The sequence below is a fragment of the Mesorhizobium sp. BR115XR7A genome (genome assembly GCF_020165315.1).
GTDB classification, from domain to species: domain Bacteria; phylum Pseudomonadota; class Alphaproteobacteria; order Rhizobiales; family Rhizobiaceae; genus Mesorhizobium; species Mesorhizobium australicum.
This window is the reverse complement of the sequence record NZ_JAIUHW010000004.1, coordinates 339,594-394,538: the sequence shown is the minus strand read 5'-3', so window position 1 is coordinate 394,538 and position 54,945 is coordinate 339,594. Positions and strand designations below refer to the sequence as shown.

At 62.8% G+C, this 54,945-nt stretch carries 61 protein-coding genes and 1 pseudogene (2 of these 62 running past the window's edge); 34 read left to right on the top strand and 28 right to left on the bottom strand.

Annotation, left to right across the window (positions count from 1 at the left end; genetic code table 11):
* Together LB557_RS11380 and LB557_RS11375 are read right to left on the bottom strand one after the other, a co-directional pair.
* A protein-coding gene (locus LB557_RS11380) for an NAD-dependent epimerase/dehydratase family protein (RefSeq protein ID WP_224643598.1) crosses the window boundary here: on the bottom strand, positions 1–580 show its 5' portion. Its footprint begins 500 nt before the window's first position; the window shows 580 of its 1,080 coding nt (coding positions 1–580); the start codon lies at positions 578–580; its stop codon lies beyond the left edge, outside the window.
* A complete protein-coding gene (locus tag LB557_RS11375) occupies positions 577–1,683 on the bottom strand; it encodes an NAD-dependent epimerase/dehydratase family protein (protein ID WP_015319144.1) in 1,107 nt (368 codons plus the stop codon). The genes LB557_RS11380 and LB557_RS11375 overlap by 4 nt, the downstream gene beginning before the upstream one ends.
* Positions 1,684–1,898: 215 nt before the next feature.
* Here LB557_RS11375 and LB557_RS11370 point away from each other — a divergent pair, with 215 nt between their 5' ends.
* Complete coding sequence (locus tag LB557_RS11370) at positions 1,899–2,171, top strand: hypothetical protein (protein WP_015319143.1); 273 nt, start codon at positions 1,899–1,901, stop codon at positions 2,169–2,171.
* Between the two features lie 144 nt (positions 2,172–2,315).
* Here LB557_RS11370 and LB557_RS11365 read toward each other — a convergent pair whose 3' ends face one another.
* Together LB557_RS11365 and LB557_RS11360 are read right to left on the bottom strand one after the other, a co-directional pair.
* Positions 2,316–2,912, bottom strand: a complete 597-nt coding sequence (locus LB557_RS11365) for a response regulator (RefSeq protein WP_015319142.1) — start codon at positions 2,910–2,912, stop codon at positions 2,316–2,318.
* 4 nt (positions 2,913–2,916) lie between these two features.
* Positions 2,917–3,159 (bottom strand): hypothetical protein, encoded by a 243-nt coding sequence (locus LB557_RS11360; protein WP_140617534.1) that lies wholly within the window; start codon positions 3,157–3,159, stop codon positions 2,917–2,919.
* Between the two features lie 83 nt (positions 3,160–3,242).
* Here LB557_RS11360 and LB557_RS11355 point away from each other — a divergent pair, with 83 nt between their 5' ends.
* Both LB557_RS11355 and LB557_RS11350 read left to right on the top strand, forming a co-directional pair.
* On the top strand, positions 3,243–6,353 hold the full coding sequence (locus tag LB557_RS11355; protein ID WP_140724282.1) for a CheR family methyltransferase: 3,111 nt from the start codon (positions 3,243–3,245) through the stop codon (positions 6,351–6,353).
* 20 nt (positions 6,354–6,373) lie between these two features.
* Positions 6,374–6,721 (top strand): response regulator, encoded by a 348-nt coding sequence (locus tag LB557_RS11350; protein ID WP_245262903.1) that lies wholly within the window; start codon positions 6,374–6,376, stop codon positions 6,719–6,721.
* A 23-nt stretch (positions 6,722–6,744) separates the two neighbouring features.
* On the opposite strand, the gene LB557_RS11345 is transcribed toward LB557_RS11350, so the two are convergent.
* From LB557_RS11345 to LB557_RS11335, 3 genes and pseudogenes are all read right to left on the bottom strand, one after another.
* On the bottom strand, positions 6,745–6,984 hold the full coding sequence (locus tag LB557_RS11345; protein ID WP_015319139.1) for a hypothetical protein: 240 nt from the start codon (positions 6,982–6,984) through the stop codon (positions 6,745–6,747).
* Between the two features lie 126 nt (positions 6,985–7,110).
* Complete coding sequence (locus LB557_RS11340; RefSeq protein WP_140617532.1) at positions 7,111–8,289, bottom strand: zinc-dependent alcohol dehydrogenase; 1,179 nt, start codon at positions 8,287–8,289, stop codon at positions 7,111–7,113.
* A gap of 124 nt (positions 8,290–8,413) precedes the next feature.
* A pseudogene (locus LB557_RS11335) lies at positions 8,414–9,200 on the bottom strand (SDR family NAD(P)-dependent oxidoreductase).
* Positions 9,201–9,554: 354 nt separating this feature from the next.
* Here LB557_RS11335 and LB557_RS11330 point away from each other — a divergent pair.
* The 4 genes from LB557_RS11330 to LB557_RS11315 all read left to right on the top strand — a co-directional run bounded on the left by LB557_RS11330 (position 9,555) and on the right by LB557_RS11315 (position 11,054).
* Complete coding sequence (locus LB557_RS11330) at positions 9,555–9,821, top strand: hypothetical protein (RefSeq protein ID WP_015319136.1); 267 nt, start codon at positions 9,555–9,557, stop codon at positions 9,819–9,821.
* Positions 9,818–10,042 (top strand): hypothetical protein, encoded by a 225-nt coding sequence (locus LB557_RS11325; protein ID WP_224643599.1) that lies wholly within the window; start codon positions 9,818–9,820, stop codon positions 10,040–10,042. The genes LB557_RS11330 and LB557_RS11325 overlap by 4 nt, the downstream gene beginning before the upstream one ends.
* Before the next feature lie 319 nt (positions 10,043–10,361).
* Positions 10,362–10,580 (top strand): hypothetical protein, encoded by a 219-nt coding sequence (locus LB557_RS11320; protein WP_015319134.1) that lies wholly within the window; start codon positions 10,362–10,364, stop codon positions 10,578–10,580.
* Between the two features lie 246 nt (positions 10,581–10,826).
* The gene (locus LB557_RS11315; protein WP_015319133.1) at positions 10,827–11,054 is read left to right on the top strand and encodes a hypothetical protein; all 228 of its coding nucleotides are present in this window, start codon (positions 10,827–10,829) and stop codon (positions 11,052–11,054) included.
* Position 11,055: 1 nt separating this feature from the next.
* Here LB557_RS11315 and LB557_RS31605 read toward each other — a convergent pair whose 3' ends face one another.
* A complete protein-coding gene (locus LB557_RS31605) occupies positions 11,056–11,190 on the bottom strand; it encodes a hypothetical protein (RefSeq protein WP_263484678.1) in 135 nt (44 codons plus the stop codon).
* A gap of 310 nt (positions 11,191–11,500) precedes the next feature.
* Between LB557_RS31605 and LB557_RS11310 the strand changes: the two genes are divergently transcribed.
* Genes LB557_RS11310 through LB557_RS11295 form a run of 4 tightly spaced genes read left to right on the top strand, consistent with a single transcriptional unit; the run spans position 11,501 to position 13,816 of the window.
* The gene (locus LB557_RS11310) at positions 11,501–11,905 is read left to right on the top strand and encodes a hypothetical protein (RefSeq protein WP_140715510.1); all 405 of its coding nucleotides are present in this window, start codon (positions 11,501–11,503) and stop codon (positions 11,903–11,905) included.
* The gene (locus LB557_RS11305; protein ID WP_140724288.1) at positions 11,902–13,122 is read left to right on the top strand and encodes an NRAMP family divalent metal transporter; all 1,221 of its coding nucleotides are present in this window, start codon (positions 11,902–11,904) and stop codon (positions 13,120–13,122) included. The genes LB557_RS11310 and LB557_RS11305 overlap by 4 nt, the downstream gene beginning before the upstream one ends.
* A complete protein-coding gene (locus tag LB557_RS11300; protein WP_015319130.1) occupies positions 13,122–13,481 on the top strand; it encodes a hypothetical protein in 360 nt (119 codons plus the stop codon). Before LB557_RS11305 ends, LB557_RS11300 begins: the two co-directional genes overlap by 1 nt.
* Before the next feature lie 2 nt (positions 13,482–13,483).
* A complete protein-coding gene (locus LB557_RS11295) occupies positions 13,484–13,816 on the top strand; it encodes a hypothetical protein (RefSeq protein WP_140715355.1) in 333 nt (110 codons plus the stop codon).
* A gap of 28 nt (positions 13,817–13,844) precedes the next feature.
* Here LB557_RS11295 and LB557_RS11290 read toward each other — a convergent pair whose 3' ends face one another.
* The gene (locus tag LB557_RS11290) at positions 13,845–14,162 is read right to left on the bottom strand and encodes a hypothetical protein (protein WP_224643606.1); all 318 of its coding nucleotides are present in this window, start codon (positions 14,160–14,162) and stop codon (positions 13,845–13,847) included.
* Between the two features lie 72 nt (positions 14,163–14,234).
* Positions 14,235–14,522 (bottom strand): DUF982 domain-containing protein, encoded by a 288-nt coding sequence (locus LB557_RS11285; protein WP_224595357.1) that lies wholly within the window; start codon positions 14,520–14,522, stop codon positions 14,235–14,237.
* 218 nt (positions 14,523–14,740) lie between these two features.
* Between LB557_RS11285 and LB557_RS11280 the strand changes: the two genes are divergently transcribed.
* The 5 genes from LB557_RS11280 to LB557_RS11260 all read left to right on the top strand — a co-directional run bounded on the left by LB557_RS11280 (position 14,741) and on the right by LB557_RS11260 (position 18,593).
* Positions 14,741–15,484, top strand: a complete 744-nt coding sequence (locus LB557_RS11280) for a DUF4142 domain-containing protein (RefSeq protein WP_015319126.1) — start codon at positions 14,741–14,743, stop codon at positions 15,482–15,484.
* A 21-nt stretch (positions 15,485–15,505) separates the two neighbouring features.
* On the top strand, positions 15,506–16,108 hold the full coding sequence (locus LB557_RS11275; RefSeq protein WP_015319125.1) for a general stress protein: 603 nt from the start codon (positions 15,506–15,508) through the stop codon (positions 16,106–16,108).
* Positions 16,109–16,396: 288 nt separating this feature from the next.
* Positions 16,397–17,206, top strand: a complete 810-nt coding sequence (locus LB557_RS11270) for a hypothetical protein (RefSeq protein ID WP_015319124.1) — start codon at positions 16,397–16,399, stop codon at positions 17,204–17,206.
* On the top strand, positions 17,199–17,948 hold the full coding sequence (locus LB557_RS11265; RefSeq protein ID WP_140617525.1) for a metallophosphoesterase: 750 nt from the start codon (positions 17,199–17,201) through the stop codon (positions 17,946–17,948). The genes LB557_RS11270 and LB557_RS11265 overlap by 8 nt, the downstream gene beginning before the upstream one ends.
* A 213-nt stretch (positions 17,949–18,161) precedes the next feature.
* Complete coding sequence (locus tag LB557_RS11260; RefSeq protein WP_023771244.1) at positions 18,162–18,593, top strand: hypothetical protein; 432 nt, start codon at positions 18,162–18,164, stop codon at positions 18,591–18,593.
* A gap of 57 nt (positions 18,594–18,650) precedes the next feature.
* Here the strand turns inward: LB557_RS11260 and LB557_RS11255 are convergent, their stop codons facing one another.
* From LB557_RS11255 to LB557_RS11240, 4 genes are all read right to left on the bottom strand, one after another.
* Positions 18,651–18,815, bottom strand: coding sequence for a hypothetical protein (locus tag LB557_RS11255; protein ID WP_015319121.1), 165 nt, complete (start codon positions 18,813–18,815; stop codon positions 18,651–18,653).
* 91 nt (positions 18,816–18,906) lie between these two features.
* On the bottom strand, positions 18,907–20,532 hold the full coding sequence (locus LB557_RS11250) for a DHA2 family efflux MFS transporter permease subunit (protein ID WP_224643600.1): 1,626 nt from the start codon (positions 20,530–20,532) through the stop codon (positions 18,907–18,909).
* Positions 20,529–21,581 carry an HlyD family secretion protein gene (locus LB557_RS11245; protein WP_140617523.1) on the bottom strand — a complete coding sequence of 351 codons (1,053 nt, stop codon included), beginning with the start codon at positions 21,579–21,581 and terminating at the stop codon, positions 20,529–20,531. The genes LB557_RS11250 and LB557_RS11245 overlap by 4 nt, the downstream gene beginning before the upstream one ends.
* 424 nt (positions 21,582–22,005) lie before the next feature.
* A complete protein-coding gene (locus tag LB557_RS11240; RefSeq protein WP_140617522.1) occupies positions 22,006–23,076 on the bottom strand; it encodes a YihY/virulence factor BrkB family protein in 1,071 nt (356 codons plus the stop codon).
* Between the two features lie 148 nt (positions 23,077–23,224).
* On the opposite strand from LB557_RS11240, the gene LB557_RS11235 reads away from it, so the two are divergent.
* From LB557_RS11235 to LB557_RS11200, 8 genes are all read left to right on the top strand, one after another.
* A complete protein-coding gene (locus LB557_RS11235; RefSeq protein ID WP_140823489.1) occupies positions 23,225–23,584 on the top strand; it encodes a DUF768 domain-containing protein in 360 nt (119 codons plus the stop codon).
* Entirely contained in the window at positions 23,581–23,763 is a 183-nt protein-coding gene (locus tag LB557_RS11230; RefSeq protein ID WP_015319116.1) for a hypothetical protein, read from the top strand. Before LB557_RS11235 ends, LB557_RS11230 begins: the two co-directional genes overlap by 4 nt.
* Before the next feature lie 213 nt (positions 23,764–23,976).
* A complete protein-coding gene (locus LB557_RS11225) occupies positions 23,977–24,387 on the top strand; it encodes a DUF427 domain-containing protein (RefSeq protein ID WP_015319115.1) in 411 nt (136 codons plus the stop codon).
* A gap of 277 nt (positions 24,388–24,664) precedes the next feature.
* Complete coding sequence (locus LB557_RS11220; RefSeq protein ID WP_411970543.1) at positions 24,665–25,285, top strand: (2Fe-2S)-binding protein; 621 nt, start codon at positions 24,665–24,667, stop codon at positions 25,283–25,285.
* A 1-nt stretch (position 25,286) separates the two neighbouring features.
* Complete coding sequence (locus LB557_RS11215; RefSeq protein WP_224643602.1) at positions 25,287–26,309, top strand: FAD binding domain-containing protein; 1,023 nt, start codon at positions 25,287–25,289, stop codon at positions 26,307–26,309.
* A 2-nt stretch (positions 26,310–26,311) separates the two neighbouring features.
* Positions 26,312–28,591, top strand: a complete 2,280-nt coding sequence (locus LB557_RS11210; protein ID WP_224595361.1) for a xanthine dehydrogenase family protein molybdopterin-binding subunit — start codon at positions 26,312–26,314, stop codon at positions 28,589–28,591.
* A 119-nt stretch (positions 28,592–28,710) separates the two neighbouring features.
* Positions 28,711–28,914 (top strand): hypothetical protein, encoded by a 204-nt coding sequence (locus LB557_RS11205; protein WP_140661611.1) that lies wholly within the window; start codon positions 28,711–28,713, stop codon positions 28,912–28,914.
* A 110-nt stretch (positions 28,915–29,024) separates the two neighbouring features.
* Positions 29,025–29,189, top strand: coding sequence for a hypothetical protein (locus tag LB557_RS11200; protein ID WP_015319110.1), 165 nt, complete (start codon positions 29,025–29,027; stop codon positions 29,187–29,189).
* Positions 29,190–29,211: 22 nt separating this feature from the next.
* Here LB557_RS11200 and LB557_RS11195 read toward each other — a convergent pair whose 3' ends face one another.
* The 8 genes from LB557_RS11195 to LB557_RS11160 all read right to left on the bottom strand — a co-directional run bounded on the left by LB557_RS11195 (position 29,212) and on the right by LB557_RS11160 (position 35,098).
* The gene (locus LB557_RS11195; protein ID WP_015319109.1) at positions 29,212–29,487 is read right to left on the bottom strand and encodes a hypothetical protein; all 276 of its coding nucleotides are present in this window, start codon (positions 29,485–29,487) and stop codon (positions 29,212–29,214) included.
* A 68-nt stretch (positions 29,488–29,555) separates the two neighbouring features.
* Positions 29,556–30,074, bottom strand: coding sequence for a ferritin-like domain-containing protein (locus LB557_RS11190; protein ID WP_015319108.1), 519 nt, complete (start codon positions 30,072–30,074; stop codon positions 29,556–29,558).
* Between the two features lie 157 nt (positions 30,075–30,231).
* Positions 30,232–31,233 carry an ATP-dependent DNA ligase gene (locus tag LB557_RS11185; protein WP_224643603.1) on the bottom strand — a complete coding sequence of 334 codons (1,002 nt, stop codon included), beginning with the start codon at positions 31,231–31,233 and terminating at the stop codon, positions 30,232–30,234.
* 66 nt (positions 31,234–31,299) lie between these two features.
* Positions 31,300–31,743 (bottom strand): PPC domain-containing DNA-binding protein, encoded by a 444-nt coding sequence (locus tag LB557_RS11180; RefSeq protein ID WP_224643604.1) that lies wholly within the window; start codon positions 31,741–31,743, stop codon positions 31,300–31,302.
* Positions 31,744–31,768: 25 nt separating this feature from the next.
* The gene (locus tag LB557_RS11175) at positions 31,769–32,086 is read right to left on the bottom strand and encodes a hypothetical protein (protein ID WP_015319105.1); all 318 of its coding nucleotides are present in this window, start codon (positions 32,084–32,086) and stop codon (positions 31,769–31,771) included.
* A gap of 111 nt (positions 32,087–32,197) precedes the next feature.
* Complete coding sequence (locus tag LB557_RS11170; RefSeq protein WP_140617515.1) at positions 32,198–32,383, bottom strand: hypothetical protein; 186 nt, start codon at positions 32,381–32,383, stop codon at positions 32,198–32,200.
* A 20-nt stretch (positions 32,384–32,403) separates the two neighbouring features.
* Entirely contained in the window at positions 32,404–34,116 is a 1,713-nt protein-coding gene (locus LB557_RS11165) for an HAD-IIB family hydrolase (protein WP_140661608.1), read from the bottom strand.
* Positions 34,117–34,126: 10 nt separating this feature from the next.
* Positions 34,127–35,098, bottom strand: a complete 972-nt coding sequence (locus tag LB557_RS11160) for an SDR family oxidoreductase (RefSeq protein ID WP_224644203.1) — start codon at positions 35,096–35,098, stop codon at positions 34,127–34,129.
* A gap of 707 nt (positions 35,099–35,805) precedes the next feature.
* Here LB557_RS11160 and msuE point away from each other — a divergent pair.
* A complete protein-coding gene (gene msuE, locus LB557_RS11155) occupies positions 35,806–36,366 on the top strand; it encodes an FMN reductase (protein ID WP_224644215.1) in 561 nt (186 codons plus the stop codon).
* A 202-nt stretch (positions 36,367–36,568) separates the two neighbouring features.
* Here the strand turns inward: msuE and LB557_RS11150 are convergent, their stop codons facing one another.
* Positions 36,569–37,852 (bottom strand): NAD(P)/FAD-dependent oxidoreductase, encoded by a 1,284-nt coding sequence (locus LB557_RS11150; RefSeq protein ID WP_224644205.1) that lies wholly within the window; start codon positions 37,850–37,852, stop codon positions 36,569–36,571.
* A gap of 304 nt (positions 37,853–38,156) precedes the next feature.
* Here LB557_RS11150 and LB557_RS11145 point away from each other — a divergent pair, with 304 nt between their 5' ends.
* The 7 genes from LB557_RS11145 (at position 38,157) to LB557_RS11115 (ending at position 45,070) form a co-directional block, all read left to right on the top strand.
* The gene (locus LB557_RS11145; RefSeq protein ID WP_224644206.1) at positions 38,157–38,930 is read left to right on the top strand and encodes an SDR family NAD(P)-dependent oxidoreductase; all 774 of its coding nucleotides are present in this window, start codon (positions 38,157–38,159) and stop codon (positions 38,928–38,930) included.
* Positions 38,931–39,009: 79 nt separating this feature from the next.
* On the top strand, positions 39,010–40,332 hold the full coding sequence (gene hisD / locus LB557_RS11140) for a histidinol dehydrogenase (protein WP_224644208.1): 1,323 nt from the start codon (positions 39,010–39,012) through the stop codon (positions 40,330–40,332).
* A 15-nt stretch (positions 40,333–40,347) separates the two neighbouring features.
* Positions 40,348–41,376, top strand: coding sequence for a zinc-dependent alcohol dehydrogenase (locus LB557_RS11135; protein ID WP_224644210.1), 1,029 nt, complete (start codon positions 40,348–40,350; stop codon positions 41,374–41,376).
* Between the two features lies 1 nt (position 41,377).
* Positions 41,378–42,109, top strand: coding sequence for a histidine utilization repressor (hutC, locus tag LB557_RS11130; RefSeq protein WP_224644212.1), 732 nt, complete (start codon positions 41,378–41,380; stop codon positions 42,107–42,109).
* 265 nt (positions 42,110–42,374) lie between these two features.
* The gene (locus tag LB557_RS11125) at positions 42,375–43,385 is read left to right on the top strand and encodes an ABC transporter substrate-binding protein (protein WP_224644213.1); all 1,011 of its coding nucleotides are present in this window, start codon (positions 42,375–42,377) and stop codon (positions 43,383–43,385) included.
* Between the two features lie 28 nt (positions 43,386–43,413).
* The gene (locus tag LB557_RS11120) at positions 43,414–44,277 is read left to right on the top strand and encodes an ABC transporter permease (protein ID WP_041163526.1); all 864 of its coding nucleotides are present in this window, start codon (positions 43,414–43,416) and stop codon (positions 44,275–44,277) included.
* A gap of 10 nt (positions 44,278–44,287) precedes the next feature.
* Positions 44,288–45,070 (top strand): ABC transporter ATP-binding protein, encoded by a 783-nt coding sequence (locus tag LB557_RS11115; protein ID WP_015319092.1) that lies wholly within the window; start codon positions 44,288–44,290, stop codon positions 45,068–45,070.
* Positions 45,071–45,105: 35 nt separating this feature from the next.
* Here LB557_RS11115 and LB557_RS11110 read toward each other — a convergent pair whose 3' ends face one another.
* Positions 45,106–45,435, bottom strand: coding sequence for a hypothetical protein (locus LB557_RS11110; protein WP_224643382.1), 330 nt, complete (start codon positions 45,433–45,435; stop codon positions 45,106–45,108).
* Positions 45,436–45,715: 280 nt separating this feature from the next.
* Here LB557_RS11110 and LB557_RS11105 point away from each other — a divergent pair, with 280 nt between their 5' ends.
* On the top strand, positions 45,716–47,161 hold the full coding sequence (locus LB557_RS11105) for a DHA2 family efflux MFS transporter permease subunit (protein WP_224643383.1): 1,446 nt from the start codon (positions 45,716–45,718) through the stop codon (positions 47,159–47,161).
* A 53-nt stretch (positions 47,162–47,214) separates the two neighbouring features.
* Here LB557_RS11105 and LB557_RS11100 read toward each other — a convergent pair whose 3' ends face one another.
* Both LB557_RS11100 and LB557_RS11095 read right to left on the bottom strand, forming a co-directional pair.
* Complete coding sequence (locus LB557_RS11100; protein WP_224643384.1) at positions 47,215–49,104, bottom strand: ABC transporter ATP-binding protein; 1,890 nt, start codon at positions 49,102–49,104, stop codon at positions 47,215–47,217.
* Positions 49,104–50,957 (bottom strand): ABC transporter ATP-binding protein, encoded by a 1,854-nt coding sequence (locus LB557_RS11095; protein ID WP_224643385.1) that lies wholly within the window; start codon positions 50,955–50,957, stop codon positions 49,104–49,106. The genes LB557_RS11100 and LB557_RS11095 overlap by 1 nt, the downstream gene beginning before the upstream one ends.
* A 262-nt stretch (positions 50,958–51,219) precedes the next feature.
* Between LB557_RS11095 and LB557_RS11090 the strand changes: the two genes are divergently transcribed.
* The gene (locus LB557_RS11090; protein WP_224643386.1) at positions 51,220–52,662 is read left to right on the top strand and encodes an NAD(P)-dependent oxidoreductase; all 1,443 of its coding nucleotides are present in this window, start codon (positions 51,220–51,222) and stop codon (positions 52,660–52,662) included.
* An 8-nt stretch (positions 52,663–52,670) separates the two neighbouring features.
* Here LB557_RS11090 and hutH read toward each other — a convergent pair whose 3' ends face one another.
* Both hutH and LB557_RS11080 read right to left on the bottom strand, forming a co-directional pair.
* Positions 52,671–54,167, bottom strand: coding sequence for a histidine ammonia-lyase (hutH, locus tag LB557_RS11085; RefSeq protein WP_224643387.1), 1,497 nt, complete (start codon positions 54,165–54,167; stop codon positions 52,671–52,673).
* Positions 54,168–54,315: 148 nt separating this feature from the next.
* A protein-coding gene (locus tag LB557_RS11080) for an alcohol dehydrogenase family protein (protein WP_224643388.1) crosses the window boundary here: on the bottom strand, positions 54,316–54,945 show its 3' portion. Its footprint extends 465 nt past the window's final position; only the last 630 of its 1,095 coding nucleotides appear in the window; its start codon lies off the right edge, out of view; the stop codon is at positions 54,316–54,318.

Genomic DNA, 54,945 nt, shown 5'->3' with positions numbered 1-54,945 from the left:
ATTTGGCGTAGTCGAGCACATATTGGTCCGCCGCGCCCTTGGAGCAGCCGTAGGGTGTGCAGAAATCGAGGCCGCGGGCCTCGTCGATCCCGCCGGCCTGGATCGCGCTGTCGCAAGGTATGTAGCGGTCGTCGTCCGCGCGAACCGCGACGTCGGGGAGGCTGCCGTAAACCTTGTTGGTGCTGGCGAAAATCACCGGGATGCGCTCGCCGCTCAGCCGCGCCGCTTCCAGCACGTTGAACGTTCCGCGAAGGTTGATGTCGAAATCCTCGTCCGGCCGGACCAGGCTCGTGGTGACGGCCGTCTGCGCGGCCAGATGGAAAATCGCCTTGGATCTCATCAGAATCGGGGCCAGGGCATCGGCGTCCCGCACATCGATGGTCTCGACCGTAAGGCGGCCACCGTGTTTCTGGGCAAGCCATTGCAGGTTCTGTTCGACGCCGGGACGGCTGAGATTGTCGACCACCAGCACCGGCTCGCCATCCGACAACAGGCTGTCGGCCAGGTTTGATCCTATGAAGCCGCTGCCGCCGACGATGGCGACTGGCGCTTCGCGTCGGTTGCGTGCGCCCGGGCTCATGACACCAACCCGCGCTCTTCGAGTTCGCGCTTCATTTCGGCGCCGCGATCGACGGCGGCCGTGTTGCGCACCCAGGAAACGAAATCCCCGAGAGAGTTCTCCAATTGCAGGGCGGGTTCGAAGCCGAGCAGCTCACGTGCCTTGGAGATATCGGCGAAGCAGTTGCGAATGTCGCCGGAGCGCGCCTTGCCGAGCAGCTCGGGCGAACGGTTCGGGGTTCCCATGGCTTCCGCCAGCAATCGCGCGACTTCGCTGATCGCATAGGCGCGGCCGCTGCCGATGTTGATGACGTGGCCCTTTGCCTGACGTTGCTGCAGCGCAAGGCGAAAGGCGCGGGCGACGTCATGCACATGAACGAAATCGCGCTTCTGTTCGCCATCCTCGAAGATCATCGGCCGCTGGCCATTGGCGAGACGTGAAGCGAAATTGGCCAGCACGCCGGTGTAGGGATTCGATAGCGCCTGGCCGGCACCGAAGACATTGAACAGGCGCAACGCGACCGCATCGATGTTGTACGCTTCGCCAAAGATCAGCACGGCGCGTTCCTGGGCATATTTCGTCAGCGCGTAGATCGAGGCGAGGTCGACCGGCTTTTCTTCATCCGTCGGCAGCGGCGAAAGGGGTTCGCCTTCCGGCGACAGCGGATTCCACTGTCCGCTTTTGATGTCGCTTGACTTGCGCCTTGCATTGTCGATGCGCCGGCCGTCGGGCGTGGCATAGAGGCCCTCGCCATAGACGCTCATCGAGGAGGCGACGACGATCCGTTCGACCGGATGCTTGATCAGCGCTTCAAGCAATGTCGCCGTGCCGAGATCGTTGGTGCCGACATAGCGCGCGATCTCGTACATTGATTGTCCGACGCCGACTTCCGACGCCAGATGAATGACGGCGTCGACGCCTTCCAGCGCCTCGGCAACGGCTTCGCGGTCGCGAATGTCGCCCTTGATCAGTTCGGCACCTGCGGGAAGCGCGACCGCTTCACCCGCATGCACCTGCTCCAGCAGGGCGTCGAGAATGCGAACTGAATAATCCTGAGCGATGAGTTCTTGTGTGACGTGGCGGCCGATGAAGCCGCAGCCTCCTGTAACCAATATGCGTTTCACGACGACTCCTCGGACAAGTGACCTCGGCGCCCCGAACTTTTCGGCAAAAGGTTTGTTCCCTGTGCTTCAACAAAGTTCCCTTCGCGGGCTTCGCCTGAAAGCAAGCGCAACACCATCGGCCCGCGATGCGGGAACATTGCCGCCGGTATGCTGTTAGGGCGCTCGACAGCCGCCGTGACGCCGAAAGGCGAAGCCGATGATCAATGGAGATTTCAATGTCGCAGTCCCAGACGACCACCAATCACGACGAAATTCGCAAATGGGCCGAGGAGCGGCAGGGCCGGCCGGCGGTGGTCCGCACCAAGGGCGAGGGCGGCATCCTGCGGATCGACTTTGGCGAGCCCGAGGAAGCATTCGACCCCATCGATTGGGACGAGTTCTTCCGGATATTCGACGAGAACGATCTGGCCTTCCTTTATCAGGCCAAGACCAGCGACGGAAAATCCAGCCGTTTCAACAAATTCGTCGAGCGCGATCGCAAAGGTTAAGAAGGCCTGGCGGCCGATGCAGCGGGCCCCAGAAAATCTCGAAAGTCGCTGGAACAATCGACTGCCCTATTGCTTCGGGCGCTGATCCAGAAAGGTGATCCAGCAGCCCCCAAGGGAAGCGCCTTGGCCTCGGCCCAGGAGAATTCAATGCATCAGCTTTGCGCCGCGGGCTTTGGCCACTTCTCGCATGACGTCGTTGAGCCAGTTTTCGGTGGACTGGCCAAGCTGCCGGTGGTCGACGTCCCGGATCGCTTGCTCGAGTGTCCTCTCGACCAGCCGGTCCGATGCGTTGACGTCTCCCAGCAGAAGACGCGCCGCGAGGCGCAGTTTGGGCAAAAGGGTGAAAACGTCGTCTGGCGGGGAGGGCACGGAGATGTCCGCTTGTTCGGACGCCTGCGGCGGAAAAAGGGCATTGAACACAGCCTTGCTGCCCGAGGATTTCCGCAAATTGCTGGCGTAACGGAGATGCTCGGGGATGGCGATGTCGTTGTCGCCGCTGAAGAATACGAAGGGGATACCGCGGCGCATCAACTTGTCGGCGATCGGAAACACACGTCGGCCGTTGAGATTGACGTCCAGGATTGCAGCTTCGGCTTGATCGGTATGTTCAGACGCCTGCTCGACGGTAGCGGCGGGCCCGAGAATGATAGCACCCATGTTGCTGAAAAACCTCGCAAGATCTCCAGCCATCGACCATTCGTCTTCGACAATCAGAAGATGCAACCCCCGCAGATCGCGCACGTCGTCATCCTTTCTTCGAACGGAGTTTAGGATGCAAAGAAGGCACTTCCACTTTCCTGTCATCCAGCGCCGCTTGCAACCGTTTCGCAAGCACCAGCATGCGATCCGGGATGGGCCCATCGAGACCTTCGATTAATTCAGGCGCCCCCGGCACCATTGGCGCCAGGAGTTTCAGGCCAGCAGAGCGTTTTGTCATTGAACCACCATGGATATCGGGTTCAACGTCATCCTTGCTGACTTGTTCCATCCTCCCTGCGCGCTATATGGTTGTGTCCTGTCCGATCCGACGTTGAGAGGCTTCATGTCGGTCGGGCGAAAGGGGGACAAGCCGTGACAGCCCGATCAATCAAGTTCCCCATCGTCGGCATCGGTGCGTCCGCTGGTGGCATTCCCGCAATGGAAGGGCTTTTCAAGGGCATCACCGACCGGCCCGGCATGGCGTTCGTGATCATCACGCACCTCAGTCCCAAGCGCAACAGCCTGCTTCACGAGGTCATCGACCGCTACACCGAGATGCCTGTCGTGGTGGTCGAGGACGGCGTGGCCGTCGAACCCGACCACGTCTATGTGATGCCGGAAAACGTCACTCTGGTCATCGAGAATGGCGTGCTGCACCTGCGGCGCCCCAATGGGCTTACCCAAGAGCGCAAACCTGTCGATATCTTCTTCAGCGCACTGGCCGACGACCAGGGCGAATACTCGGTCGGCGTGATTCTGTCGGGCGGTGATTCCGATGGCACCCTGGGCGTGAAGGCGATCAAGGAGCGGGGCGGGCTCACCGTCGCGCAAGCGCCGGACGGCTATGGTCCGCGCAATCCCGACATGCCGCAGAGCGCCATTGCCAGCGGGCTCATCGATGTTGCCGTGCCCGCCGAGGAGATTGGGGCGAAGCTCGAGGCTTACGCCAGGGGCTTCGACACGCTGGACGGGCTGACGAACGAAGAGGACGACCATGCGGCCGACATAGATAAGGTCCGCGAACAGATATACGGCATTTTGCGCAGCCACTCCGGCCACGACTTTTCAGGCTATAAAACCAAGACATTCCTGCGCCGCATCAAGCGGCGCATGCAGATCGCCCAGATACAGTCCATCAATGGCTATATCGACTGGCTGAAGAAGGACCCTCGCGAGGTGATGAACCTGTTTCGCGATCTGCTGATCAATGTCACCAACTTCTTCCGCGATCCCGATGCCTTCGAATTGCTGGAGCAAAAGATCATCCCGCGGCTGTTCGAGGGCAAGACCGCGACCGATACGGTCAGGGTCTGGGTTCCCGGCTGCGCCACCGGCGAGGAGGTGTTCTCCATCGGCATCCTGCTGCGTGAACACATGGAAACGCTTTCAGCCGTTCCGCGCGTCCAGATATTCGCCACCGACATAGACGAGCCGGCCCTGGCCGTGGCGCGCGCCGCACGCTATCCCGAGGCCTTGATGCAGGGTCTTTCCCCGGAGCGCAAACAGCGGTTTTTCAACGGCGATGGCGAAAGCTACGTCATCAGCAACGAGATCCGGGAACTGTGCATCTTCTCGCCGCACAGCGTCATCCGCGATCCGCCCTTCTCGCGCATGGATCTGGTTTCGTGCCGCAATCTGCTGATCTATTTCGGCCCAGCCATTCAAAGCCGCGTTCTTCCTGTCTTCCACTATTCGCTGAAGCCGGGTGGCTATCTTTTCCTCGGCACGTCCGAAAGCGTCGGGCAGCACGAAAATCTGTTCGCCACCGTCGACAAGAAACATCGCCTCTTCCAAGCACGGGAGCATGCCTCGCCACATATCAGGCTGCCGGCGCTGATCGGGGATGTCCATTCCGGCGTCTTTCCCGCCGAAACCGCCGGCTTGAAGAAGGGCACGGTCGGCTATCCGCTGCGCCAGGCTGTCGAGGCGCAGGTGCTGGAGCGGTTCGCGCCGCCGCATGTCCTCGTCAACGCCGAAGGCGACGTCGTCTACTATTCGGCGAGGACCGGAAGATACCTCGAAGCGCCGCAAGGCATCCCCAGCCGGCAGTTGCTGACGATGGCGCGCCGCGGGCTTCGCCTGGACCTGCGCGCCGCATTGAGGGAGGCGACGACGACACGCCGCACTGTTGTGCGGGACAATCTCGCCGTCGAGGAAGACGACGAACGCGTCCAACCGATCAGGCTGACCATCGAACCCCTGGCCGAGAGGGGCAATGGTGAGCCGCTTTACCTTGTCCTCTTCGAGCCGTCGGGCCCGACCCAGGCCCGATCCGATGAGGACGGTGGCGGCCGTGACAGCGACAGCACCGCCGATCTTGAGCGGGAACTGCGCGACACAAGAGAGCGCCTTCAATCCACCATAGAGGAATACGAGACGGCCCTCGAAGAGGTGAAATCGTCGAACGAGGAACTCGTCTCCGTCAACGAAGAGGCGCAATCCACCAACGAGGAACTTGAAGCGTCCAAGGAAGAGATGCAGTCGCTCAACGAAGAGCTCAACACGATCAACGCGGAGTTGACCAGCAAGATAGAAGAGCTCGATCACGCCAACAGCGATCTGCGCAATCTGTTCGAAAGCACCGACATCGCGACCATTTTTCTCGACCGCAGTCTTGTGGTGCGGACCTTCACGCCGGCGGCCTCATCCTTCTTCAGTCTGCGCCCCTCCGACGTCGGCCGACCGCTGACGGATCTGTCGAGCCAACTCGATTATCCCGAGTTGAAGCAGCACATCGACAAGGTGTTCGAGACCGGCGAGACCCTGAACCACCATCTTGCGCGCGATTCCAGGGGCCTGTTTCACATGGTCCGCATCAATCCCTATCGGGACAAGGGCAACAGGATACAGGGCGTCGTGGTGACACTGGTCGACGTCACCACCCTGGCGCGGGCGGAAGAGCATCAGCAGGTGCTCATCTCGGAGCTCAACCATCGCGTCAAGAACATGCTGGCGGTGATCGCCAGCATCGCCAACCGGACGCGGGACAGTTCGGATACGAAAGAAGAGTTCGCGGAGGCCTTGATCGGCCGGCTGCATGCCATGTCCCGGGCCTACGGATTGCTGACCCGCGAGAGGTGGAAAGAAGCTTCGGTCAAGGAACTGCTCCACCAGGAACTCGAGCCGTTCGGCATCGAACGGATCGAACTCGATGGCGACGACGTTAGACTCGGCCCGCAACAGGGGCTTTCCCTCAGTATGGCCATCCATGAACTGGCAACCAACGCGGCCAAGTATGGCGCCCTGTCCAAGCCTCGAGGAAGGATTGGTGTCAGATGGGCGATGGACGGCGATAATTTCACGCTTGGCTGGCGCGAAAAGGACGGCCCCCCGGTCAAGGAGCCGTTGAACAACGGCTTTGGCCTGAACCTGTTGAAGGGGGAAATCGGCTACAGGCTCGGGGGCCAGGTCGACACCTCCTTCCACAAGGAAGGTCTTGAGGTCCAGATCGCTTTTTCGGCAAACCACAAGGACGCGCCGTGAGCGACAGACCGCGCGTTCTGGTGGTTGAGGACGAGTGGCTGATCGCGGAGGACGTCGCATCTGATCTGCGTGCGGCGGGCTATCCCGTGGTCGGGCCTGTTTCGTCCGTTGCCGCAGCACTTCGGCTGGTCGAGGCCGATAAGGTCGACATGGCGTTGCTGGACGTTCAACTGAACGCCGAAACGAGCCTGCCGATCGCGGAGATATTGCTGACTCGCGGCACTCCTTTCGCGTTCGTAACGGGATATGGGCGGGGCGATCTTCCCGCCCGGTTCCGAAACTGCAAATTCGTGGCAAAACCCGCAAGCGAAGCGGCCATCCTCACTGCCGTGGCCGACCTGGCATCGCTTCGCGCCAAGAAACCGTGATCCAAAGAGCTAGCCTGTCGCGATCAATCCAGCGGCTTGTCGGTGGGCCGGGGCGTGGTGCTCGCCTGGCGTGGCCGACCGGCATTTCGGTTGGCGACCGGATTGTCCAATGGAACGCTTGACGGGCGCGACGCGCCCGCGGTCTTTGGCGTCAGCGGTTTTGCACCGGCATCCGTGTCGCTGGCATCCCTCCTTGGGTGCGGCAGGCCCTCGGCGTTGGGTGACCGGACGGCGGGTTTCGAGGCAGAATCTTCCTTGGCCATGATGGTTCCTTTCCTTGCACGAAACGATTTCAATCATCGGCACGATTGAAAGTTCCGCGACCGCGACGGCGCTATGAAGGGGAAGGCACGAGCGAAGACGAAACGGTTCTCGTGCCGATGAACGGCTCACCCATGCGGCCGCATGACCACCTTGATGCAGCCGTCCTGCTTGTCGCGAAACGTCTTGTAGAGATCGGGCCCGGCTTCAAGGCCGGCCCTGTGCGTGATCACGAAGGACGGGTCGATCTCGCCGGTCTGGACTTTGGCCAAAAGCGGTTCGAGATACCGCTGCGTGTGGGTCTGGCCCATACGGAACGTCAGGCCCTTGTTCATCGCGGCGCCAAAGGGGATATGATCGACGAGGCCGATATACACGCCGGGGATCGAAATGGTGCCGCCCTTGCGGCAACAGTAGATTGCTTCGCGCAGCACATGTGGCCTGTCGGTGCCGAGGAAGGCAGCCGCCTTGACCTTGTCGAGCATGGAGTCTGCACTGGCGCCGGCATCGGCTTCGGTACCCACGCAATCGATGCAGCGATCCGGCCCTCGGCCATCGGTCATCGCCATCAGGGCGTCGTAGATATTTGAATTGCTGAAATCGAGTGTCTCGGCCTTGCCATGTTCGCGAGCCATGGCCAGTCGTTCCGGAACCTTGTCGATCGCGATGACGCGACCGGCGCCGAGCATCCATGCGCTCTGGATGGCGAACTGGCCGACCGGACCGCAGCCCCAGATCGCGACCGTGTCGCCGGGCTCGATGCCGGCGTTTTCCGCTGCCATGTAGCCGGTCGGAAAGATGTCGGAAAGAAACAGCACCTGCTCGTCATCCATGCCTTCCGGCACCTTGATCGGGCCGACATCGGCGAATGGTACGCGCAGATATTCGGCCTGGCCGCCCCAATAGCCGCCAACCAGATGCGAATAGCCGAACAGGCCGGCCGGCGATTGTCCCATCACCTCGGCCGCTTGCTTGGCATTGGGATTGGACCGGTCGCAAAGCGAGAACAGCCCCTTCTGGCAAAACCAGCATTCGCCGCACGAAATGTTGAACGGCACCACGATGCGGTCGCCCTTCTTGAACTTGGAATGACCGCGGCCGACCTCCACGACCTCTCCCATGGTCTCGTGTCCAAGCACGTCGCCCGATTCCATGGTCGGCATGTAGCCGTCCATCAGATGCAGGTCCGAGCCGCAAATGGCGCAGCAGGTGACCTTGATGATGACGTCACGGTCATCCTCGATGGCCGGATCCTGCACCTGATCGCAGCGTATATCGCCTTTGCCGTGCCATGTGAGGGCTTTCATCCTGTTGCTCCTGCGTTGATTATTTTGAGGTATCGGCAAATGCAGCTTTCATTCAGCCGAAGTGGGCGCCACCGACGATTACCTTGCGATACGCAAAGGATCTGCGTTCGCAGACGGGAAGAGATCAGTCCCTGGACGGTGAACCCGGCTCGGCCATTTTGCGGTGCTGTTCGGCCAGCGTACCTGCCGGAGTGATATGCGCGGCGGCGACCTGCAGCTTGTTCTTCCAGCCGCTGATCACTTGTTCCTCTCCCGCCATCATCGCCTCATAACCGGTTCTGGCGACATCTGCCGGATTGTCCTTCTCGTCGGTGCCGACCCTGGTATTCCATCATTTCGGCGCGTTCGAAGAACCGCGTCTGCGTCGCCCCGGGCATCAGCACCGTGACTGTGACGCCGGTGTCCCGCATCTCATGGCGCAGTGCGATCGAGAAGGAATCGATGAACGCCTTGGTGCCGTTGTAGACCGCCTGGAAAGTGCCGGGCATGAAGCCGGCAATCGATCCGGTGAACAAAATTCGGCCACGGCCGCGGCGTGCCATCCTGGCGCCGAGTTCATGCGCCAGGTAGACCGTGCCCGTAATGTTGGTGTCGATGACCCGGCGAACTTTCTGCCAGTCCTGGTCGAGAAAGCCGTCGCCGAGGCCGCGTCCGGCGTTCAGGAACAGAAGGTCGATGTCGCGATCGCCGACCCGCGCAATGAGTTGATCGACGCCCTCGACGGATGCCAGATCTGCCTCGACGGCTTCAACGGTCACATCATGCGAAGCCAGAGCCTCGGCCGCCTGTTGGACCGCGGGCTCGTCGGCGGCTATGACCAGGTTATAGCCGTCCTTGGCGCATAGTTTGGCAAGTTCCCTCCCGATGCCGCTCGATGCGCCCGTCACCACGGCCAGCTTTGCGTTGGTCATCATGTCCTCCGAAGTTCGTTCCGGCCGAACCAGCGGGGTCCCTGATTGTTCCGCGTGGACCGGATCGAATGCCGGGCTGCCGAAGGGCCATGCCAGTCGACCCCCTTGGCGCGTTCAGGCACGAACAACGCGAAGATGACGAAGTGGAACAACTGAGGCCGATCCAGGTTCGGTGTCGTGCGGCGTCGTCGCTCCCCTTGTTTGGCGCCGCGCGATCGGGTTCCCCTCAGCCTGATCAGCCCGCGCGCTCCCCGGCCGGGAGGCGCGGGCTTTCTCATGAGCTTGGCGGTCGTGTTTCGAGTTCAGCTGGGAACAACCCACACACTCGGCAGTTCGGCGCGCAGGAGAAACGAAATGCAATATGCCGATGAAATCGCGCTCAGGCGCGTGAAGATGCTGGTCGAACAATATGTATCCGCCAGAAGCAGGAGATATGACTTCGTCTCGACCGAGTTGGCGTGCAAGGCCATTCGTCAGCTGGTTCGCAGCCCCATCGACGATAGCGAGCTGGATCATTTGCTGGCTAAAAGTGCCGTCAAACAAGGGCTTTCCATCCGGTTCGATCGAATAGGTCCCTTGCAGGTTGCTTCACCCGAACTCATCCAGGAAAAGTCAGTATGAAAGCGATGTGGTTGATTTGGTCGGCATCGGCGTTGCTCGCCCTGGCGGCGTGCAACAACAATGCCGACCCCGTCAAATCCAAGACGGATACGATGAACAGCCAGCCGGTGAACAAGAATCCAACAACGGATACCAATCCGACACCGCAGTCCAGTACCGGCGGGGACCAGCAAGGCACCCAGCCGACGCAGCCGGCATCACCGAAGCCAACTGGTGGTTAGGGTTGGTGCCTTTGCTTGTCCGGGTAGTGACACCGGCGAGAGTCGTGAGTCGCGTATGAGATCCAAAGCGACGCCGCGTCTGGTTTCGACATGATCGGCAACGGCAGTTTCATCACGCCCTTCGAATACGAACACCAAACTTCGCCCTTTCTTGAAGTTCCGGAGCATGCGAAGCGCACGTCGCTGGCGCGACCCGGCCGAGCTCGATCCCGTTGCGTTGCTTCGCTGCTGCGGTGACGGCCGGTGCCCGTCATCGGTGCCACCTGGCTGTGGAACTATTTTCGTCAGTGGCTGTTCGGCAGGCGAAGGGAGCCGCAGGATGGAACGACGCAACGCACTACTCTCGCTGGTGATAGCCGCTGTCATCATCGTCGGTTTCCTGATCGGCTTTCTCTACGTCGATGTGGGGTGGCGCACCTCGCCCCTGAAACGAGCGCCTGAGCAGAACCAGGGCGGCAACGCTCCGGCGGACACCTCACCGGCTGCAGGGGTCAAGAAAGATCCCAAGGAGAATACCGAGATGCCGGGGCAGCAGTGATTCACGGCTAGCCAACAGCCGCAACTTGGGCACCGACGGCGCCGTCTTTCATATCATTTCAGCTCAACGCGTTGTCTGTCATCCCACCGTACTGTTTCTGATGTTCCTTCTGCTCCTGGTCTGGTTGGTTGCTGGTTTTCCCGGTCTGGCTCTGCCATCGCGCTTCGCATAGCTTGCGTGCTTCTCGGAACATCTCCGCAGGACTGACCATTATCGGCATGGAGAGCAAAGCTATGGAGCTTGGTGATGGGTATCCTTTCCGATCTGGACAAGAAGCTGACGGACAACATGTATGAACATGGCAGTGAGCTCACCGACGCGGTAGCGGACCTGCCGCGGCCGGTCGTTGAAACCGTCGACCGGCTGATGCTTTTCATTCAGCCCGAAGCGCGCGAGACAGTGAGAAATCAGGTTCTCGGCCTGGTCCACGAATACAGGATCGAGAACCCTGCAGATCCAACAGAGCAGGAGTGAATTAGCCGTTCTGGTCGATCGCGTGGGGCGCGGGCTGGCTGCCGCTATCGTTGCTCGTTCTATGGCTGCCGAGCCACAGCCAAGCCGCGATGATTACGACCGCCACGATGGCTATCCAGACTATGAGACGAGGCATTGCCGAATCCTCTGTGCAGCAGTCCATCACGTCGATGATCAGGACGGGTCGCCACCTTCCCGTGTTCCAATCCCACAATCGATGCTTTGTTCCGCTTGAATTGGGTCTCGTGGCCGGCGGGCCTCTGTCGTTGGTCCTTATGTCTCGCGGTCGGCGCCTGTCCGAGCGGTGGCGTTTGATTGACCGGCACACCGGGCGCTCTAGATCAATTCACGCCGACCGCGACTTCCATCGGCTCGGGGAGACCAGTCTCGTGGCGCACCAAACGCCGGCTTTGACCTTTAGTGGCCCTTATCCCAGGCTGAGTTGTATGTGCGTGCTGTTGCTCACGAGCGTCTTGGCGGGATGCTCGTCCTCCGACCAGATCGAGCAGCAATCACAAACGGCGGCCTCCGCGGCACAGACCGTATCGGTAATGCTCGATGCTTGGATGGATGGGGCGGCGCCGTTCGCATACACAGCCGGCACGCTGCGGTCGACCGGCAAGACTCTGGCCGACGCCGAGGCACAAATCCGATCGGCCGGAACGGCTGAACCCGCCGAGCAATCTGCTTTGGCGGCAGCGGTCAAGGATCTGTCAGCCGCGGTGGCTCGCGCCGAAGCGGGATTGCAGGCGGACAATCGAGCGGAGGTCCAAAACGCAAAGCAGGATCTTCGACGGGGCTCGCGCACGCTGGCGACCGCCTATGCCAGATATTTCGCGCCGAAGCCATGAAGAAGCTCGTGGAAATATCGCTCGGCGTGGTTACCAGCGTTGGCGGCTTCCTCGAAGTCGGATCGATGGCGACGGCGGCGCAGGCGGGCGCAACCTTCGGTTTCCAGTTGATCTGGGCCGTGGTCCTCGGCACCATCTGCATCATCTTTCTGGTGGAAATGGCCGGCCGGTTCGCCGCGGTGAGCCATCACACGATCTGCGACGGCATCCGCGAGAGATTTGGTTTCAACGTCTTTGTGTGGCCGTTGCTTGCCACCTTGCTGCTCAGTCTCATGGTGCTCTCCGCCGAGATCGGCGGCGTTGCCATCGCACTTGAACTTGCCACGGGCATAGGCTTCCAGTGGTGGGCTCTGCCGGTGGCTTTTCTGGCATGGCTGCTGCTCTGGAAAGGCACGTTCGGTTTCATCGAGAAAGGCGTGTCGATGCTGGGCCTGGTGACGTTGTGTTTCGTCGTCGCGGCCGTGATGCTGAAACCCGATTGGACGGCGGTCGCGGCTGGCGCAGTGCCTTCGCTGCCAGCCCACGATACCGCCAATTACTGGTTCATGGCGGTCAGCATTCTCGGCGCCTCGATATCGCCCTACCTGTTCATGTTCTATTCCTCGGGGGCTATCGAGGACCAGTGGGACAAGAGCTACCTCGGCGCCAACCGAGCCATAGCGGGACTGGGGATGACCTTCGGCGGCACTATTTCGATCGGCGTGTTGATCGTGGCCGCTCTCGTGCTGGCGACGCACGGCATCAACCAGGTCGATGACTATCACCAAATGCCGTTGATGCTGATCCCGGTATTCGGCTTCTGGGGTTTCATCCTGTTCGTAGCCTCGCTCGCCATTGCCTGCTTCGGCGCTGCACTCGAAGTCGCGCTGCAGCAGGCTTACCTCGTAGCGCAAGGTTTCGGCTGGACCTGGGGCGAGGACCGCAAGCCGCGCGAGAATCCAGGCTTCAGCGCCGTGTATACGGTATCGTTGTTGCTTGCGGCCATCCCGATCATGCTTGGTGTCGATCCGTTGAGGCTCACCATATTTTCCATGGCGCTGACGGCGGCCAGCCTGCCGTTAACGGTGGTTCCATTCCTATTTCTGCTGAACGACGAACGCTACGTCGGCGAGCATCGCAACGGCATTCTCTCGAATGCCGCGGTCATCTTCATCATCGCGCTCGGCTTTGTGCTGGCCGTGGTGACGATCCCGCTGCAGATATTCGGAGGCACATGATGGAGTTGCTGCGTGATCTCCTGGACAAGCAGGTGGTCGACCGCCGCCAGGTCAAAATCGGCAAGGTCGATGGGCTGGTGGCCGAATTGCGGCAGGGCAAGCCCCCAAGGATCGTCGCGATCGAACTCGGCTCCATCACCTTGGCGCGTCGCCTTGGCACGTGGCCGGGGCGATGGATGGCGCAACTCGCGGCAAAGCTGGGTGGCAAGCGCCATGGCGAGCCGCATCGGATCGCCTGGCACAAGGTGAAGGATATCGGCGTCGACATCGAGTTCGATATCGATGTGCGTCGGACGACGATCTTCGCCTGGCAGGACTGGTTGCGCGATCATGTCATCGGACGCATTCCGGGAGCTTGATGATGACCATCGTCAATCTTGAACATCTGGCTGGGCGACGCGTGCTTTCGCAGCGGGGCAAGAGCATCGGCTACATCGAGGAAATCCGCGCCGAACCGGATGGCGACGATTTTGTCGTTACCGAATTCCATGTCGGCGTCTACGCCGCTTTCGAGCGTCTTTCGGCCTCGGCCATAGGCGTGGCCGTGCTCGATCTCTTTCGGCTGCGCCGCCGCGATGGCCTATACCGCATCCCTTGGGACAAGCTCGACATTTCTAACCCGGCGCGGCCGCGGCTGCTGTGTCCGATGACCGAACTTTCCGGCATGAAGAGCGCACCCGATCTTCGCGAATAGGCCGTCGCCGCGCTTCCTCGCAGACGTTTCACCGCAGCATGCTCGCCGCCAGAAAAACCGCGGCCGCTACCAAAACGACGGCTACAACGACCAACAGCGGCCAATTGCTGCGAGGCTGCGGTTTCGGCTCGCCTTCGACCGGCCGCATCGCGTTGGCGAAGCTGGCGTCATTTTCGAATTTCGGCCGGCGGGAACGTGGCGGCTCCGTAGGGATCGGATTTTGTGTGTCCGCCGCCTCGGCATCGGTCTCCATCGGAGCAACGGCAGGATCGAAGCCCGGCGTTTTGTCCTGCGTCTCTCCCGCCTGGATCTCGCCTCTGGCAGAGGCCGGTGTAGGAATTGACATCTTGGCACTGACCTCTCTCGTTCGAACCAGGCTCTGCCAAATCCGCAGCGGTGGTGCGCATAGCGCCAACGACTAGATTTGATCGCCGAGCAGAATCCTGGCGTCCTTGGCCGCAACAATGAACGCCTGTCGTGCAACCCTTGGAGGCTTTTCGCCACGCATCACCGCAAGGCAGGCCCTGATCGCGGCAAGACGCCTTTCCGACGTCGGCTTTGGCCAGTCCCGCAGCAGCACTTCGGCGGCATCGGACACAGAGACCACAACCCTGTCGCGGTCTATGCGGCCAGGTTGAATAACGATCGGTTTTCTGAAATGGCCTGTACGCACCCGCCCCTCCAAGACCTTCGCCTGTTGCTCCACGGAGCCTTCCGCAGACGGCCTCTAACGCCGCGACAGTCGATTTGTTCCAGTGCACCTGGCGTTTGGAATTTGGAATAACGACGCTTGAGCCGCTCGTCTCCACCCATGGTTTTCTGGCGCTGCCGGGTCTAGCGGCATGGGGCCTGGAGAGCGGAACAAAGCGCATCTTGGCTTGTTAGGACGCAGCGCAAATTCGCTCACCGACAAGGACAAAGCCGATGAAAACACGACACCTTCTCGCATCCCTCGCGGTTGCTTCCACGGTTCTCGCAATGCCTGCCTTCGCGGCCGACAGCGCCCAGGATTTTGTCGACAAGGCTGCCGTCGGCGGCAAGTTCGAAGTGGACTCGAGTCAGATTGCCTTGGGCAAGGCTCAGGACCAGCGCATCAAGGATTTTGCCCAGATGATGATCCGGGACCACGGCGCCGCCAACACCAAGCTGCAAGCGGTCGCCGGCGAACAAAAACTGAAGGTGCCCTCAGCGCTCGACGCTCAGCATCAGGGCGATCTGGATAAGCTCAAGAACGCGCAGGGGCCGATTGATCCGGCCTATGTCGACGCGCAGCGCAAGGCGCATGACGAAGCCGTCAAGCTGTTCGAGGATTATGCCAGCGGGGGTGACAACGCCGCGCTCAAGACTTTTGCCCAGCAAACGGTCGGCACACTGAAGATGCACCAGCAGGCGATCGAAAAGATCGCCGCCGGGCAAGATTCCGTTACGGGAGCGACAACGCCGGCGGTGAAGACCGACAATACTCCCAACGCCGCCGCCCTCGTTCCTGGTGCAAACAGCTTCACCGAAGCCCAGGCCAAGAGCCGTATCGAGAACGCCGGATATTCGAACGTGTCGAAGCTGACCAAGGACGATCAGGGCATCTGGCGCGGCCAGGCGGCCAAGGGAGGCGAAAACCTCAACGTTGGCGTCGACTACCAGGGCAACGTGGTTGCCGCAAGCAAGTGAGCGTGGATCAGGAGAAATCACATGAAAACCGTAACTGGACTGTTCGACAATTATGACGACGCGGCCGATGCGGTCGGCGAGCTTGAGGCGACGGGAGTCCCGCATTCCAACATCAGCATCGTCGCCAACAACTCGGATGACTGGTACGACGCAAATCGTTCCGAGGCCGCTGAAGACGCTGGCAGCGGTGCCGGAATCGGAGCCGTGATCGGCGGCGCCGGGGGGTTGCTCACGGGACTTGGCGTCATGGCCATCCCGGGTGTTGGCCCGGTGGTCGCGGCCGGATGGCTCGCCGCCACCGCCGCCGGTGCGGTTGCCGGTGCCGTGGCCGGTGGAGCGGCCGGCGGCATCATTGGCGCTCTGACGGAATCGGGCGTGCCCGAGCGCGATGCGCACGTCTATGCGGAAGGTGTACGCCGCGGCGGTACCTTGGTGACGGCCAAGGTGGAGGACGAACTCGTGCCGAATGCCGAGCAGATTTTGGGGCAATCCCGATCGGTGGACCTGGCCGAACGCCGCAGATCGTACGAGGCCGACGGCTGGACCGGCTTCGATGCCAATGCAGGCGAATACGTGCCGGGCGAGATCGATCGCGACGGCGGACGCGCAATCAATCGACCCTGAAAGCGGCTCACGTTCCTTTGACTGGCACGCAGCGACGAGGTTCGCGGAAATCGATCTTGCCGCGCTATGCTGGGGCGCTTTGCGGCGTTTAAGCACCATCGAATCCATCTCGAGGGCATCGGGCTGGGTTCGATCGCGTTTGAAGCCATGTTCCCAGCGGAATCACCGCCGCTCAGAACAGATCGCTCCATGACGAAACGGACCCCGCCCGCAAGGCGGAACCATGGAGGGGTCGACGTTGTTGTCCCAGCGGCCGACTTGTCGGTTGGCGGCTAGGAGCCATCATTGATGACCACCGATCGATCACGCGAAGACGTCCTGGTTTCGCTCCCGTTGATCAATGCAAAGGCGGCGCCGACGCTTAAGCACGCCGGGGCGGAGGTGTTCTACATGGAAGCCGTCCGCGAGCTCACCGCCACGGACATTCCCTTTCTGGTCGCTGGAACCTATGCGGTAAGCGCCTATACCGGCGTCACTCGCCAGACCAAGGATCTCGATATCTTCTGCAAGGCCGGTGACTACGCGCGGATCCTCGCCCATTTCAAGGAGCTTGGATATGCCGTCGAAATCGTGGACGACCGGTGGCTTGGCAAGGTGTTCAAGGGCAGGCATTTCTTCGACGTCATCTTCGGATCGGCCAACGGCATGATGCCTGTTGGCGATCGATGGCTGGAGCACGCCAGACAGACCGAGTTGCTGGGCAGCCGCGTACGGATCATCGGCCCGACCGAACTCATCTGGTCCAAATGCTTCATCCAAGACAGGGGCCGGCACGATGGCGCCGATATCGCCCACACGATCCTCAAGGCACACGACCAGATAGATTGGCACCGGCTGCTTTCCTATCTGGAGGTTCATTGGGAGGTCCTGCTGATGCAGCTCATCAACTTCAGATGGATTTACCCAAGCGAGCGCGATCACATCCCGGCATGGCTCCTCGATGAACTCCTCGACCGCCTCGCCAAGCAACGGCAATTGCCGTCCCCCAGGATGAAGATCTGCCGCGGGCGGCTGCTGTCGCAAACCGACTACGAGATCGATGTCAAGGAATGGGGCTTCGCCGGCGTCGGCGGCGTGGGAGATTTTCGTGATGCCTGACCGCCTGGAGAACGTCGCGCCGAAGGATAACGCAGGGACGCTCAGAGTTGCTGCCATGGGGGATTTGCATGTCAGGGAAGATCCCCGAACCTCGTATCGCGATCTCTTCGGCGAGATATCGAGGGAAGCCGAGATTCTCGTCCTGACGGGAGATCTCACCAATCTCGGCAAGCCTCGTGAGGCGGAGATGCTCGCCGAGGACCTGCGCAACTGCTCGATCCCCGTGGTGGCGGTGCTCGGCAACCACGACTACGAATCCGGCGCGGTGGACGACGTCGCAAACATCCTACGCCAGGCGCATGTTCACCTTCTCGATGGCCATGCGGTCGAAATCGAGGAGGTCGGCTTCGTCGGCGTGAAAGGGTTCGTCGGTGGCTTCGGATCGCGCATGCTCGGCTCCTTCGGCGAACCCGCGATCAAGGCGATGGTCTCGGAAAGTGTCAACGAGGCAATGCGCCTCGAAAACGCGATGCGCCAGGTACGGGCGAAGCGGACGCTCGTGGTCCTCCACTACGCGCCGATCGCTGAGACCGTCGAGGGAGAACCGCTGGAGATATTTCCGTTTCTTGGCTCTTCACGCCTTGCCGAGACGATCGATCGGTTCAAGGTCAGCGCCGTTGTGCACGGTCACGCGCATCGCGGCTCCTATGAAGGCCAAACGCCCGGCGGCGCCAAGGTTTACAACGTCGCCATGCACGTGGCCAAACCGAACGGCCGCCCCTATGCCCTGCTGGAACTCTGACGCCACGGCATCGTGCGAGCATTCAGTTGGAACGCTCTGCCAGGAAGTGGCGGCGCGATAGTGCGAGCTGATCACGGTTGTTTGCCCGCGACATTATTTTTGGAGTTCGTCGCCAGCGGCGAATTCGTCAAACCTCCGTCTTGTCGAAGCCCTGCCGGGCGATAATTTCTTCAGAAGGCGTGGGTGCTTCTCCCTCTCAGACAGGAGCCGACCATGAAACATCAGACACTCGACCAGCTCCAAACCGTCGCCAGGATTGAGCCGCTGGCGCCGTTTTCGGTAATGACACGTAATGAACGCATCGCGCGTTGGGCTGAACTTCTCGAGCAAAATCCCGAACGATGCCTCGGTGCGCTAACCGGCACGGAACATTTGCGTCCTGAAGCACGGGCCATCGCACGTGGGGAAGGATCGGCACTCGCGGTTGCCTTCGAAGACCCGATCTTGCGTGCATCGGGGCTGGGGGACGACACATACGGCGAGGCAAAGCGCTTCTTCGAATTGAGCGACTGGCAACTCCACGACATTGTCTGTGATTGCCACGTCGGTGCCACCATGAAAGCCCGATGGGCCGCAGCTCGGGTCCGTGCAACGATCAGCGGGAACAGGCTCTTTGCGTTCCTGAGGCGGTGCTTGATGCGGTGAGACCAAGGGGAGGTCGTTGCATGTCAGCGACGACCTCCTACACCGCCAATGCGCAAGCTATCGCCGATCGTCCTCGCGATAGAGCTGGTCGGTAGCGCGGTCGCTTTCCCTGCGTTCAACCGGACCACGGTTACGGCGGGTTACCAGGACATAGGCAATCAGTATGACCAGCAACGCTGGCCCGCCGGCGACGACGATTAGCCACATGATACCGTCTGACATGGGAAATCTCCTTTCCTTCACAACCGGCAAGAAGACGATCCGTTCCGCTTGGAGCGGTTCGCGGTGCGGACCGGCCGGCGATCGGTTCCTGTCATCCAGGAGGTCCAGACGCCTCCCGGCTATTGCCGGTCGGGTTTCCTTGCGAAGACCGCAGCAGAAGGGCGAGAGGAACCAGCAGCGCCGTTGCCACCGCGCAGTAACGAAAGACGTCGATATAGGCGAGCAGTGAAGCCTGGCGGGCGATCAACTGCCCGATCCAGCCAATGGCCTGCTGCTTGGCCTGGAGCATCGAGGAACCCTCGGCGACGAAGTGCTCGGTCGCCTGCCGTACCACCTGCTGGTAGGCGGGCGACGATTGCGCGGTGTGGCCGACAAGGTTCGCCTGATGGAGTTGTGCGTTCTGGGCGATCACAGTGTTGGAGAGCGACACGCCGATGCTGCCGCCGATATTGCGGGCAACATTGATCAAGGCCGAGGCCTGGTTGGTCTTTTGCGGCGCCAGACCGACATATGCCGCAGTCGAAATCGGGATAAACAGGAACGGCAATCCGATCATCAGGAAGATGCGGGCAAAGGCAAAGAAGCTGAAGCTGGCGTCGGGCGTAAGCGAAGTCATATGCCACAGGCCGATCGCCACCACCGCCATGCCCGCCATGATCAGGTATTTTGGCTGGACGATGCCGGCGGCAAATCCCGAAATCGGCATGAGCATCAGCATGGCGACGCCGCCCGGCATCATCGACAGGCCCGATAGCGTCGCCGTGTAGTCGAAGGCGGTCTGCTGCAGCTGGGGCATCAGCTGCGTGGTGCTGAACAGCACCGCACCGACCGCCATCATCACTAGGAAGGATGTACCGAACTGGCGGGTGAACAGCAGGCGCATGTCGACGATCGGATCGCGGTGGCGGAATTCCCATGGGATCAGCAGGGCGAAGGAGATCGCCGAGATAATGGCGAAAGTCGTGATGAAGCTCGACGCGAACCAGTCGTTGCGCTGGCCCTCGTCGAGAAAGATTTCGAGGCAGCCGAGCGCGGTCGCCACCAGGATGAATCCGACCCAGTCGATCCTGAGACCTCCTTTCAGCCGCTGCTGGCGTTCGCGTTCGAGTACCTCCGGTTCGACCAGCAGCCACTGCACCAACGCCAGTGACATGATGCCGAACGGCACGTTGATGAAGAAGATCCAGTGCCACGAAAAATTGTCGGTCAGCCAGCCGCCGATGGTCGGCCCGACCGTCGGCGCGACGATGACGGCGATGCCGTAGAGGGCAAATGCCTGCGAGCGCTTTTCAGGCGGAAAGGTGTCGGCCAGGATGGATTGCTCGCTTGGCGCCATGCCGCCGCCGCCGAGGCCCTGCAGGATCCTGAAGACGATGAGCATCTCGAGATTGGGCGCCAGCCCGCACAGCAGCGATGCCAGGGTAAACGTCGCGACGCAAAGCATGTAGTAGCGCTTGCGGCCGATCACGCTGGCCAGCCACCCACTGATTGGAATGATCACGGAGTTGGCGACCAGATAGGTGGTGATGACCCAGGTACTTTCATCCATGCCGGCAGCCAGGCTGCCGGCGATGTTGCGCAGCGCCACATTGGCGATCGAGGTGTCGAGCACCAGCATGAAGGTGGCAATGGAGACAATGATGGCTATGAGCCAGGGATTGCGCTCACCGGCCGCGGATCGGCTTTCGCCCTGGTCGCTGGCGTTGTCGCGGCTCATCGCACCTTGACCGTCGGCACCACCGACAGGCCTGGGCCGAGCAGCACATCGGGCGGGTTGTCGAAGACGATCTTGACCGGCACACGCTGCACCACCTTGACGAAATTGCCGGTGGCATTTTCGGCGGGCAGCAGGCTGAAGGCGGTGCCACTGCCGGCCTGCAGGCTGTCGACATGGCCATGAAAGGTCTTGTCCGGATAGGCGTCGATATCGATGTCGACCGGCTGTCCGGTTCGCATCCTGTCGAGTTGGGTTTCCTTGAAGTTCGCCTTTACCCAGACTTCGTTGGGAACGAACATCATGAGCACCTGACCCGGCTGGGTGTAGGTGCCGATGGCGGCCGAAATGCTTGTCGCGCGGCCGGCGACAGGGGCTGTAATAGTGGTACGGGTCAGTGCCGTGCGGGCTTGATCCCGGCTGGCCTGTGCCTGGTGAAGCTTGGCTTCGCCGCTTTTGGTCTGTGCCTGCAGCACTGTCACCTGGCTCTTCGCCGCGGCCACGTCCGCCTCGGCGCTGTCCAGGGTTGCCTGGTCCTGTCGAAGGGTCGATGCAGCCTGCTGCGCCTGCTGCTGCGTCACCGTGCCCTTCGTCAGCAATTCGCGATTGCGCTGGTCTTCGGCCTTGGCGAAGTCGAGCGCTGCCTGGGCCAGCGCCACCTGCTTCTGGGCGGCGTCGATCTTGGCATTTTGCGCCTCGATCTGGGCCGCCACATTGGTGATGTCGGCCTGAGCGGCGGCTACGCCGGCATCCGCTTGGCTGAGCGATGCCCGGTAGTCGCTGTCGTCGATGCGCAAGAGAACGTCACCCTTGCGCACCGGCTGGTTGTCGGTGACGGCCACATCGGTGATACGCCCGGCAATCTCGGCGCTCACCGTTACCGTGCGGGCATCGATGAAGGCATCATCGGTGGATTCATACTGACGCGTATTCAGCCACCAGATCGCTACACCCATCGCAACAAGCAGAAGCAGGAGGACAATTGCCGCTGTCCAATAGGGATGGCGCCTGGGAAAGCCCAGCAGGTTCGATTTCTGCGGCCTGTCATCCATTTGCCGATCGTCCGATTTGTCGTGCCGCGAACTTGGCTGGCTGGCGAGACGCTTGCTTTGTCCAGCCCTGTCGTCGGACGGGTCCGGCTCGCTTTTCTGAGGCTTCGTATCCACGGAACTAGCTTTCAGCAGACTGAAGGGTGATGTCCGCGATGGCGAACGCGGTTTCAACGGCAAAGCCTTGGCAAAGGTTCCTGTTTTGACTTCCCGCCAGCGCCATGGGCAGCGACGCCCTTCAGCAAGTCGGTGTGTGGCTGCTCATCCTCTTTGGCCTGCCCGATTGGGCAATAGGACCCCCCTCCCATCAACCTGGGGCGCTGAGTACCAGCATTCCCGTTTTATAGACGATAGCCGCACTTGGTGAGAGTGGCTCGAACCTTGTCGCTCGTGCAGGTGACGATGGGACATCTACCTGAAAGTTTCATCAGTCCGCAGTCTTGCCCAATGTGTCGGCGACGACCGCGCCGCGCTCACCCATGGGAACCGCCGGGCCTGTGGTCGAGTCACAGGCTGTCTGATGTTCCATTTCCGCGTTGATGGCGGCGCCGGCGATCAGGATGATGACTGAAATCCATGTCCACATCATCAGGCCGACCACGGCACCGAGCGAGCCGTATGTCGCGTTATAGTTGGCAAAATGCTGGAGGTAGAACGAGAACAGCCACGACGCGATAATCCATGCCGCGGTTGCCGCAAGCGCTCCCCAACTCAACCATCGCCATTTCGCATGTTCCCGGCTCGGCCCGAAGCGGTAGAGCAAGGAAATGCCGGTTAGGATCGACACCACCAGGATGGGCCATCGAGATACCGCAACCACGGTTTCTGTCCAGGCATCAAGGTAGAAAAAGCGCAACAGCGCCGGGACAACACCCACCGTAAGCAGCAGCACAATGCCGATGAGCAGGGCTCCGACCGTGAACAGGATCGACATCAGATTGAGGGTAATGAACGAGCGTTTCTCACGCTCTTCGTAGGCGATGTTCATCGCGTCGAAGAGCGCCTTCATGCCGCTGTTGGCGCTCCAGAGGGCGATTGTCAGGCCTATGAAAAAGCCTGTGCCGAGAGCGCCTGCTTTCTGGCGGGCCAAGGCCTGCAACTGATCGCGGATAAGATCGAGCCCGCCCTGCGGTAGCAATCCCTGGAGGTAAGCGACATGGTCGGCGACCGTGACCGGGTCCGCGACGAAGCCATAGATCGAGATGAAGGCTGCCAGGGCGGGAAACAAGGCGAGCAGGAGATAGAAGGTTGCGCCGGCAGCCACCAGCAGAACCCGGTCCTTGTTGAACTCTTCCCAAAGTCGCCAGAAGATGTCCTTCCACCCCAGCCCAGTGATTTGAGATGGCCACGTGGCGTCGCGCCCACGGCTTCCTGGCTCCCGCCCTGCCGCGGCGTTGCTGTCCTTCGTTGTCGAGGCCGCGCGGCCGGCTGCTTCCTCATCGATCAGCGAGGGCTGCTTGTCGTTCGGCGGAGAGCCTCGTTGTGGTTTCAAAGCCATTACCGGGTTCGCTGATGTCCAAAGCGTGGCTGACAACGCGGGATGAAGACACCCGTTCCCGATGCGCGGCCGATCACGATTTCCTCCTTCCCTGCATCTTTTGCGGCCGATCGGCGTTTGAAATTGGTCAAGTGAACGGGTGTGTCCAATGAGAACGACAACCAGGGATAAGCTCAGGGGCGAAGCGGAGTTGTCCGAGGACGCCGACCTGATCGTCAATCGAACAGCCCACTTCATTTCGGATTGGATCGAAGAACACGTCGTTGACGAGCCTATCCCTATGTCCGGCATCGATGCCGCGGAGGAACTCGCAAATCAGTGCGTGGCGGATGCGCAAGATGAGGGGATCGCGGCGCAGGACATCCAGGATGAGGTGGGCGATCTTACTGAATACATCGCGGAAACGATCGATGAAGGGAACGGCTCCCCCTTGGAAGAGGTGGCCACGGCGGCAACCAAAATCGCGGAACCTCGTTTGTCGAGTGTCAACCCGAGGAGATGGCGATGACGAGGTTCCTATCCTTTCTGATCCTGGCAACGGGTCTTGCGCTCACCGCATGTGACAACAACACCGAGCCGACGAAGGCCAACACCGACACCGTCACCAAGAACCCACCAGTCGACCAGGACGCCAGACCGAAGTCGACGACCGGTGGCGATCAGCCAACTGCCCCGGCGACCAAATGAACGTGATTTCCTATTGCTATACGCCGCTGCCGCTTGCGTGGCTGGCCTGACGGATGAGGCTCCGGTCATTCCCCTGGCGCGGCTAGGCTGATGACTGCGGACGCCAGGATTTCCGGAGGGATCGGAACCTCAATCCACTGCCGCGCATTTCGACTTCACGCGTGGAAGACAAATGTCATCCAACCATCAAGACGCTGGCCAAGGAGAATTCAGATGCAAGGTTCAGAAGCGATTTCCAGGCGCCCTATCGGCGGCATGAGCATAGAACCATTCCTCGGCACGGTGACGGTTCGGTTCTCCGACGCGATAGTCGCCGCAAGCGACCGTGCGAAAATTCTTCGGGAGGAGGGCCATGAGCCGGTCTTCTATATCCCCTTCGAGGATATCTATTTCGACCTCCTCGAGAAGACCAACACCACCAGCGAGTGCCCGTTGAAGGGAACAGCGAGCTATTGGCGTGTTCATGCTGTCGGCGGCTCGGCCGATGACTTCATGTGGGCGTATGAGACGCCGGATACCGCGGCCCTGGCCATCGCGCGTCATGGCGCCTTCGATCCGAAAAAGGCACGTATTGACGTCGATCCGAAGGAGGATAAGCGGCACACTCCACATGTCATGGAGTAGGATGCCGCCTCGACCGTCGTTCTTCTTGCTTGCCGGCATGCCGGCAAGTGGCCGCCGCCAGGGTCAGCGGCACCGGTGCGAGTCCGAGCCTTCCCCTCATCGATCCACCCTCCACCAAGAAGCCTCGTTGCGGCCGCTTCGATCGGGTTTAGCCGCGCCTCACCGCCATGCCGGAGCAAAATCACTCTTTCGCGATCAGGCAGGGTTTTGTCGCACTGCATTCGGAACAATGCCCGGAGTGAAAGGTTAGCGGCGAAAGCCAGCCCAGGAGCGAGCCATGTCCGAAACCTTCGTCCCAAAGCCAATTAGCCTCAGCCGGAGACGTTTCATGACGGGCACGGTTTCGGCCGCTGCGGTCGCACCGCTCCTGTCTCCTGAGGCCAAGGCGGAGGAAGTGGCCGCGTCCCGTTCCAAGCTGCGGGAGCCGGTCGTCACCTCGCTTCGTATCAACAGGCAAGCTTACGAGCTTTCGCTCGACACCAGGACCAGCCTGCTCGACGCCTTGCGTGACCACGTTGGGCTGACCGGGACGAAAAAAGGCTGCGACCATGGGCAATGCGGTGCATGCACCGTGCTCGTCGACGGAAAACGGGTCCTCTCCTGCCTGAGCTTCGCGGTGATGATGCAGGGCAAGGATGTGACGACCGTGGAGGGGCTCGCCTCGCGCGACGGCGCCCTGCATCCGATGCAGCAGGCCTTTATCGACCATGACGCCTTCCAGTGCGGCTATTGCACGCCGGGCCAGATTCTGTCGGCCATCGGCTGCGTCAACGAAGGCCACGCCGGTTCCGAGACCGATATCCGGGAATATATGAGCGGCAACATCTGCCGGTGCGCCGCATACCCCAACATCGTGGCCGCGATCGTGCAGGCTCGCGACGAAACCGGGAGAGCCTGACATGCGTCCTTTCGTTCTCGAGCAACCGGCCAACATCCCGGCGGCTGTCGCCCTCGCTTCGAACTTTGCCGCGCCGGATCGGCCGCCGACCCAGTCAGACATGCAATTCATCGCTGGCGGCACCAATCTGGCCGACTACATGAAGCTCGAGGTTGCCCGGCCGAACCGCCTGCTCGATCTCAATCGTCTCTCCGAGCCAGCGCTTCGGCAAATCCGCGTCACCACCGAAGGGGTTCGTTTCGGCGCGCTGGTGCGGATGGGCGAGGCGGCTGACGATAAAGACGTCAAGCTCCACTATCCGGTCATTGCCGACAGCCTCAGGCTGGCAGCCAGCGGCCAACTCCGCAACATGGCCAGCCTTGCCGGCAACGTGCTGCAACGGACGCGGTGCGAGTATTTCAGGGAGACCTCATGGGCCTGCAACAAGCGCCAGCCGGGTTCGGGCTGCGCGGCAATGGACGGTTTCAATAGGCAACACGCAGTGCTGGGCGTCAGTGATGCCTGCATCGCCACCTATCATGGTGATTTCGCCCAGGCACTGATTGCCCTTGACGCCAACCTCCATGTCGAGGGTTCTGGCGGCGCGCGCGAAATCCGGTTCGCCAACCTGCATCGCCTGCCCGGCGATACGCCGCATGTCGAGACCGGCCTCGCCGCTGACGAGATCATCACCGCCATCGACGTGCCCGCGGGTCCTTGGACCCGCCGTTCCCGCTACCTTAAGGTTCGTGACCGCGAATCCTATGCCTTCGCCCTGGCTTCCGCGGCGGTCGCTCTCGACCTCGACGGCAACAACGTCCGCGAGGCACGCATAGCCCTTGGCGGCGTCGCCACGGTGCCGTGGCGGGCGAGGGAAGCGGAAGCGGTCCTGCACGGCAAGATGCTGGACGAGGCAATGGCGCGGGCGGCCGCGGAGACGGCTTTCGCCGATGCCAGGCCGCGCGGCCACAATGCGTTCAAGATCGAGCTTGGCAAACGGACGCTGGTGCGGGCGCTCCTCGAAACCCGTGACATGAAGGTGTGATCATGAACGCAGCCGCTCCGCAGCCCAAGGAGAACATGGGTGCCCCGCTGCCGCGCATAGACGGGCGGCTGAAGGTGACCGGCCAGGCGAGTTATCCGGCGGACCTCGCGGCGGCCAATGTCGCCTATGGCGTGCTGGCCACCAGCAGTATCGCCAGGGGCACGGTGACGGCACTTCACCTGGACAATGCCCGAGCGGTGCCGGGCGTGCTCGACATCGTGACCTATGGCGACATGGACGCGGTGGACAAGCCGAAATTCGGCAATACCGCCGCCGCCTCGATCGCGCCGCTGCATGACCGGAAGGTCTTTCACGATGGGCAGATCATTGCCTTGGTGGTCGCCGAGACCTTCGAGGCGGCGGAGGAGGCTGCGCTGCTGATCCGTGCCGACTACGCCGAGGAGAAACCGAGTGCGGGCTTCGACAGCCCTGGAGCAACGACCATTGCCGCCGCGGGCAAAAGCCCGATGTTCAAGGAAGACGTCAAGGTCGGCGATTTCGATGTTGCCTATGCCGCTGCTCCGGTCAGGATCGATGCACGCTATTCGACACCAACGCAGCACCACAATCCGATCGAACTGTTTTCGACGACGGCAATGTGGCAGGGTGATCAACTCACCATTCATGAGCCGTCCCAGAACGTCACCGGCTGGAAGGCCGAACTTGCCAGGCAGTTGAAGATCGATCCGGCGAAGGTTCGCATTGTCAGCCCATACATCGGCGGCGCATTCGGCTCGAAGGGACCGATGACGGCCCGCACGGCGATCGTCGCGGTTGCGGCAAGGCGTCTCGGCCGGCCGGTGCGTTGCGTGGTCAGCCGCATGCAGGCGTTTGGTACACAGACCTATCGCGCCGAGACCAGGCACCGGATCCGCATGGGCGCCGACAAGGACGGCCGCATAACCGCTTTCGCGCATGAGGGCTGGGAGGTGACATCGCGCCCCGATCCCTACGTGGTCGGGGGAACGTCGGCGACCGGCCGCATGTATGATTACGGCGCGGTGCTTACGCACGTGTCGCTGGTCCAGGCGGACCGCAACACGCCCGGCTACATGCGTTCGCCTCCCGAGACGCCTTACGTCTATGCGCTGGAGAACGCCATGGACGAGATGGCGGTGGCCCTGGCCATGGACCCGGTGGAGTTCCGGAGGGTGAACGAGCCAAAAGCCGAGCCGATCGGGAGAAAGCCGTTCTCGAGCCGCTCGCTGATGCAATGCTACGATCAGGCGGCGGACGCGTTCGGCTGGACGAAACGGGACGCCAAGGTCGGATCGATGCACGACGGCGACTGGTTGATCGGCATGGGTTGCGCGACGGCAGTCTATCCGACCTCGTCGGCTCCCTGCGCTGCGCGCGTATGGCTGACCGTCGACGGCGATGTGCGCGTCCAGAGCGGCTCGCATGAAATCGGCACCGGCGTGCGCACGGTCGCCGGCCAGATGGCAGCAGAGCGCCTCGGTGTCGCCATGGACAGGGTGAGCGTCGAGATGGGCGACAGCACCTTGCCCCCGGCGCCCGTGTCGGGAGGGTCTATCTCCACGGCAAGCGTCTGTTCGGCGGTGCTCAAGGCCTGCAACGCGATCAGGACGAAGCTGTTTGCCGCGGCGAGCGGCGAAGGTGGTGCGCTTGCCGGCGCCCACAATGAGGAACTGGATATCCTCGATGGCAAAATCATTGCCAAGGGCGGCGCTTCGGCAAAAGTCGGGGACGTCTTGAAAGCCATGCGGGTGGGGGCGATCGAGGAGTATGCCGAGTATGCGCCCAAGGGGGCGAGCCCCGAAGCGCTCAAGAAGCTCTATGCCGGCCAGCCGGAGTTTCACGGCGGCGAGCAGGACGAGGATTCGGTGAAATATGCATTCGGCGCGGAATTCGTCGAAGTTCGCATCAATCGCCTTACCAGGGAAATCCGCGTGCCGCGCATTGTCGGGGCCTTTGCCGCCGGCCGCATCATGAACACGCGCACGGCGCGCAGCCAGCTGATGGGCGGAATGATCTGGGGCATCGGCCAGGCGCTGCATGAGGCGACCGAGGTCGACAGCCGCTATGCCCGCTACGTCAATCGAGATCTGCAGGACTACCTCGTGCCGGTCAATGCCGACATCAAGGATCTCCAGGTGATTCTGGTTCCGGAGATTGACCACGAGGTCAATCCGGCCGGCGTCAAAGGCCTCGGAGAACTGGGCAATGTCGGCACGGCGGCCGCCGTTGCCAGCGCGGTCTACCATGCGACTGGCAAACGCATCCGCGATCTTCCGATCAGGATCGAGCAGCTTATCGTCTGATCTGGCCTACCCCATAGGCGGTCCGATTCACGAAATATTACGTGAGGGAACGTCCGGGCCGCCAGCGTCTTTGACCCTTGAGGCGGTTGATCGCCTCGCATAACTCAAAGGAGAAGAAGATGCCCAATCAAGGTGGTAGCCATGAGCAACATGTGAAAGCAGGCCAGCAGAGCCACAAGAACATGGACGATAAGAACCGCCGTCAGCAGCAGGCGGCCGGTGACAACCATCGCCAACAAGGCGGCGACAGCGCCGGCACGACGCGTGGCGGAACCCATGAACAGCATGTGAGAGCTGGCGAGCAAAGCCACAAGAATCGCTAGCAAACCTGTGGCTCCGTGCCCGTCCCGAGCGCTCGGGACGGGCTCTGCATGCGACCGTGCTGGGCAGAGCCGACCCGCACAGTTCGCCGAAAGAAAGAGAGACAGATTTGATGCCCGATCCGAGAGAACCCGACCCCAACCGCGACGTACCCATGCCGGCTCCCAATTGGAAGCCCAAGCCGATCGGCGAACCGGAGCCGGAAGGATTGCCCGATGAGGCGCCGTTACCCAATCCTGACGAGAACGAAGAGCCCCCAATGCACGCGGTCGGCTGAGCGGAATCCGCCCGTAGTTTGGTCACTCCTCGTCGAAGCGGCCGCCTTCCCTTGAAGGATCGCGTGACAGGACCGCTTCCTCGACATCGTCGGGCAATGCCTCGTCGCTTTCCTGGTAGGCGTTGTCGTCATCTTCCTCGGGCAATTCGCCGTCGGCCTCGTCTTCCACCTCGACGTCATCCGGAAGGATTTTCGCGCCTGCTAGCGCGTCCCAGTCCTGCTGCTCTACTGTGGGACCTTCAGTCTCCGTCGGGTCTTCCGTCTGAACTGCGGGTTGCTCTCTTTTGCGGGGGTCCATTGTCGTCCTCCGAAATCCGGGGAGTTTGCCCCGGATCGCCTGAAGCGCCCGGGGCAACAGCTCGCCAGCTAGGCGGCCTGTTCCAGGGCACGCTCGTTGACGCCACCCTCGCCAAGGCTGGAAAGTGCCTCGTCGGTCGCCGTCTCCTCCTCGAGAGTCTCGTTCAGGAGTTTGACCACGTCGCTCTTGCCTAGCTGTTCAGCCCAGGCGATCAGCGTCCCGTAGCGCGCGATCTCGTAGTGTTCGACCGCCTGCGCCGCCCCGACCAGCCCAGCATCCAGCGCGGGGTCGCCCTTGTATTCCTGAAGGATTTCCGAACCCTCCTCGATGATGCCGTCGATGGCCGGACAGGTCTTGCCCCGGGCCGGCTTGTCGAGGAGTTCGAAGATCTGTTCGAGGCGGTCGACCTGGCCCTCGGTTTCCTGCAGGTGTTTCTCGAATGCTGCCGAAACATCTTCGGATTCGGCGCCTTTTGCCATTTTCGGCAGCGCCTTCAGGATTTTCTTCTCGGCGTAGTAGATGTCCTTCAGCCCGTCGAGAAACAGGGCTTCAAGCCCTTTCGTTGCCGCTTTCTTCGCAGTCGCCATGATTGTCATCTCCAATTGTCGTGAAGCCCACCAGCGGTGTAGCTGGAGCACAACTTGCCGTGAGGACGGTTGTTCCAGCCATCTCGCAAAGAGGCGACCGCTGCGTCGGCTCTCATCGCGACCGGGCTTCGCAAGCGCGTCCGCGGCACGAACTCCGTCACTGGATCTGTTGCATGGTGCATTGACGCGGCGCCTTGTCCGGCCGCCAGCGCACCAGTTTGGTGCCATGCCGGAACCTGTCGCCGGTGACATGGTCGAAGCGGACCTCGACCACCAGTTCCGGCCGCAGGGGCTCCCATTCGCCGCTGCGCTGCGTGCTCCAGCGGCTAGGCCCGCCCGGCGCCTTGCCGGTGAAGCCGGGTCCGCCACGCAGCTTTTCCAGCTTTCGGGTGACGCCAGCCCGGTCATCCCTGCCGATGGTCGAGGTAAACCCGACATGGTCGAGCTTGCCCCTATCGTCGTAAAGGCCGAGCAGGAGCGAGCCGACCTCCTTGCTGCCGGTCAGATAGCGGAATCCTCCAACCACGCAGTCGGCCGTACGCAACCGTTTGACCTTGACCATCGCGCGTTCCCCTGGACGGTAGGGGTCGGCCAGCAATTTGGCGACCACGCCGTCGGTGGAACCATGACCGGCTTCCTCGAGCCAGCGTCTGGCGGCCGCCGGATCGGTCGTGCTGGGCGAGAGCCGCAAGCCAGGCTCGGCGTAGTCCTGAACGAAGCCCTCGATCGCCCGGCGTCGTTGCGACAACGGCTCGCCGAGCAGGATCGTGCCGCCCGGCGCGACCGGCATGTCGAACAGGATCAGCAGGGCAGGCGTTTGCGCGCTCAGCTTGCGGATGCGGCTTTCGGCTGGGTGAAGCCGCATCTGCAGCGCGTCGAAAGAAAGCTGGCCCTCGAGCTCGATGACGATCTCGCCATCGACCACGAAATTGCGGGCCTCGACTTGCCGCAGCATGGCGACGAGCTCCGGGAAGTAACGACCGAGCGGTTTGCCGGATTTGGCGCGCAAGTCGACATCCGTGTCGCCTTTGAAGGCGAGGCAGCGAAACCCGTCCCATTTGGGCTCGTATTGCCAAAAGCCTTCCCTATCCGGTAGAGCGTCGGCTGCCTTGGCCTCCATGGGGGGCGTGTTCAGGGGTAGGGCAAAGCTGTCCGTCATTGCCTTTCGTCGCTTTCTGGGGCACGCGCCAGCGGCGAAGCCCGCCAACCGACACCCGCGGCAGCTTCAGGCACCGAGATCGATCAAAGCCACGCCGAATTCGGCTCGCTTGCGGCGGCGCAGGTGACCCGGCGCTTCCACCACGGTGATTTCCAATGTCGGCCGAACGGTGCCTTCGAGCAGATGGCCGCCTTTGGTCGTGCCGTCGCTCAAGCCAAGCACCGCGTGGACATGAAGGCTCGGCTTGCCATCATCGCCCGTCGCGACATCACCGATCGCGCTCAGGACCTCGCATTGTTCGTCGATCGGGATTTTTCGATAGCTCTTCGCCTCCAGGTCGAACCAACCGTCGGTGGCCCGTTGGAACGCGCCGATCGCCGTCAGGGAGGCGCTGCCGATCTTCTGCTCGACCGCGAAGCTGGTCAGTGCCGCGAACGCTTCCTCGCCCGGGTCGAGCACCACGACAAATGTCCGTTGGCCATTGGCCTCGTTGACGAGTCGCGATTTCATGCCGGCGTCCAATCCTCGCGGTCGGTCAGTGGGCGTGGTGTTCGGCGTTCCTCTTGCGGGTCGCCGCCGCCTTCTTTGCCGATTCGGACCGGCTGGCGGCCGATCGGGAAGCGGACGCCTTTCCGCCGCTTTTGCCGCCCTTGTGCGCCGCTGGGTGACCTGTGTGCTTGCCACGCCCGGAGCCGCCTTCCTTCTTGCCGCCACCATCGTCCTTGTTGACCGTCGCCCATGCGCGCCGCTCGGCTTCCTTGTCGGAGACGCCACGCTTCTCGTAGCCTTCGGCAATATGGTCGGCCTTGCGTTCCTGCTTGTCGGTGTATTTGGATTTATCGCCTCGGGGCATGATCGTTTCTCCTTCTCGATGGAGGTTGAACGCCAAGTCGGCGCCCGGGTTCCAATCGCGGTCAGCCTTGCCCGACACACCCTGTCGCGGGGCTGTTGCAACAAGGCAGATTCAACCGATCGCGAACCTGACCACCGCCGCCAGGATCAGGATGCCGACCAGTCCTGCCACGAAGATGATCCGGCGCGTGCGGGTTCGCAGGATGATCTCGCCTTGCGAAGCCTGGCGCGCGGAGAAGACAGGTCCATTTTCGCCGCGTCCGTCTTTGTCGTCTTTGCCATGCCGGTCGTCGCTCATGACCGCCTCCTGTCGGGCTGTTACGCCTCTGGCGCCGTCGCGGGTGCCGTGTAGCGCCGCCGAACGGCATCGAGCACCCGTTTCCGGCTCTCGTCCGCCGAAAGCTTGCTGTCCTTTTCCGCCTCGGCGGTTTCGCGGGCGAGGTCCTTGTCCCTGATCTGGTGGCGGAACCATTTCGAATAGTCGCCCGCGCGCAAATGGAACTCCCAGGTCTTGTCGTCTATGCCTTCGGCCATCTGAGCAAAGATCATCAGATTATGGGCCCTGAGGTTCATCGCGTCGTCGGGACCGCGGAAATAGAAGCTGCCGGTCTCATCGAGTTGACCCTCGGCATATTTACGGCTGTGGCGCTTGAGCGACTGGCGAGGTTCTATGACCTTGACCGTCGTGAGTTTTTTGCGCGCCCCCGGCCGCCAGAACAGAACCCGATCGCCCTTGGGCGTGGGAATGTCCTTCGGCGGCTCGATGCCGGTCTCATGGCAGAAGGTCTTCACCACGTCCTTCGCCTTCGGGCCAAGGGCGATGACGGCCGTCATCAGGCGCAGGGCGTCGGTCGAAATCGCCTCGGGATGGACGGTGATCAGGATCGTGCCCGGCAGTTCCAGGGAGAGCACGGCGCGGGTGTCGTCGCGCCGCTTCGGAAGAAGATGGTGCGCTTCGTCGATGACCAGCCAATGCGGCCTTGCGGTGCGGCGGCGGAAACTGCCAAGGCCAGGCAGCAGGTCGGCAAAGAAGTCTGGCCGTTCGTTGACACGCAGCGCCAGCCCATTGACGACAACATTGCTGTCGGCCTTGGCGATCAGGTCGAGCACCTGCGCCTTTGTCGGCGCGCTCGATGCATCCCCCAGCCGAACGGCGCCCTCGAGGCCGTCATAGTCACCCTCCGGGTCGAAGACGCAAAACTGAAATTGGCTGTCGACGAAGCGTTCCGTCAGTGCGGTGGCCAAAGTGGATTTGCCGATGCCCGAACTGCCGGCGATGAGCACGCTTTCGGTCGGCGACAGATAGATGTCATCGCCACCGGACGATCCCAGAACAATCCCGCCATGACGCTTCGGCACGATCCCGTGGTCGCTTTTTATCAGCTTCGCGATCAGTTCCTCGACGCCTTTGCCGCGTGCGCCGCGCGTAACCAGGTCCGCGGTGCTTTTGACCGCGGGAATGGCATTGTCGACCGCAACGCTGCAGCCGCAGGCCTTCAGGAAGGCGTGATCGTTCTCGGCGTCGCCGATACCCACAACATTGTGCGGCGACAGGTGAAGGTCCTCGAGCGCGGCCGCCAGACCGGTGGCCTTGTTGACGCCGCTCGGCAGGATCATCACCGCGCCCTTGTTGAAGATGATTTCGAGTTCGAGCCCCATCTTCTTGATGACCTCGAGCACGGTCGCCTGATGCGGTTCCCAGGTGGCGACGATCGACCGTCCCACGGAAAGTGGCTTCACCCCCTGCTTTTTCAGCCTGGCGACGAATTCGGGCTCCGGCGATGGTGAGATCGCCCGCTCTTCCTCGCTGGCCGGTGTGTAGATCAAGGCGCCGTTTTCGGCGACGACCTTGTCGAACAGGCCGACATCGGGAAACACGCGCTTGAGGTCGGGCAACTCGCGGCCAGTGACCAGAAGCAGTTTGCGGCCACTTTTCTTGAACCGCTCCAGTGCCGCGAGCGTCTTGTTGGAGACCGTCCCGTCATGTGCGAGCGTCCCGTCATAGTCGGTCGCCAGGGCAATGAAATACATTGCGCTGACCTCAGTAGCCGCCGACGATCGGCAGGATCTCGCCGGTGATGTAACTCGAGCAGTGCGGGGAGGCGAGGAAGACATAGGCGGGAGCCAGTTCCTCCGGTTGGGCCGGCCGTTTCATCGGCGTGTCGGCGCCAAATTTCGAGACGTCGTCGGCTTCCTTGTCGGACGGATTGAGCGGCGTCCACACCGGGCCAGGCGCGACCGCGTTCACCCTGATGCCCTTGGCGATGAGGTTGCCCGAAAGCGCGCGCGTGAAGGCATGGATGCCGCCCTTGGTCATCGAATAGTCGACCAGCTGCTTCGAGCCTTCTATGCCGGTAACCGAACCCGTGTTGACGATCGCCGAGCCCGGCTTCATGTGCGGCACGGCTTCCTGCGCCATATGGAAATAGCCATAGAGATTGGTCTTCAGCGTCGTGTCGAAATGTTCTTCGGTCAGGTTGCCGAAGTCGCTGCAATGGATCTGAAAGGCGGCGTTGTTGACCAGCACGTCGATGCGGCCGAATGTTTCGACCGTGGTCGCCACGGCATCGTGGCAGTCCTGGCGTTCACTGACGTCGGCCTTCAACAGGATGCAGCGTCGGCCTTCTTTTTCGACAGCGGATTTTGTCTCCTCGGCGTCCCTGTCCTCGGCCAGGTAGACGACCGCGATGTCGGCGCCTTCGCGGGCGAACAAAACCGCGACCGCGCGGCCGATACCCGAATCGCCACCAGTGATGAGAGCCACCTTCCCTTCGAGTTTCTTTGATCCGACATAGTAGGGTGCATCGTAGAGCGGAGCAGGCTCGATCGCCGCTTCATGCCCGGGTTTCGCCTGATGTTGCTTGGGGAAGGGCGGCTCGGGATAGGGGCGCGCGCCCGCCTGCATGGCGTGCTCCGCCTTTCCGTTGCGCTTCGATTTGTCCTTGGCATCGATGCCGCGCTGGATATGGCGCTGCTTGGCGACTTCACCGGCCGTTTGTGATTTCGTCTGCATGGTCGTCTCCTCGGCTGAAGAAAGTTCAACGCGCGGCAGGCCGGCGGTCTGCGCGGCGCATGGCTTGTCAGAAGGTATCGCCCCCGTCCGCGTCAGTCCTTGACATAGGCGCCGGGTTGGCGGCCCGACCTTGGAGCCTTCGCGTCCTTCGAGTGCTCGGAGATCGCCGGGCCCGCGCCGGATGTCTTCTCCGTTGCGGGGCTGGGCGTCGCCTTGCGAGGCGGGTTCTGTCCTTCTGACTGGTGTGTCTCTTCATTTGTCTGATCCGCCGGTCGCGTAAGCCCCATTCCGCCTGCCGGCGGCTTGTTGCCCGCTGCGTCAACCGAGAAATCATCGTTCGGATCCGGGCCGGTCCTGGCGGGATACTTCCGTGCGCCCGTTTCATATTCGGTTCTGTCGCGTGCCATGGCTTCCTCCGTATTTGGCTGAACGGAAAACAGCCGCCGGGCGATCAGGTTCCGAACAAACGGTGATGGTCCCCCTTTTCGCCACCGGTCGCATCGCCCTTCGCGTGCGACGGCTGCCAAGTGCATCTGGATCGGGTGACGTCATCACCCGGCATGCAGGCGGGCGATCTGGCTCCCCGGGAGAAAAATCTTTTCCGATTTCGTCCCACGGCGACCGTGAATTCCTTTTGTTCGGCAGCAATGTCTATAAAAACTATGGACATTGGCAAACTGGTTCGAAAAGATCGCAGGGCATCCATCATGACCAATCCGGCCATTGTCGGCTTCTCCGGCAATTTCACGCGGCCCTCCAAGACCCGTGACTTCGTGGACCATATCGTGACGGAGATCGCCGGACGCTACGGCCTCGCCGCCAGCACCCATGACATCGTCGATCTCGGTCCCAGCCTTGGCAATGCCAAAGCCACTCGGGACCTGGACGAGCAGGCCCGCGCCGTCCTCGAGCGGATCCTGACCGCCGATGTCCTGGTGGTCGGCTCGCCCACCTACAAAGGCAGCTATACCGGGCTGTTCAAGCATTTCTTCGATCTCGTCGATCCGGCGGCCCTCAGGGGCAAGCTGGTGCTGCTGGCGGCGACCGGCGGCGGCGATCGCCATGCATTGATCGTCGAGCATCAGCTGCGGCCGCTGTTCGGCTTTTTCGAAGCCTTTGCGCTGCCGACGGCCATATACGCCTCGGAGAAAGATTTCGCTGATGGCGTGCTGGCATCCGAAGCGATCCAGACCCGCATTGGCCTCGCCGTGGACGATGTCGGTCTGGCGCTCTTCGGCCGGCAGCGCGCCAGGATAGCCGCCGAGTAGCGTGCTCGGAACATATCCCGCTCCGACCGCTGGCGCGCTGAGGCGCTTGGCTGAAGCCCGGCCGTTGAACGCGCCTGCGCGCCGCAGGGCGACCTGCAGTGCACCGGTCGCAATCAGCGGGCGCTGATGCTCCGCATGCATGGACGACCACGCCCGAAGATTGTCCGATGCCAAGACCGGAGCATAGCGGCGTGCTCTTCCGTTATCGGCCGAACCGGTCCTTCACCCGGCCCGAAAGGATCGCCGCCCTGACGCCAAGCGGCCAGAAGCGGTGGAGCCGGATTGGCTTCAGCCCCGATATCGGCATCGGGAAGGCAGTGGTCTCGTCGCCGCGAAGGCGGTTTGCCAGCGCATTGCCCATCGCCGAGGCCATGGCAACACCGCGGCCATTGTAGCCAAGGCAGATCAGCACGCCGTCTTCCGGCTCGTGAACGTGTAGAAGATGGTCCTTGGTGACCGCGACCCGGCCGTTCCAGCCATGTGTCCACCCCGCTCCAGCAAGCGCCGGCCAGAGCCGTAGCGCATAGTCGGTGAGATAGCGGATGGCGGAAGCATCGCCGATGGGCCTCATCGGTCCCCGTCCGCCCATGAGGAGCCGGTTCTGGACGTCGATGCGGTAATAGACGGTGATGTTGCCGGCTTCGTAGACGACCGGCCTTTCGGGAAGAATTGCGGCCGCGACCGTGGGCGACAGCGGTTCGGTCGCTGCGATGGCGCTGAACACCGGAACCAGCGACTGCTCCAGGCCAGGCCACAAGTTTCCCGTGTAGCCGTTCGTCGCCACAAGGACCTTCTCGGCGCTGACGGATCCGTTTGCGGTCTCGAGGAGCCAGCGCCCGGCCTGCCTGCTGAGCGAGAGAACCTCGCTGCCGCCAAATATCCGCGCGCCGGCCTTCCGCGCGGCGGCCGCCAGGCCACGCGCGTATTTCAAGGGATGGAGGTCGCCGCCGCGAGCATCGAACATGCCGAACATGTATCTGTCCGTGCCGGTTCGCGCCGCCATCGCTTTTGCGTCAAGCAAGCCGACCGGCATCCCCCGCCGCTCGCATTGGTTGGCCGTGGCCCGCACCGCGGCTGCCGGCTGCGGCCGGATGGCCGCGCGTATGGTGCCGTTCTGCCGGACCTCGCAATCGATCGACAGGCGCTTGATGAGGCTGAAGGTGAAATCCGGAGCACCGTAGGAGAAGTCGATCATCCGCGACCCCAGCTCGGGGCCGAACATGGCTTCGATCGTGTCGGGATCGTATTTGAGGCCGGGATTGACCTGGCCGCCATTCCTGCCCGAGGCTCCCCATCCCGGCTGATAGGCCTCGAGCACGCAGACGTCGTCGCCGGCTTCGGCCAGATGCAAGGCAGTCGACAGGCCGGTCAAGCCAGCGCCGACAATGGCGACCCTTGCCCGCTGCGCGCCGGCAAGGGAGGGGTAGTTGCCGGTGCCGCCAGCCGTATCGCGATAGAGGCTCCGGGGCGGGCTGCTTTCGTTCATGGACGAGGCTCTCACGACAAGGCGGCCGGCTCGAGGGGCACGATAGCTTTCAATGGCCGATATCCCGCACGCGCGGCAGACCCAGACTTTCGTGTCGGGTACGCCAGGCAATTCTGCTTGCTTTCGGGAGGTTACGACATTTGCGACAGGGCTGCTGCCCGTGGCATCTCGTATGAAGAGCCAACTACGTGATCCCGGTGCGGCGGCTGACGTCTCGTTATCGCAATCAGCTTTGTTTGTATATGCTTGTATATGTAAGTCGATCTGGTAGTCTCTGGGCTATGGAGCGGCCAAGGAGGATCACATGCGCGACGCTTCTCTTTTCGACCTCTCCGGCAGGAAGGCGCTTGTCACCGGCGCCAGCCGTGGCATTGGCCGCAGCATCGCCGGGGCGCTGAGCGCGGCCGGCGCCGACGTCGCGGTCACGGCGCGTAGCCTGGACTCGCTTGACGAGACGACGGCGGCCATCCGGGCGGCCGGCGGGGTTGCGCACGCCATTGCGCTTGACGTGACCGATGTCGACCAGTGCCGCACGGCCATCGCCGAGGCAGCCCGCCTGCTTGGCGGCTTCGACATTCTCGTCAACAATGCCGGAGTGGAAGAGGTCCGGCCCTCGCTCGACGTTGACGAGCCGCTGTGGGACCGGATCGTCGATACCAATCTCAAAGGGGCGTTCTTCTGCGCCCAGGCGGCGGCACGGCAGATGCGGGACGCCGGGCGGCCCGGCGCCATCATCAACCTCTGCTCGTTGACTTCAGAAGTCGGCATTCCGACGGCGGTGCCATACGGCTCGTCCAAGTCGGGCCTGCTTGGCATGACCCGGGCACTGGCAGCGGAATGGGCGCAGCTTGGCATCAGGGTCAACGCCATCGCCCCGGGCTATTTCAGGACGGCGATGACGGAGGTGTTCTACGCCAACGAGGCGTGGCGGCAATCCATGCTGGCCAAAATCCCGCAGCATCGTTTCGGCGATCTGCGCGATCTGCACGGCGTCGCCGTGTTCCTTGCTTCGGATGCCTCAGCCTACATTACCGGCCAGTCCATTCCGGTGGATGGCGGTTTCCTCGCATCGATCTGAGGCGGCTCGCCCAGGTTAGAGAACAAAGTCTTCCGCAATGTGACCGGCCGGCGCATTGCTCTGAACAGAAGGAGCACCCATGTCCGACATCAGCTTCCACGATCTGTCATCCCTCGATACCACGAAACGGGCCGGTCTGCTGAAACGCGCCGAGGGCGATCTGTCGGCCTTCGTCGAAAAGGTCCGCCCGATCATCCAGGCCGTCAGGGAAGAGGGTGACGCCGCCCTGATCCGTTTCGCCAGGGAGTTCGACAAGGCCAATGTGAGGGAGGGCGGACTGAAAGTGTCGGAAGCGGAGTTCGATGCGGCCTTCGACAAGGTCGAGAAGGAAGTCGTGGAGAGCATCAGGTTCGGCATCGAGAATATCAGGCATTTTCATGAAGAGCAGAAGCCGGAGACCATGTGGCTCAAGGAGATCCGGCCGGGCGCCTATGCCGGCGACCGGTATACGCCCATCGCATCGGTCGCGCTCTACGTGCCGCGCGGCAAGGGCGCCTTTCCATCGGTGACGATGATGACGTCGGTTCCGGCTGTGATTGCCGGCGTGCCGCGGATCGCGATCGTGACGCCGCCAACCTCGGATGGTTCGGTGGACGCGGCCACGCTGGTCGCCGCTCGCCTTGCCGGCGTCGGGACCGTCTATAAATGCGGCGGCGCGCAAGCCGTTGCCGCCGTCGCCTACGGCACCGAGACGGTTAAGCCGGCGCTCAAGATCGTCGGCCCGGGCAGCCCCTGGGTGGTGGCGGCCAAGAGCGTGGTGTCCTCAATGATCAATACGGGCCTGCCGGCCGGACCGTCGGAGGCCATCATCTTTGCCGACGACAGCGTCGACGGAGGCCTTGCCGCGCTCGACCTGCTGATCGAAGCCGAGCACGGGCCGGATTCTTCAGCCTATCTGGTGACGCACAGCCGAAAGGTCGCCGAGGCAGCCCTTGCTGCACTTCCCGACCACTGGTCGCGGATGACCGAACAGCGTGTGGAATTCTCGCGCGCGGTGCTGACCGGAAAGCGCGGCGGCATCGTGCTGACGGCGTCGCTGGAGGAAAGCTATCGCTTCATCAACGACTACGCGCCCGAACATCTGGAAATCCTGTCGAAGGAGCCGTTCGCGCATCTCGGCCACATCACCGAGGCGGCCGAAATCCTCATGGGCCCGCATACGCCGGTGACCCTTGCCAACTTCGTCCTCGGGCCGAATGCGGTGCTGCCGACCAGCCGCTGGGCGCGAACCTACGGGCCGCTTTCGGTGACGGATTTCGTCAAGCGCTCTTCGGTCGGCTATGTCACCTCGGCCGCGTATCCGGAACTGGCGCAGCATGCTCGCCGGCTCGCCCGCTACGAGGGCTTCAGCTCGCACGAAAACGCGGTCTCGGAAATCCGCGACCGCTATCTCGCCGGCTGAGCGGAGACGATCGCGATGAAGGCGGCACGACTTTATGGACCGGGCGACCTGCGCGTCGAGGACATCGCCGCGCCAGGCATTCCCGATGCCGGCTGGGTAAAGCTCAGGGTCGATGCCGCCGGCATCTGCGGTTCGGACCTGCACAATTTCCGCACCGGCCAATGGATAAGCCGGGCGCCCTCGACGGCGGGCCACGAGTTGACCGGCACGGTGATCGCGCTGGGCGAGGGCGTCGATACCATTGCCGTCGGCGACAGGGTCGTCGCCGATTCCCGTTTCTGGTGCGGAGACTGCGCGCAATGCCGTGCCGGCAAGCGGCATCTCTGCGCTGCGCTGGGCTTCGTCGGCGAAATCTGCGACGGCGGCTTTGCAGAACAGGCGGTGTTGCCCGCACGTCTGCTGCATGTCATCGACGCCAGCCTTGACGAGCGCGTCGCGGCAATGGCCGAGCCGCTTGCCGTCGCGCTGCATGCGGTGCGGCGTCTGCCGAAGACGGCAGGTTCGGTTCTGGTCGTCGGCTGCGGGCCGATCGGCGGTCTTGCCGCGCTGTTGCTTTCGCGAACCTTCGCCGGCACCGTGCTTGTCGCCGATCGCAACCAGGCGCGCTGCGCCCGCGTGGCGCGGGTGACGGGCGCCACGATCGTCGATCTCGATCGCGATGCCATTGCAGCCGCGACCGCCAATGCCCCGTTGCTGGCGGCCGTCGAGGCGACCGGCAGCATCGCGGCGTTCGGCCAGTTGCTCGGCGTTCTTGATCCTGGTGGCGCGATAGCGATGGTCGGCATCTTCCATGGCCGCCTCGACATCGATCCCAATGTTCTTGTCGAACGCGAGATCGCGTTGCTCGGCTGCCATGCTTTCGCGGACGAATTGCCCGACGCTGTCCGGATGCTGGGTGAGCTGGGTGAACCGCTGCTGGCCCTGGTCGATTGCGAGATCGGTCTGGACGACATTCCAGCCGCCTATGAGCGGCTGTTGGCGGGAAGCAGCGATGGCTTGAAAACAATCATCCGCATGCGGCAACCTGCCGGAAAGGGTTTTTGAAATGATCGATTTGCCCGATACGGCGAGCCCCCTTTACGAGAAGGTGAAGGACTACATCCTGACCAATATCGGGACGGGCCGGTGGGGCAAGGACCGCAAGCTGCCGTCCGAGAATGAGCTGGTGGCCTCACTGGGCGTGTCGCGGATGACGGTTCACCGGGCTCTGCGGGAGCTGACCTCGGCGGGATTCCTGATCCGGCTGCAAGGTGTCGGAACGTTCATCGCGCCGCCCCGGCCGCAGTCGACGCTGATCGAGATCAACAATATCGCGGCGGAGATCGTCGAGCGCGGCAACAGCCACCGCTCCGAAGTCCTCGTTCTCGAAACGATGATGCCGACCAAGGAATTGGCACTGTCGTTCGAGTTTGCGAAGCGGGTTTCGATCTATCACTCCGTCGTTGTCAATTTCGAGAACGACTTGCCGGTGCAACTGGAAGAGCGTTTCGTCAATCCGGGCCTGATCCCGGACTACGACAAGCAAGACTTCACCAAGACGGCGACCTATGACTACCTGATGCAGAAGACGCCGGTGACCGAGGTCGAGCATATCATCTCCGCCATCCCGGCCGCCAGGGAGACGGCACAGCATCTCGGCATCGATGTCGGCAGTTGCTGCCTTCTCCTGCATCGCCGGACATGGACGGGGGCCATCGTGGCCACGGTCAGCAAGCTGACCTATGCCGGCAGCCGCTACTCGCTCGGCAGCCGCTACTCGCCTTCCAAAGCGAGCTGAAGGCGACGGGAGCGAGCTGAAGGCGACGGGCCAATGCAAGCCGCCGAGCTGGATCAACCTGAAATTTGAGTCTCTCCAACTTGTATATGCATGTATGTATTTCAGCCTTGACATCCGCTGCCGCTGCCGCTGAAATATGTCAGCGCTTCAACCATGAAGTGGCGGGCAAGACGCCGAGGCACAGTGCCGCAAGAGCAGAACCCCGCAGTCTCACCAGACCGGATGCCTGGGTAAAAAGCGGTCTGATCATCAAGGGGAACGAAAGATGACGCTTAACCTAGCAGGACAATTTCGCGCGCTCGTGATGGCCGCCGCGATCGGGCTCGCCACCGCCCCGGTGGCCCACGCAGCCGATGCTGCCATCCCGACGACACCTGAAGCTGGATCGTTCAAGATAGGCATCGAGCCCTGGCTTGGATATGGTCAATGGCACGTCGCCGAGGCCAAGGGACTGTTCAAGACAAACGGTCTGTCGGACGTCCAGATCGTCAACTTTGCCGAGGACAAGGACATCAACGCGGCGCTCGCAAGCGGCCAGCTCGACGCCGCCAACATCGCCACCCACACGGCGATGGGCATGGTTGCGGCCGGTCTGCCAGTGAAGATCGTGCTGCTGCTCGATGTCTCCATGACCGCCGACGCCATCGTCGCCGGCAAGGATGTCACCTCCATCGCCGATCTCAAGGGCAAGCAGGTCGCTTTCGAGGAAGGCACGACGAGCGACATCCTGCTCAAATACGCGCTCGCCAGGAGCGGCATGTCGGTCGCCGATATCCAGCCGGTTCCGATGCCTGCCGCCGACGCCGGCGGCGCCCTGATCGCGGGCCAGGTGCCGGTCGCGGTCACCTACGAGCCCTACCTCACTGTCGCCATGGCGCAGAACAAGGACGTCAAGCTGCTGTTCACCGCCGGCGAGGATCCCGGCCTGATCAGCGACGTGCTGGTGGTGCGTGACGAGGTGATCAAATCGCGACCCGGCCAGGTGCTGGCCGTGATCAAGAGCTGGGACGCCGCGCTCAAGGATTATAACGCCGACACCCCCGGCGGCCGCGCCATCATCGCCAAGGCGGTCGGTTCCGACGTCAAGGACCTCAACACCGCTTTCGACGGGGTGCGCTACTATTCGCTCGCCGAAAACAAGACGGCGCTCACCGGCGAGTTTACCACCAAGACATTCGCCGATGTCGAAGCGGCCGCCAAGAACGCCAAGCTTCTGCAGGCCGATGTGACGCCGGAGCAGATGATCGATCCGTCCTTCGTCAAGGCGGCGCAGTGACGAGATCCGGATCGCGGTGGTAACGCGGATGTCCGGGGAGCCTCCCGCGAAAACCGGCTTGGCCCGCCCGGCACGAGCGCCCGCCGCAACACAGGCAAGGCGACGCCGATCCTCCGGGATCGGCGTGCCCATCGCCCGGTCGCGTTTCCTTGCGATAGCGGTGGCCGTCTTTGTTGGCCTTGGCCTTGCCTGGTGGGCAGCGACCGGGCTGGGATGGGTGAAACCCATCTTCCTGCCGTCGCCGGGCAGCGTTGCGACCCAGATCGCCAAGCTCGCCGCCGACGGCACCTTGTGGCTCGACCTCAGGGCTTCGATGTACCGCATTTCCATCGGCTTCCTCCTCGCCTCGGCACTGTCCATACCGATCGGCGTGCTGATCGGCAGTTTCCGTTCCTGGGAGGCGGCCATCGAGCCGCTGGTCGATTTCATCCGCTACATGCCGGTTGTCGCCTTCGTGCCGCTCTCCATCCTGTGGGCCGGCACCGGAGATACCCAGAAATTCCTGATCATCTTCATCGGCACTTTCTTCCAGCAGGTGCTGATGATCATGGACAATGTGAAACGGGTTCCCGCCGACTTCATCGGCCTTGGGCGCACGCTCGGCCTGCCGGACCGCAAGATCCTGACGCGCATCGTCGTTCCCAGCGCCTTGCCGGGCATCTGGGACACGCTGCGCATCAGCCTCGGCTGGGCATGGACCTGGCTGGTGCTGGCCGAGCTCGTCGCGGCGACATCCGGCCTCGGCTATCGCATCACCGTGTCGCAGCGCTATTTCCAGACAAACACCATCATCGGCTACATCCTGCTGCTTGGCGTGCTTGGCCTCATCACCGATCAGGTCATGAAGGCCCTGGAGAAGGTGCTGTTTCGGCAGGAAGGCCACCAGCAATGAGGAACCGCCGGTGACTGTTCCCAAATTGCGCATCGCCGGTCTCGACAAGAGCTTCGGCACCGGCGAGCGGCGCACGCAAGTGCTGCGGGACATCAATCTCGACCTCGCCGACAACGAGTTCGTCTCCCTCGTCGGCACGTCGGGCTGCGGCAAGAGCACGCTGCTGTCGATCGTCGCTGGACTGCAGGATTTCGACGCCGGCGATCTCAGCATCGATGGCGCGCCGATCCTGCAGCCGGGCCTCGACCGTGGTGTTGTCTTCCAGTCCTATACGCTGCTCCCCTGGCTGACGGCGCGGCAGAACATCGAGTTTGCTCTCAAGGCCGCCGGCTATGATCGCGCCGCCTGCCGCGAGATCGCGCTCGAGCATCTCGACCTCGTCAAGCTCACGCAAAGCGCCGATCGCTTCCCGTCCGAACTGTCGGGCGGCATGAAGCAGCGCGTCGCCATCGCGCGCGCTCTCTCCTATCGCCCCAAAATGCTGCTGATGGACGAACCCTTCGGCGCGCTCGATGCCTTGACCCGACACCAGATGCAGGAACTGCTGACCCAGATCTGGGAGGAGCACCGGCTCACGGTGCTGTTCGTCACGCATGACGTGGAGGAGGCCGTTTATCTATCGGACCGCATCGTCGTCATGGGGATCGGCCCGGGACGCATCATGCAGACCTTCAACGTCGACATCGAGCGCCCGCGCCGGGAAGAGGTCATGGAGACCCCGGCCTTCATGGACTTGCAGCGCGGCGTGCATAAGGCCATCCGCGAGGCGTCGAGACGTCCCGAAATGGCGTGATGCCAGCAACCTTCGTCGGCTCCGGCGGTCAGGCGTTAGGGGCCGTGGGGACCGCACAGGCCGAGCGTCCACTGGATGGTTCCACAGAAGTCGTCGGCACGGCCCCGGTAACTGCCGTAGCCATTGTAGTAGCTGTCCATCCAGTCGTTATTGTCGGCCGAATTCTCGCCGGTCCAGCCCCTGCCGACCCAACCGTCACGGTGGCCGCGTCTGCGGTTCGCGGCGTGCGCGTGGTCATTATGGGCGGCGTTGACGCGGACATAATGGTGCCTGGTGACGGCGGCATCGGCCACAGCGGTAAACGGGACGGCGCTCGCGGCCAACAACACCACGAGGGAGCCGAGGAATACGCTTCGCTTTCTCATCAGCATGTCTCCTTGCCATTCGAGACATATGGGAAAGAACGCCCGCCTCGCTGCACACGTTTCTTCACGAAATCGGGACGGCGCCCGCTGAAATGGGCAGTGTTTGTCCGCGGCACTCGCGGTGCCGGTCAAGATTTGTTGACTTCCAGCGAAGCGGAAATGACTACCGCTCGCCGATTTGCCGGATCACAAGAGGGCCTGCGATCAGGCCCGGCTGGCCGGCAAGGCAATCTTGCCTTTGAACCGGGACAAGCCACTTTGGCCGATAGAAGCCATCTGCATGACGGGATTGACCAGAGCATTGGAACAGCCTCAATTTGCCACCGAGCGCGACCCGAGGCTGCGGCTGATCATTCCGATCATCGTCGCCATCGCGTTTTTGATGGAGCAGCTCGATTCCACCATCATCACCACCGCGATCCCGGCAATAGCGCAAAGTCTCGACACGACGCCGGTCCGTCTGAACCTTGCGATCACCACCTACATCTTGACGCTCGCCGTGTTCATCCCGGTCAGCGGTTGGTTTGCCGACAGGTTCGGCGCGCGCAGGGTGTTCGCGCTGGCGCTTTTCACCTTCACCCTTGGCTCGGCGCTGTGCGGCATGGCCGACAGTTTCGGCATGCTGCTGGCGATGCGTGCCCTGCAGGGGCTGGGCGGCGCCATGATGACGCCGGTCGGCCGGCTGATCCTGCTGCGCAGCTTTCCGCGCAGCGGCCTGATCACCGCCATGACCTATATGACCCTGCCGGCCATCATGGGGCCGGTCATCGGGCCGCTGCTCGGCGGCCTGCTGACCACCTACGCGTCGTGGCGCTGGATATTCTATGTCAACGTGCCGTTCGGCTGCCTGGGTATCGTTGCCGCGCTGCGCTTCGTCGACGACTTCCATGGCGAGGCGGTGCAGCGTTTCGATGTCCCGGGCTTCCTGATGGTGGGGTTTGGCGTGGCACTACTGCAGTTCGGGCTGGAGAATATCGGCCGGCCGGTCATTCCGGGGTCCGCGACGGTGCTGGTGTTGGCCGCGGCCGCGTTGCTGCTGCTTGCCTTCGGGCGCTATGCACGCCGCGTCGTGGCGCCGGCTGTCGACCTGACGCTGTTTCGGTTCCGCTCGTTCTGGGTCGGCACGCTGGCGGGCGGCCTGTGCCGCGTCGGTCTCAACGGCGTGCCCTTCCTGGTACCGCTGATGCTGCAGGTCGGCTTCGGCATGAGCCCGGCCACATCAGGCTCGCTGACATTCGTCGGCAGCTTCGGGGCGCTGCTCATGCGGCCGCTGCTGTCGCCGCTGCTGCGGCGCTTTGGCTTCGGTATCGTGCTGGTCGGCAGCGCGCTCGTCGGCTCCGCCACCGTTGCGGGCTTCGCCTTGATGGGTCACGATACGCCTCATTGGCTGATCGGTTTCTATGTCTTTCTGTTCGGCATCGTTCGCTCGGCGCAGTTCATGACATCCAACACCCTGTCCTACGCCGATCTGCCGGCCGACAAGCTCAGCCGCGCCACCAGTCTTGGCGGCGTGCTGCAACAGCTCAGCGTGTCGCTTGGTGTCTCGATCGCCGCCATGCTGCTGGGTCTGATTGCGGGCGAAAGCCACGTCCTCACGCCGGAACGCTTTCACCAGGTGTTCCTGCTGACCGCGATCATCCCGCTGCTCTCGATTCCGGGCTTCCTGTACCTGCGCGCCGAAGACGGCGTTCAAGTTAGCGGCCACGTCAGGGGATCTCGCAAATAGGTCGTGTCGGAGGCATCAGGCAATCCGTCGGCTCGCACCCTGCCGGCACCGGCTCACGTCGCTTTGCCGACCGAAGCGTCCATTCCCATGTCTTCCTCGGAAATGTCGTCGAAGGAAGCGTAGTTCATGTTGTAGAGGCGGGCGTAAAGACCTTTTCTCTTCATCAACTGTTCATGGTTGCCGCTTTCGACGATCTCGCCATTCTGCAGCACGATGATGCGGTCGGCGCCCCTTATGGTCGCCAGCCGGTGCGCGATGACCAACCCGGTGCGCCCTTCGAGCAGCTTGACCAATGCCTTCTGGATCAGCATCTCGGTGTAGGAATCGATGCTGGCGGTGGCTTCGTCGAGCACCAGGATCGTGGCGTCGGCCACCAGCGCCCGCGCGAAGCTGATAAGCTGGCGCTGGCCGAGCGAGAGATTGCCGCCGCGCTGCTCGAGTTCGGTGTCGTAGCCGTCAGGCAGTTGCTCGATGAAGTCGTGCGCGCCGACGGCTTGTGCGGCGCGGACCACCTCTTCGCGGCTGGCGCCGGTCTTGTGATAGCGGATGTTCTCCAGCACCGTGCCGGAGAACAGGAACGGCTCCTGCAGCACCATGGCTACCTGATCGCCGAGCGAATCCTGCGTCAGGTCGCGCACGTCATGGCCGCCGACCAGGACCTCACCCGACCAGACATCGTAGAAGCGGTGCACCAGCGCCATCGAACTCGACTTGCCTGATCCGGTCGGCCCGACAAGCGCGACCGTCTCGCCCGGATTGACGCGGAAGGAGATGTTCTTCAGCACCGGCTGGTTCGGCCGGTAGCCGAAGGTGACATTCCGGAACTCGACCGAACCGTCCATGTCGCGCGACAGCGCCACCGCATTTTCCTTGTCGCTGACATCCACGGGCACGTCGAGCACTTCGGAAATGCGCTGGCCCGACGCCATGGCGCGCTGCATGACGCTGTATTGCATGGTGAGCGAGCGGATCGGGTCGAAGAAGCGCTGGATGTAGAACAGGAACGCCACCATCACGCCGATATCGAGACTGTGCGACAGCACCATCGACCCGCCGACGACGATCACGGTCGCCATGGCGATGCCCGTCAGTGTGTCGACGATCGGCACCATCACCTGCGCATATCTCGCCGACCGCAGATGGGCGTTGAGATTGGCCAGCACCTTCTCGTCATAGAGATCGAAATTGACGTGCTGGCGTTCCAGGCTCTGCACCGTACGCGCGCCGTGGATGCCTTCGGCCAGCGCCCCGTTGGCGATGGAGTTGGTCTCGTGCGCGGCCATGAAGGCGACCTTGGCGCGCGGCAGCCAGAACAGGCGTACGATGAACAGCGCCGGCATGGTCGACAGCGTCAGCAGCCCGAGCCGGAAGTCCAGCCACAGCAGGACGGTGACGATGCCGAACAGAAGCACGATGTCGCCAACCGACATCACGGACGTCTCGAGGAATTCCTGCATCGAATTGACGTCGCCCTGCAGGCGCGACATCAGCCGGCCGACCTCGGTCTTGTCCATGAAGCCCAGAGAGACACGCTGCAGGTGGCTGAACATTGCACGGCGCAGGTCGGACAGCACGTTCTCCGCCACCTTGCCGACGACGCTCTCCTGGACATGGCTGGCGGCGTAGTTGATGAGGATGATCACGGCAAAAGCGGCGATCGCGGTGGTCATCACCGAACGGTCGAGCCTGCCTGGCGCCATGCCGTGATCGATGGCGTAGCGGATGACCAGCGGGATCGCCAACTGCGTCAGCGTGAACACCAGCACCGCCGCGACCGAGATGAAGATCCGGCCCCGATATGGTCTGACGAAGCTCCAGATGCGCCTGACGATGCGCGGATCGTAGGCCTTGCCGAAGACCTCTTCCTCATCGCGGTGCGAGCCGACGACGGCCTTGGTCGGGCGTCGGCTTGTGTCTTCCTTCTCGTCGTCCTGTGTCGACATCAGGCGGCTCCCTCGAGCCGATCGTCGTCCGGGCGCAACTGCAGGTCGTAAAGCGCGCGGTAGCGTCCGCCGAGCGCCAGCAATTCCTCATGCGTGCCGCGCTCCACGATCTGGCCGCCCTCGACGAACAGGATCTGGTCGGCATGCATCAGCGAACTCAGCCGATGCGAAATGATGAGCGTCACGCGATCCCTGGCGAAGCGCTTCATCGCCGCCCGGATCCGCTGCTCGGTGCCGGCGTCGACCGCGGCCGTGGAATCGTCGAAGACCAGCACCGATGGTCTTAGCATCAGGCTGCGCGCGATGGTCAGGCGCTGCCGCTGGCCGCCGGAAAGCGAGGCGCCGCGTTCCCCCACGACCGTGGTGTAGCCGGCCGGAAGCCCGATGATGTAATTGTGCAGCTGGGCATATTCGGCGGCCTGGCCGATGCGGGTCTCGCGCGCCCAGGGATTGCCGTAGGCGATGTTGTTTTCGATCGAGGTGGTAAACAGGAACGCATCCTGCTGCACGACGCCGACCGCCTTGCGCAGCGATTGCAGCGTGACCTTGCGGATGTCCTGTCCGTCGATGGTGATCGCGCCCGAGGTCACGTCGTAGAAGCGCGGGATCAGGTGCGCGATGGTCGACTTGCCGCTGCCTGGCGGCCCGACGATGCCGACGGTCTCGCCGGGCCTTGCTTCGAAGGAAACGCTGGAAAGCGTCGGACGCTCGCCCGCGCCCTCATAGCGAAAACCGACATTGTCGAAGCGCAGCACGCCCTCGGCGATGACGAGCTCCCTGGCGTCGGGCGCGTCCTCGATGTCGAGCTCAGCGTCGAGCAGTTCGAACAGCCGCGTGCCACAGGTCGAGGCGCGCGCGAAGGAGTTGACCATCAGGCCGAGCTGGCGCACCGGCATCTGCAATATGGTCATGAAGGTGAGGAACTGGGCCAGCGTGCCGACGCTGATCTGACCCGCGATCACCTTCTGGCCGCCGAACCACAGCACCAGGCCCATGGCGGCGAGGAAGGAAAAATTCATGGCGCTGGTGTTCGAGACGCGGATGTCGACGCGCTCATTGGCTAGGTCCAATGCGTCCCGTTTGGCACGGTCGAATTTTGCCAGCTCATGCCGTTGAGCCGCGAAGGCGCGCACGACACGGATGCCGCCGAGATTCTCATCCATCACCCGGCTCAGCACCGACAGCCGCTCCTGCAGCGTCAGCCAGGTGCTGCGCAGTCGGAGCTGCGTCACTGACGAGCGCCAGGCAACAAATGGCACGAAGCTGAGGCTCAACAATCCGAGCACGAGATCGGTGCTGATCAACAGATAGGCGCCGACACCGATCAGGACGCCAAGCAGCACCACGCGCAGGATACCGGTCGAAAAGAACATGCGCACGCCGTCGAGGTCGAGCAGCCCGAGGGTGATGAGATCGCCGGTATGGACCTTGTCGTGGAAGGAAAAGCTCAGCCGCTGGATCTTCTCGTAGAAGGCGAGCCGCAGCTCATAGCCTGTCCGGTGGCCGACGGCCTCGCCATAGTAATTCTGCGCCATGGTGAAGAGGCCGCGCAGGATGCTGACGACCAACAGCGTCAGCGCCGTGTTCCACAGCGCCCGCTCGGCCGCGGTGCCGGCGCCCGCCGCCATCACCCCTTGCGCCTGGTCGATGGCGCGCCCCAGGAGACGCGGAATGAAAAGCTGCAGCGTCGCCGCGATAAAGGTCGAGATGAGGGTGATGGCAACCTGCCAGGGATGGCGCAGCGTCATGCGCACGATGCGCAGCAAGGTGCTGAGGCCCTTGCCCCAGGAGGCTTCCGCCACATGGGCAAATGATTTGCCGCGCTTGGCCGCGCTGGTCGCATCAGTGTGCAAGGAAATACCAGACCAATCCGGACATTAGCCCGAACGAATGTAGCAGACTCAATCAGATAGCGCGATTTTACGCGCGTCCGACCTGCCTGTTCAAGGGACCAATGGCGGCATCGCACTGTACCTGAAACCGGCAAGATCGTGTCGCAACTCGCCGCTGGTCTGCCGCCGGTGATCGATCTCGCGCCGTTCCCGGCGGATAGGTTCTGATTATTCAAAGCCTGCCGGACCAGCAGGACTCCGCTCTTGCACGAAGGAAACCGACGTGATCGCAAATGCCGACACCCGCGCCGTTGAACCGGTCGATCCGCAACGCGCCTACACCGTGCTGGTCTGCGATCTGATCGGCCTGCGCTTCGACGCCGACGGAAAGCCCGACCCGTCGGAGGTGCGTGCGCATATCGAAGCCAAGGGCGGCCGCTTTCATGCGGCTGCGCTTGGCGACAAGGCCGCTCTCGAATCTGGCCGCGTGCATTTCTTCTATCAGCCGGACCTCAGCACCCGCGAAGAGCTGATCGAAGTCGCCGGCGATGGACGTTATGATGCCGTCATTGCCGCCGCGACCTTCCTGCCCGCCGAAACCGTCTTTCCGCTCGCCGGCGTCCGCATCGGCGCCGGCACCGGCAATATGGGTTCGCATTCCTGGGGCGGCGGCAGCGGCGAAGGCGGTACGGCCGTGCTGATGAATACGCCCGGCATCAACAGCCGCGCCACGGCGCAGATGGTGATGAAGGCGATCCTGAAAGTGCTGCCGGATCTCCCGGTTGACTTGCTTCACAACCGGGTGGCGCGTGGCGCCTTCGACACCGGCAGGGAGCTGCGCGATTTCCCGACCGAAAAGCTCGAAGGCAAGACGATCGCGATCGTCGGCTACGGCAATATCGGCAGGGAGGTGGCCAAACTTGCCCGGGCCTTCGGCATGCGCGTGGTGATCCACGCACGGCCCCGGCATCGGGACTGGATAAAGGCCGAAGGCTTTGTCTATGCGGCGGACCTCCTCGATGCGGCTGATGGCGCCGATGTGTTGAGTGTTCATGTCGGCTTGGGCAAGCAGGATGCGCAGACCGGCCGCTACGCCAATGCCGGGCTCATCGGCGCGGATGTCCTGTCGCGCATGAACAAAGGCGCGGTGCTGGTCAACTACGATCGCGGCGAGCTTGTCGACGTTGCGGCCCTCGGCGAAGCCTTGTCCTCGGGCAGGATGCGTCATGCCGCGATCGATGCCGACCTGTTCAAGGATGCCGCGACCGGTCGCCTTTCCGGACCGATGCTGCCCTATCTGAGCCTCGTCGAGAAGCACAGCGGAAAACTCGGGCTTCTGCCGCATGCGGCAGCCGATACGGATCATCCCTCGCGCGTCGCCGGCGCCAAGCAGGCCGTCGACCAGATCTTCGATGTCATCTGCCGAAAGTCGGTGACGAACGCAAAAGGCAGCGTGCCGCCGGCCTATCTTTCCCTTGGAGCAACCACGCCTCCAGGCATTGGACCGGTGACCTCCGGCCACCTCTTGAAACTGACCGCTAGCGAATGTTCCGAGCTGGCGGATCTCTGCGGTCGGCAAGGCCGGTTGTGGAAGGCTCTCTCCGATAACTCGCCTGCCGAGCGAGGCGCCGTTGTCGCCGAGCAGGGCGAGGACCTTGTCCGGTTGATCGACCGCTTCTGCCTTCTGGCCGAGAACCTCAATCTCAGAGGGCCTTTCCAGCGATAAGTCGGAACTCAGTCTCGAGGACCCGCCACCATCCGGGCGACCCGCGTCATGTCCGCGCTCATCTCGCGGTCGTCGTCGAGCGGGCTGACGAGCGCACGCACGGCGGCGTAGGTGCGCCGTGGTCCTTCGCCCATACTGTCGACGACGCCGCGCAACTCCACGCCCGTCGCCGCGAAGATCAGCTCCATCGCCACGAGATAGCGCAGGCGTTCGACAATCTCGGCTGTCTTGGCCACCACCCGTGGTGCCATCGACGACTGGTCCTCGATCCCGTCCGATACGGCAAGCGGGCTGAGCGACATCGGGTTGGCCAGATGCCGGATCTCGGCCTCCAGCGCGGCAAGCGGTTTCTGCAATTCGGCGTAGCCCTGACGGCTGCCGCCCCTGGCCGACAGGAAGCGCGGGAGTTCCGCCACCGTCGGCGACATCAGCTTCATGCAGCGATTGGCGGTACCCACGGCGCAATGCGCAAGCGCTTGGCCGAGCTGCTCCCAGGCCAGCGTCATCGCGGTGAGGTCGAAATTTCCGTTCGAGACGACGCGTCCGTCCTCGGGTAGGATCACCGGGTTGTCGCCGGAATGGGCCAGTTCGATCTCCGTTGCCAGCTTCGCCTGTTCGAACGCATGCAACAGGCCGCCCCACACCTGCGGCACGCAACGATAGCTGAGCGGATCCTGGAGCCGCCGCGCGGCGTTCTCCCTCCAGAGCCCGCTTCCAGCGAGTTCCGCCCGCAGCCGCGCCCCGATCTCCCGCTGGCCGAACGCCGGTCGCGCCGACAGCGCAGCTTCATCGATGGCGGTGAGTGACGAGCGGAACGCTTCGTGGTTGAGTGCCACCGCGGCCAGCGACCAGTCGATGAGGTGGGCGACATCCTCCAGGCAGAGGCAAGCCGTGCCGGTCGACAGGCTGTTGGCGACGATGATGGCATGGCCATCCTTCTCGCGCAGGTCGAGCCGTTCGAGCCCGGCGAGCGCGAGCGCCTCGGCCGACGGCATGATCCTGCCCTGGAACTCCGTCTCGCCGTCGCCGCGCAGCGCTCGCGCCATGTGGCCGAGATGGGCAAGGTCCGCCGCTCCGATCGATCCCCAGGTCGGGATCACCGGATGGACGCCGGCGTTGAGTGCCGCCACAAGGCCCATCACCACGCGTTCGGAAGTGCCGGTGCCGCCGGCGGCCATTCCCGAAATGCGCGCGGCCATCAGCGCGCGGACCGCCTCGGTGGGAAGGGCCGGGCCGATGCCCATGCTGTGGCTGAGCGGCACGCTGTGTTGGAAGGCGATCAGATCGGCCTGCGCGAGCGGCGTGTCGACGCAGGCGCCGAGGCCGGTGGTGACGCCGTACATCGGCTTGCCGAGTTGCGTCAGCTGCTCGATGAGCGCGCGGCTCGCCCGGATGCGGCGCATCGCCTCCTCGCCCAACATCAGCCGCGCATTGCGCCGCGCGATCTCGGCGACATCCTCGATGCCAAGCGGCTTGGCGTCGAGCAGTATCATTCGGGCTGTCATGTCTCGCCTGTATCCGTGACCGTATGCCCGGGCCGACGGCGCGGCGGGCGTCGCCGTTTGTGGCGGCTTACCGGCTGGTCTGCAAGCCATTCCGATTGTGGCGGCAGCAGGCGAGGGGAGCTTCAGGCGAAATGCAGGTTTCGGCAGGTCACTTCGCGACGGCGTCGGGCACCACCACCAGCTTGCCGACGAAATCCTTGGCGACGAAATCGGCTTGTGCGCGGTAGAAATCGGAGAGTTTGTAGACGCCGCCGACAAGCGGCCGGATCTTGCCCTCTTCGATATAGCGAACGATACGGCGGAAGTCCGCGCGCGTGCCCTGGCTCGATCCGTGCAACTGCAACTGTTTCAGATACATGGTCCTGAGATCGAGCTGGACGACCGGACCTGCGATCGCGCCGGCCGTGGTGTAGCGGCCCTCCGGCCTCAGGATGCGCAGCAGATCGTTGAAGATCGCGCCGCCAACGAGATCGGCGACCACATCGATCGGCTGGCCGCCGGTCGCCTCTGTCACGGCTTGCGGCAGGTCCGCGACACCACGGGCGATGACCGCCTCGGCGCCGATGTCGAGCACCGCCTTTTCCTTGCCCTTGCCTACGACAGCAAAGGGAATGGCTCCACGCGCCCGCGCCAGTTGCACGATGCCGGAGCCGACGCCGCCCGACGCGCCGGTGACCAGCACGCGCTCGCCTGCCTTGAGGTTGGCCCGTTCCAGCATCTGTTCGCCGGTGAGATAGGCGCAGCAGAAGGTGGCGAGTTCGACGTCGCTCAAAATGGT

Coding starts and splice junctions, on each gene's coding strand:
- LB557_RS11370 (WP_015319143.1), top strand. CDS start 1,899: ATGTCGCAGTCCCAGACGACCACCAATCACGACGAAATTCGCAAATGG.
- LB557_RS11360 (WP_140617534.1), bottom strand. CDS start 3,159: ATGGAACAAGTCAGCAAGGATGACGTTGAACCCGATATCCATGGTGGT.
- LB557_RS11345 (WP_015319139.1), bottom strand. CDS start 6,984: ATGGCCAAGGAAGATTCTGCCTCGAAACCCGCCGTCCGGTCACCCAAC.
- LB557_RS11340 (WP_140617532.1), bottom strand. CDS start 8,289: ATGAAAGCCCTCACATGGCACGGCAAAGGCGATATACGCTGCGATCAG.
- LB557_RS11330 (WP_015319136.1), top strand. CDS start 9,555: ATGCAATATGCCGATGAAATCGCGCTCAGGCGCGTGAAGATGCTGGTC.
- LB557_RS11325 (WP_224643599.1), top strand. CDS start 9,818: ATGAAAGCGATGTGGTTGATTTGGTCGGCATCGGCGTTGCTCGCCCTG.
- LB557_RS11320 (WP_015319134.1), top strand. CDS start 10,362: ATGGAACGACGCAACGCACTACTCTCGCTGGTGATAGCCGCTGTCATC.
- LB557_RS11315 (WP_015319133.1), top strand. CDS start 10,827: ATGGGTATCCTTTCCGATCTGGACAAGAAGCTGACGGACAACATGTAT.
- LB557_RS31605 (WP_263484678.1), bottom strand. CDS start 11,190: ATGCCTCGTCTCATAGTCTGGATAGCCATCGTGGCGGTCGTAATCATC.
- LB557_RS11310 (WP_140715510.1), top strand. CDS start 11,501: ATGTGCGTGCTGTTGCTCACGAGCGTCTTGGCGGGATGCTCGTCCTCC.
- LB557_RS11305 (WP_140724288.1), top strand. CDS start 11,902: ATGAAGAAGCTCGTGGAAATATCGCTCGGCGTGGTTACCAGCGTTGGC.
- LB557_RS11300 (WP_015319130.1), top strand. CDS start 13,122: ATGGAGTTGCTGCGTGATCTCCTGGACAAGCAGGTGGTCGACCGCCGC.
- LB557_RS11295 (WP_140715355.1), top strand. CDS start 13,484: ATGACCATCGTCAATCTTGAACATCTGGCTGGGCGACGCGTGCTTTCG.
- LB557_RS11290 (WP_224643606.1), bottom strand. CDS start 14,162: ATGTCAATTCCTACACCGGCCTCTGCCAGAGGCGAGATCCAGGCGGGA.
- LB557_RS11280 (WP_015319126.1), top strand. CDS start 14,741: ATGAAAACACGACACCTTCTCGCATCCCTCGCGGTTGCTTCCACGGTT.
- LB557_RS11275 (WP_015319125.1), top strand. CDS start 15,506: ATGAAAACCGTAACTGGACTGTTCGACAATTATGACGACGCGGCCGAT.
- LB557_RS11270 (WP_015319124.1), top strand. CDS start 16,397: ATGACCACCGATCGATCACGCGAAGACGTCCTGGTTTCGCTCCCGTTG.
- LB557_RS11265 (WP_140617525.1), top strand. CDS start 17,199: ATGCCTGACCGCCTGGAGAACGTCGCGCCGAAGGATAACGCAGGGACG.
- LB557_RS11260 (WP_023771244.1), top strand. CDS start 18,162: ATGAAACATCAGACACTCGACCAGCTCCAAACCGTCGCCAGGATTGAG.
- LB557_RS11255 (WP_015319121.1), bottom strand. CDS start 18,815: ATGTCAGACGGTATCATGTGGCTAATCGTCGTCGCCGGCGGGCCAGCG.
- LB557_RS11250 (WP_224643600.1), bottom strand. CDS start 20,532: ATGAGCCGCGACAACGCCAGCGACCAGGGCGAAAGCCGATCCGCGGCC.
- LB557_RS11245 (WP_140617523.1), bottom strand. CDS start 21,581: ATGGATGACAGGCCGCAGAAATCGAACCTGCTGGGCTTTCCCAGGCGC.
- LB557_RS11240 (WP_140617522.1), bottom strand. CDS start 23,076: ATGGCTTTGAAACCACAACGAGGCTCTCCGCCGAACGACAAGCAGCCC.
- LB557_RS11235 (WP_140823489.1), top strand. CDS start 23,225: ATGAGAACGACAACCAGGGATAAGCTCAGGGGCGAAGCGGAGTTGTCC.
- LB557_RS11230 (WP_015319116.1), top strand. CDS start 23,581: ATGACGAGGTTCCTATCCTTTCTGATCCTGGCAACGGGTCTTGCGCTC.
- LB557_RS11225 (WP_015319115.1), top strand. CDS start 23,977: ATGCAAGGTTCAGAAGCGATTTCCAGGCGCCCTATCGGCGGCATGAGC.
- LB557_RS11220 (WP_411970543.1), top strand. CDS start 24,665: ATGTCCGAAACCTTCGTCCCAAAGCCAATTAGCCTCAGCCGGAGACGT.
- LB557_RS11215 (WP_224643602.1), top strand. CDS start 25,287: ATGCGTCCTTTCGTTCTCGAGCAACCGGCCAACATCCCGGCGGCTGTC.
- LB557_RS11210 (WP_224595361.1), top strand. CDS start 26,312: ATGAACGCAGCCGCTCCGCAGCCCAAGGAGAACATGGGTGCCCCGCTG.
- LB557_RS11205 (WP_140661611.1), top strand. CDS start 28,711: ATGCCCAATCAAGGTGGTAGCCATGAGCAACATGTGAAAGCAGGCCAG.
- LB557_RS11200 (WP_015319110.1), top strand. CDS start 29,025: ATGCCCGATCCGAGAGAACCCGACCCCAACCGCGACGTACCCATGCCG.
- LB557_RS11195 (WP_015319109.1), bottom strand. CDS start 29,487: ATGGACCCCCGCAAAAGAGAGCAACCCGCAGTTCAGACGGAAGACCCG.
- LB557_RS11190 (WP_015319108.1), bottom strand. CDS start 30,074: ATGGCGACTGCGAAGAAAGCGGCAACGAAAGGGCTTGAAGCCCTGTTT.
- LB557_RS11185 (WP_224643603.1), bottom strand. CDS start 31,233: ATGACGGACAGCTTTGCCCTACCCCTGAACACGCCCCCCATGGAGGCC.
- LB557_RS11180 (WP_224643604.1), bottom strand. CDS start 31,743: ATGAAATCGCGACTCGTCAACGAGGCCAATGGCCAACGGACATTTGTC.
- LB557_RS11175 (WP_015319105.1), bottom strand. CDS start 32,086: ATGCCCCGAGGCGATAAATCCAAATACACCGACAAGCAGGAACGCAAG.
- LB557_RS11170 (WP_140617515.1), bottom strand. CDS start 32,383: ATGAGCGACGACCGGCATGGCAAAGACGACAAAGACGGACGCGGCGAA.
- LB557_RS11165 (WP_140661608.1), bottom strand. CDS start 34,116: ATGTATTTCATTGCCCTGGCGACCGACTATGACGGGACGCTCGCACAT.
- LB557_RS11160 (WP_224644203.1), bottom strand. CDS start 35,098: ATGCAGACGAAATCACAAACGGCCGGTGAAGTCGCCAAGCAGCGCCAT.
- msuE (WP_224644215.1), top strand. CDS start 35,806: ATGACCAATCCGGCCATTGTCGGCTTCTCCGGCAATTTCACGCGGCCC.
- LB557_RS11150 (WP_224644205.1), bottom strand. CDS start 37,852: ATGAACGAAAGCAGCCCGCCCCGGAGCCTCTATCGCGATACGGCTGGC.
- LB557_RS11145 (WP_224644206.1), top strand. CDS start 38,157: ATGCGCGACGCTTCTCTTTTCGACCTCTCCGGCAGGAAGGCGCTTGTC.
- hisD (WP_224644208.1), top strand. CDS start 39,010: ATGTCCGACATCAGCTTCCACGATCTGTCATCCCTCGATACCACGAAA.
- LB557_RS11135 (WP_224644210.1), top strand. CDS start 40,348: ATGAAGGCGGCACGACTTTATGGACCGGGCGACCTGCGCGTCGAGGAC.
- hutC (WP_224644212.1), top strand. CDS start 41,378: ATGATCGATTTGCCCGATACGGCGAGCCCCCTTTACGAGAAGGTGAAG.
- LB557_RS11125 (WP_224644213.1), top strand. CDS start 42,375: ATGACGCTTAACCTAGCAGGACAATTTCGCGCGCTCGTGATGGCCGCC.
- LB557_RS11120 (WP_041163526.1), top strand. CDS start 43,414: ATGTCCGGGGAGCCTCCCGCGAAAACCGGCTTGGCCCGCCCGGCACGA.
- LB557_RS11110 (WP_224643382.1), bottom strand. CDS start 45,435: ATGAGAAAGCGAAGCGTATTCCTCGGCTCCCTCGTGGTGTTGTTGGCC.
- LB557_RS11105 (WP_224643383.1), top strand. CDS start 45,716: ATGACGGGATTGACCAGAGCATTGGAACAGCCTCAATTTGCCACCGAG.
- LB557_RS11100 (WP_224643384.1), bottom strand. CDS start 49,104: ATGTCGACACAGGACGACGAGAAGGAAGACACAAGCCGACGCCCGACC.
- hutH (WP_224643387.1), bottom strand. CDS start 54,167: ATGACAGCCCGAATGATACTGCTCGACGCCAAGCCGCTTGGCATCGAG.